General features: G+C 34.0%; 50 protein-coding genes, 6 pseudogenes and 1 other annotated feature (1 of these 57 running past the window's edge). Of the genes and pseudogenes, 40 read left to right on the plus strand and 16 right to left on the minus strand.

The features are described from left to right. From C564_RS0123010 to C564_RS36920, 5 genes and pseudogenes are all read left to right on the plus strand, one after another. Nucleotides 1-413: DDE-type integrase/transposase/recombinase (locus tag C564_RS0123010; protein WP_018767000.1), on the plus strand; the 413-nt coding region annotated here is incomplete at its 5' end. Between the two features lie 276 nt (nucleotides 414-689). Beyond that, nucleotides 690-1672: pseudogene (locus C564_RS0123020) on the plus strand (IS3 family transposase); the annotation flags it as partial. Between the two features lie 444 nt (nucleotides 1673-2116). Continuing rightward, nucleotides 2117-2278: pseudogene (locus tag C564_RS36335) on the plus strand (ATP-binding protein); the annotation flags it as partial. A gap of 27 nt (nucleotides 2279-2305) precedes the next feature. Beyond that, a complete protein-coding gene (locus C564_RS0123030) occupies nucleotides 2306-3994 on the plus strand; it encodes a tetratricopeptide repeat protein (protein WP_018767004.1) in 1689 nt (562 codons plus the stop codon). A gap of 543 nt (nucleotides 3995-4537) precedes the next feature. After that, nucleotides 4538-4684: a hypothetical protein gene (locus tag C564_RS36920; protein WP_018767005.1), complete on the plus strand. Its 147-nt coding sequence runs from the start codon at nucleotides 4538-4540 to the stop codon at nucleotides 4682-4684. A 33-nt stretch (nucleotides 4685-4717) separates the two neighbouring features. On the opposite strand, the pseudogene tnpC reads toward C564_RS36920, so the two are convergent. Beyond that, a pseudogene (tnpC, locus tag C564_RS36340) lies at nucleotides 4718-6306 on the minus strand (IS66 family transposase). Nucleotides 6307-6347: 41 nt separating this feature from the next. Beyond that, entirely contained in the window at nucleotides 6348-6509 is a 162-nt protein-coding gene (gene tnpB / locus C564_RS38485; RefSeq protein ID WP_371410368.1) for an IS66 family insertion sequence element accessory protein TnpB, read from the minus strand. A 317-nt stretch (nucleotides 6510-6826) separates the two neighbouring features. Between tnpB and C564_RS0123060 the strand changes: the two genes are divergently transcribed. The 4 genes and pseudogenes from C564_RS0123060 to C564_RS35280 form a co-directional block, all read left to right on the plus strand. Next, the gene (locus C564_RS0123060) at nucleotides 6827-7141 is read left to right on the plus strand and encodes a DUF3895 domain-containing protein (RefSeq protein ID WP_003204444.1); all 315 of its coding nucleotides are present in this window, start codon (nucleotides 6827-6829) and stop codon (nucleotides 7139-7141) included. A 192-nt stretch (nucleotides 7142-7333) separates the two neighbouring features. Further along, a complete protein-coding gene (locus C564_RS0123065) occupies nucleotides 7334-7600 on the plus strand; it encodes a hypothetical protein (protein ID WP_018767010.1) in 267 nt (88 codons plus the stop codon). Nucleotides 7601-8272: 672 nt separating this feature from the next. Continuing rightward, complete coding sequence (locus C564_RS0123070) at nucleotides 8273-8929, plus strand: DUF5105 domain-containing protein (protein ID WP_231382350.1); 657 nt, start codon at nucleotides 8273-8275, stop codon at nucleotides 8927-8929. 381 nt (nucleotides 8930-9310) lie between these two features. Next, nucleotides 9311-10010 (plus strand): annotated as a pseudogene (locus C564_RS35280) (ABC transporter permease subunit); the annotation flags it as partial. 46 nt (nucleotides 10011-10056) lie between these two features. On the opposite strand, the gene C564_RS0123080 reads toward C564_RS35280, so the two are convergent. Beyond that, on the minus strand, nucleotides 10057-11757 hold the full coding sequence (locus C564_RS0123080; RefSeq protein ID WP_018767012.1) for a pyruvate oxidase: 1701 nt from the start codon (nucleotides 11755-11757) through the stop codon (nucleotides 10057-10059). 83 nt (nucleotides 11758-11840) lie between these two features. Then, the gene (locus C564_RS0123085; protein ID WP_018767013.1) at nucleotides 11841-12578 is read right to left on the minus strand and encodes a ZIP family metal transporter; all 738 of its coding nucleotides are present in this window, start codon (nucleotides 12576-12578) and stop codon (nucleotides 11841-11843) included. A gap of 971 nt (nucleotides 12579-13549) precedes the next feature. On the opposite strand from C564_RS0123085, the gene C564_RS0123090 reads away from it, so the two are divergent. The 4 genes from C564_RS0123090 (at nucleotide 13550) to C564_RS0123105 (ending at nucleotide 16920) form a co-directional block, all read left to right on the plus strand. Further along, entirely contained in the window at nucleotides 13550-14782 is a 1233-nt protein-coding gene (locus C564_RS0123090) for an MFS transporter (RefSeq protein WP_050774453.1), read from the plus strand. Nucleotides 14783-14900: 118 nt separating this feature from the next. After that, a complete protein-coding gene (locus C564_RS36925) occupies nucleotides 14901-15062 on the plus strand; it encodes a hypothetical protein (RefSeq protein WP_003204467.1) in 162 nt (53 codons plus the stop codon). Nucleotides 15063-15245: 183 nt separating this feature from the next. Next, nucleotides 15246-16088 carry an alpha/beta fold hydrolase gene (locus C564_RS0123100; RefSeq protein ID WP_018767014.1) on the plus strand — a complete coding sequence of 281 codons (843 nt, stop codon included), beginning with the start codon at nucleotides 15246-15248 and terminating at the stop codon, nucleotides 16086-16088. Between the two features lie 295 nt (nucleotides 16089-16383). Next, complete coding sequence (locus C564_RS0123105; protein WP_018767015.1) at nucleotides 16384-16920, plus strand: histidine phosphatase family protein; 537 nt, start codon at nucleotides 16384-16386, stop codon at nucleotides 16918-16920. A gap of 218 nt (nucleotides 16921-17138) precedes the next feature. Here the strand turns inward: C564_RS0123105 and C564_RS0123110 are convergent, their stop codons facing one another. Together C564_RS0123110 and C564_RS0123115 are read right to left on the minus strand one after the other, a co-directional pair. Continuing rightward, nucleotides 17139-18518: an aldehyde dehydrogenase gene (locus tag C564_RS0123110; RefSeq protein ID WP_006097531.1), complete on the minus strand. Its 1380-nt coding sequence runs from the start codon at nucleotides 18516-18518 to the stop codon at nucleotides 17139-17141. 535 nt (nucleotides 18519-19053) lie between these two features. Beyond that, a complete protein-coding gene (locus C564_RS0123115) occupies nucleotides 19054-19629 on the minus strand; it encodes a histidine phosphatase family protein (RefSeq protein WP_006097532.1) in 576 nt (191 codons plus the stop codon). A gap of 222 nt (nucleotides 19630-19851) precedes the next feature. Between C564_RS0123115 and C564_RS0123120 the strand changes: the two genes are divergently transcribed. The 3 genes from C564_RS0123120 (at nucleotide 19852) to C564_RS0123135 (ending at nucleotide 22820) form a co-directional block, all read left to right on the plus strand. After that, nucleotides 19852-20361 carry a GNAT family N-acetyltransferase gene (locus tag C564_RS0123120; protein WP_018767016.1) on the plus strand — a complete coding sequence of 170 codons (510 nt, stop codon included), beginning with the start codon at nucleotides 19852-19854 and terminating at the stop codon, nucleotides 20359-20361. 169 nt (nucleotides 20362-20530) lie between these two features. After that, nucleotides 20531-20680 (plus strand): aspartyl-phosphate phosphatase Spo0E family protein, encoded by a 150-nt coding sequence (locus tag C564_RS0123125; RefSeq protein ID WP_003203953.1) that lies wholly within the window; start codon nucleotides 20531-20533, stop codon nucleotides 20678-20680. A 739-nt stretch (nucleotides 20681-21419) separates the two neighbouring features. Next, complete coding sequence (locus tag C564_RS0123135; RefSeq protein ID WP_018767017.1) at nucleotides 21420-22820, plus strand: protoporphyrinogen oxidase; 1401 nt, start codon at nucleotides 21420-21422, stop codon at nucleotides 22818-22820. 85 nt (nucleotides 22821-22905) lie between these two features. On the opposite strand, the gene C564_RS0123140 is transcribed toward C564_RS0123135, so the two are convergent. Next, the gene (locus tag C564_RS0123140; RefSeq protein ID WP_006094892.1) at nucleotides 22906-23466 is read right to left on the minus strand and encodes a hypothetical protein; all 561 of its coding nucleotides are present in this window, start codon (nucleotides 23464-23466) and stop codon (nucleotides 22906-22908) included. A 516-nt stretch (nucleotides 23467-23982) separates the two neighbouring features. On the opposite strand from C564_RS0123140, the gene C564_RS0123145 reads away from it, so the two are divergent. Continuing rightward, nucleotides 23983-24537 carry a GNAT family N-acetyltransferase gene (locus C564_RS0123145; protein WP_006094891.1) on the plus strand — a complete coding sequence of 185 codons (555 nt, stop codon included), beginning with the start codon at nucleotides 23983-23985 and terminating at the stop codon, nucleotides 24535-24537. An 84-nt stretch (nucleotides 24538-24621) separates the two neighbouring features. Here the strand turns inward: C564_RS0123145 and C564_RS0123150 are convergent, their stop codons facing one another. Together C564_RS0123150 and cspD are read right to left on the minus strand one after the other, a co-directional pair. After that, complete coding sequence (locus C564_RS0123150; RefSeq protein WP_000286203.1) at nucleotides 24622-24807, minus strand: cold-shock protein; 186 nt, start codon at nucleotides 24805-24807, stop codon at nucleotides 24622-24624. 87 nt (nucleotides 24808-24894) lie between these two features. Beyond that, entirely contained in the window at nucleotides 24895-25098 is a 204-nt protein-coding gene (cspD, locus tag C564_RS0123155; protein WP_003203959.1) for a cold-shock protein CspD, read from the minus strand. A gap of 503 nt (nucleotides 25099-25601) precedes the next feature. On the opposite strand from cspD, the gene C564_RS0123160 reads away from it, so the two are divergent. Further along, nucleotides 25602-26498 carry a CPBP family intramembrane glutamic endopeptidase gene (locus C564_RS0123160; RefSeq protein WP_006094887.1) on the plus strand — a complete coding sequence of 299 codons (897 nt, stop codon included), beginning with the start codon at nucleotides 25602-25604 and terminating at the stop codon, nucleotides 26496-26498. Between the two features lie 112 nt (nucleotides 26499-26610). Here C564_RS0123160 and C564_RS38490 read toward each other — a convergent pair. Further along, nucleotides 26611-26792, minus strand: a pseudogene (locus C564_RS38490) (arginase family protein); the annotation flags it as partial. Between the two features lie 391 nt (nucleotides 26793-27183). Here C564_RS38490 and C564_RS0123165 point away from each other — a divergent pair. The 3 genes from C564_RS0123165 (at nucleotide 27184) to C564_RS32510 (ending at nucleotide 29736) form a co-directional block, all read left to right on the plus strand. Beyond that, on the plus strand, nucleotides 27184-27789 hold the full coding sequence (locus C564_RS0123165) for a PRK06770 family protein (protein WP_006094885.1): 606 nt from the start codon (nucleotides 27184-27186) through the stop codon (nucleotides 27787-27789). A 133-nt stretch (nucleotides 27790-27922) separates the two neighbouring features. Continuing rightward, a complete protein-coding gene (locus C564_RS0123170; protein WP_006094884.1) occupies nucleotides 27923-28345 on the plus strand; it encodes a MarR family winged helix-turn-helix transcriptional regulator in 423 nt (140 codons plus the stop codon). Between the two features lie 152 nt (nucleotides 28346-28497). Beyond that, entirely contained in the window at nucleotides 28498-29736 is a 1239-nt protein-coding gene (locus C564_RS32510) for an MFS transporter (protein ID WP_018767018.1), read from the plus strand. Between the two features lie 93 nt (nucleotides 29737-29829). Here the strand turns inward: C564_RS32510 and C564_RS0123180 are convergent, their stop codons facing one another. Next, a complete protein-coding gene (locus tag C564_RS0123180) occupies nucleotides 29830-30741 on the minus strand; it encodes a LysR family transcriptional regulator (RefSeq protein ID WP_006094882.1) in 912 nt (303 codons plus the stop codon). A 261-nt stretch (nucleotides 30742-31002) separates the two neighbouring features. Between C564_RS0123180 and C564_RS0123190 the strand changes: the two are divergent. The 3 genes and pseudogenes from C564_RS0123190 to gnd form a co-directional block, all read left to right on the plus strand. Then, nucleotides 31003-31293: pseudogene (locus C564_RS0123190) on the plus strand (aminotransferase class III-fold pyridoxal phosphate-dependent enzyme); the annotation flags it as partial. Beyond that, nucleotides 31293-31982: an MOSC domain-containing protein gene (locus tag C564_RS0123195; protein WP_018767020.1), complete on the plus strand. Its 690-nt coding sequence runs from the start codon at nucleotides 31293-31295 to the stop codon at nucleotides 31980-31982. The pseudogene C564_RS0123190 and the gene C564_RS0123195, both read left to right, overlap by 1 nt. Before the next feature lie 181 nt (nucleotides 31983-32163). Continuing rightward, the gene (gene gnd, locus C564_RS0123200) at nucleotides 32164-33066 is read left to right on the plus strand and encodes a phosphogluconate dehydrogenase (NAD(+)-dependent, decarboxylating) (protein WP_006094880.1); all 903 of its coding nucleotides are present in this window, start codon (nucleotides 32164-32166) and stop codon (nucleotides 33064-33066) included. 79 nt (nucleotides 33067-33145) lie between these two features. Here gnd and C564_RS0123205 read toward each other — a convergent pair whose 3' ends face one another. Beyond that, nucleotides 33146-33760, minus strand: a complete 615-nt coding sequence (locus C564_RS0123205) for a cyclase family protein (RefSeq protein ID WP_018767021.1) — start codon at nucleotides 33758-33760, stop codon at nucleotides 33146-33148. After that, nucleotides 33747-35267 carry a glucose-6-phosphate dehydrogenase gene (gene zwf, locus C564_RS0123210; protein WP_018767022.1) on the minus strand — a complete coding sequence of 507 codons (1521 nt, stop codon included), beginning with the start codon at nucleotides 35265-35267 and terminating at the stop codon, nucleotides 33747-33749. The genes C564_RS0123205 and zwf overlap by 14 nt, the downstream gene beginning before the upstream one ends. A gap of 514 nt (nucleotides 35268-35781) precedes the next feature. Here zwf and C564_RS0123215 point away from each other — a divergent pair. The 3 genes from C564_RS0123215 to C564_RS0123230 all read left to right on the plus strand — a co-directional run bounded on the left by C564_RS0123215 (nucleotide 35782) and on the right by C564_RS0123230 (nucleotide 40634). Continuing rightward, nucleotides 35782-36666 (plus strand): GNAT family N-acetyltransferase, encoded by an 885-nt coding sequence (locus C564_RS0123215; protein ID WP_018767023.1) that lies wholly within the window; start codon nucleotides 35782-35784, stop codon nucleotides 36664-36666. A 445-nt stretch (nucleotides 36667-37111) separates the two neighbouring features. Beyond that, nucleotides 37112-38866, plus strand: a complete 1755-nt coding sequence (locus C564_RS0123225) for an ABC transporter ATP-binding protein (protein WP_018767025.1) — start codon at nucleotides 37112-37114, stop codon at nucleotides 38864-38866. Then, nucleotides 38859-40634, plus strand: a complete 1776-nt coding sequence (locus C564_RS0123230) for an ABC transporter ATP-binding protein (protein ID WP_018767026.1) — start codon at nucleotides 38859-38861, stop codon at nucleotides 40632-40634. Before C564_RS0123225 ends, C564_RS0123230 begins: the two co-directional genes overlap by 8 nt. A gap of 1627 nt (nucleotides 40635-42261) precedes the next feature. On the opposite strand, the gene C564_RS0123250 is transcribed toward C564_RS0123230, so the two are convergent. Further along, on the minus strand, nucleotides 42262-42903 hold the full coding sequence (locus C564_RS0123250; protein ID WP_003197674.1) for a cupin domain-containing protein: 642 nt from the start codon (nucleotides 42901-42903) through the stop codon (nucleotides 42262-42264). A gap of 301 nt (nucleotides 42904-43204) precedes the next feature. Between C564_RS0123250 and C564_RS0123255 the strand changes: the two genes are divergently transcribed. The 5 genes from C564_RS0123255 to C564_RS0123275 all read left to right on the plus strand — a co-directional run bounded on the left by C564_RS0123255 (nucleotide 43205) and on the right by C564_RS0123275 (nucleotide 48494). Then, nucleotides 43205-43525, plus strand: coding sequence for a luciferase domain-containing protein (locus tag C564_RS0123255; protein WP_018767029.1), 321 nt, complete (start codon nucleotides 43205-43207; stop codon nucleotides 43523-43525). Between the two features lie 289 nt (nucleotides 43526-43814). Beyond that, entirely contained in the window at nucleotides 43815-44318 is a 504-nt protein-coding gene (locus C564_RS0123260; protein ID WP_018767030.1) for a GNAT family N-acetyltransferase, read from the plus strand. A gap of 225 nt (nucleotides 44319-44543) precedes the next feature. Then, nucleotides 44544-46184 (plus strand): beta-amylase, encoded by a 1641-nt coding sequence (gene spoII, locus C564_RS0123265; RefSeq protein WP_018767031.1) that lies wholly within the window; start codon nucleotides 44544-44546, stop codon nucleotides 46182-46184. A 139-nt stretch (nucleotides 46185-46323) separates the two neighbouring features. Then, on the plus strand, nucleotides 46324-47607 hold the full coding sequence (locus tag C564_RS0123270) for a phytoene desaturase family protein (protein WP_018767032.1): 1284 nt from the start codon (nucleotides 46324-46326) through the stop codon (nucleotides 47605-47607). Nucleotides 47608-47624: 17 nt separating this feature from the next. Then, entirely contained in the window at nucleotides 47625-48494 is an 870-nt protein-coding gene (locus C564_RS0123275; RefSeq protein ID WP_006094872.1) for a sigma-70 family RNA polymerase sigma factor, read from the plus strand. Nucleotides 48495-48548: 54 nt separating this feature from the next. On the opposite strand, the gene C564_RS36930 is transcribed toward C564_RS0123275, so the two are convergent. Then, nucleotides 48549-48707 carry a hypothetical protein gene (locus C564_RS36930; RefSeq protein WP_018767033.1) on the minus strand — a complete coding sequence of 53 codons (159 nt, stop codon included), beginning with the start codon at nucleotides 48705-48707 and terminating at the stop codon, nucleotides 48549-48551. Nucleotides 48708-49012: 305 nt separating this feature from the next. Between C564_RS36930 and C564_RS0123285 the strand changes: the two genes are divergently transcribed. The 6 genes from C564_RS0123285 (at nucleotide 49013) to C564_RS0123305 (ending at nucleotide 53245) form a co-directional block, all read left to right on the plus strand. After that, complete coding sequence (locus C564_RS0123285; RefSeq protein ID WP_026008670.1) at nucleotides 49013-49603, plus strand: O-methyltransferase; 591 nt, start codon at nucleotides 49013-49015, stop codon at nucleotides 49601-49603. A gap of 38 nt (nucleotides 49604-49641) precedes the next feature. After that, nucleotides 49642-50073: an AMP-binding protein gene (locus C564_RS33735; protein WP_231382351.1), complete on the plus strand. Its 432-nt coding sequence runs from the start codon at nucleotides 49642-49644 to the stop codon at nucleotides 50071-50073. Then, nucleotides 50027-50680, plus strand: a complete 654-nt coding sequence (locus C564_RS37705) for an AMP-binding protein (RefSeq protein WP_231382352.1) — start codon at nucleotides 50027-50029, stop codon at nucleotides 50678-50680. Before C564_RS33735 ends, C564_RS37705 begins: the two co-directional genes overlap by 47 nt. 93 nt (nucleotides 50681-50773) lie before the next feature. Then, nucleotides 50774-51064 (plus strand): AMP-binding enzyme, encoded by a 291-nt coding sequence (locus C564_RS37710; RefSeq protein WP_231382353.1) that lies wholly within the window; start codon nucleotides 50774-50776, stop codon nucleotides 51062-51064. Between the two features lie 213 nt (nucleotides 51065-51277). Further along, the gene (locus C564_RS0123300) at nucleotides 51278-52387 is read left to right on the plus strand and encodes a toxic anion resistance protein (RefSeq protein ID WP_006094869.1); all 1110 of its coding nucleotides are present in this window, start codon (nucleotides 51278-51280) and stop codon (nucleotides 52385-52387) included. A gap of 24 nt (nucleotides 52388-52411) precedes the next feature. Beyond that, on the plus strand, nucleotides 52412-53245 hold the full coding sequence (locus C564_RS0123305) for a DUF3974 domain-containing protein (RefSeq protein WP_018767035.1): 834 nt from the start codon (nucleotides 52412-52414) through the stop codon (nucleotides 53243-53245). 327 nt (nucleotides 53246-53572) lie between these two features. Here C564_RS0123305 and proC read toward each other — a convergent pair whose 3' ends face one another. Further along, complete coding sequence (proC, locus tag C564_RS0123310) at nucleotides 53573-54391, minus strand: pyrroline-5-carboxylate reductase (RefSeq protein ID WP_026008671.1); 819 nt, start codon at nucleotides 54389-54391, stop codon at nucleotides 53573-53575. A 761-nt stretch (nucleotides 54392-55152) separates the two neighbouring features. Next, nucleotides 55153-55362: a binding site (T-box leader), on the plus strand. A gap of 168 nt (nucleotides 55363-55530) precedes the next feature. Between proC and proB the strand changes: the two genes are divergently transcribed. After that, nucleotides 55531-56634: a glutamate 5-kinase gene (proB, locus tag C564_RS0123315; protein WP_003207176.1), complete on the plus strand. Its 1104-nt coding sequence runs from the start codon at nucleotides 55531-55533 to the stop codon at nucleotides 56632-56634. Between the two features lie 239 nt (nucleotides 56635-56873). Next, on the plus strand, nucleotides 56874-57671 hold the 5' portion of the coding sequence (locus C564_RS0123320; RefSeq protein WP_018767037.1) for a glutamate-5-semialdehyde dehydrogenase. 450 nt of this gene lie beyond the right edge of the window; only the first 798 of its 1248 coding nucleotides appear in the window; the start codon lies at nucleotides 56874-56876; its stop codon lies beyond the right edge, outside the window.

The following is a 57671-nucleotide window of genomic DNA, read 5'->3' on the forward strand; positions in this document are numbered from 1 at the left end:
AAGGGAATACCATTGATTTTTATCTAAGTAAATCAAGAGATAAACAAGCAGCCAAGCGCTTTTTCAAGAAAGCCTTGGCTTTTTCGTACATTTCTAAACCTCGTGTGATAACAGTAGATAAAAACCCTGCCTATCCTGTAGCGATTCAAGCGTTGAAAGAAGAGAAACATATGCCCGAAGGCATAAAGATAAGGCAAGTTAGGTATCTCAATAATATAGTGGAACAAGATCATCGTTTTATTAAGAAACGTGTGCGTTATATGTTGGGGGTTAAGTCATTTAAAACTGCAATCGCTATATTGAGTGGTGTTGAAGCCATGCATATGATAAAAAGGGGACAGATTGATTTACGGAATCAGTTTGTCCAAAATCAAAAAGAGTTCATCCACCAAGTGTGTGGACTTATAGCATAAAATACGATTTCACTAGGAATCTACTATTATCCGCGTTCTTCTTCATATATTTGCACCAGAACCAGAAAACAAGTTACACCCAAAAACAAAAAAAACCTCAGACAAGCCAAGGGACCACTTATTTACACAAAAATATTGACGGTACAGATTTAATTTTTGATAACTATATATATTATTATTATTATTATTATGGTTACAATTATTTGGAGTTAGTATAGTCATATGGACACAACTTAGTTAAGTCCTTACAATGGGTTTCAAGGAGGAAGTGTCCGTATGACGAACAAGAAATTTAATGAAGAGTTTAAAAAAATGGTGGTTGAATTATATCGTTCAGGACAATCTGTAAAACAATTAAGCAGCGAGTATGGCGTATCAGAAGTAACCGTTTATAAATGGATTAAAATATATTCTCCTATCACATCAGTTGATGAAGATGAAATGACATTAGAAGATCTAAAACGAATGAAAAAAGAAATGCTTCGTCTAAAAGAAGAGAATGAAATTTTAAAAAAGGCTATGGCCATATTCGCGAGAAAATAAAAGATACAGAATTACACCCATTTATTGATTGTCAAAAAGAAACGCACTCTGTTCATATGATGTGCCAAACTCTTGGGATAGCGAGAAGTTCTTACTACCAATCTCAGCACAAAACAGAGTCAAAGCGTGGTCATGAAGATAAAGAATTAACCCAAAAGATTATACAAATTCATCGGGATAGTGGAGAGCGTTATGGTGCGCCAAAGATTCATCAAATATTGTTGAAACAAGGATTACAAATAAGCATAAAGCGTGTGCAACGGCTCATGAAAAAAGAAAATATTCGTTCCATTATCTTTAAAAAATACAAACCACATTCATCAAAATCAACTGTAGAGGAACGCACAAATCTATTAGAACAAGACTTCTCTACAACGACAATTAATGAAAAATGGGTAGCGGATATTACCTATATTCACACGCAAAAAGATGGCTGGTGTTACCTAGCGTCTGTGATGGATTTATATTCCAAGAAAATTATTGGGTATTCATTTTCACGAAATATGACAACGAACCTTGTGGTAAAAGTATTAGAAAACGCTTATTATACTCAAACGCCATCAGAAGGCCTTATTCTACATACCGACTTAGGCACACAATATACAAGTCAAGAATTTCAAATCCTACTCGCGAATTATAAAATAAAGCCCTTTTTCAGTAAGAAAGGCTGCCCGTATGATAACGCTTGTATCGAGTTATTTCATGCAAGTTTAAAGTAGGAAATGATCAAACTTTTTTATAAAAGAATGAACCAACTGAAAATATTAAGAGCGTGTTTTGAACAATCTTTTTTTCAAAACACGCTCTTTTCTATGAACGTTTATCAAGGTTATTAGTATCAATTTGATCAAACTTTATTTTAAAGCAACAGTTTTCTGTACATGAAAGTCCTTTTCGCTAACATAAAAATTATCGCAAAACATTTAGAATTCCCTTCAGAAGTACTGGAGAGACTTTCCATTCATATAATTAGTGTTATTGGTTGTTAATCAAAAAGCTGTTGATTTTCTCGAATAAATAGAAAATATATTTAGCTTCCCACAGTTATTTATAACAATTCATCTCGTTTTTTCGACGAAATATGACAAATCTGTAATGCCTTATTTGTTATAATACTTTTGTATAATCGGATAAATATGGAATTATGAAAGTTGAATTTACTAGAAGGAATAATAAATGAAGATTTGTTAGAAGCGATGAAGAAACGTCAGCCAACAACTTTAGATTGGCTTTCAACAGTGAAAAATTATACAACATTTAGCAATGTAAATAAGGATTTTTATAAGGTGCTCGATTGTATGGAAGGGAATAGATTGAAATAGAAAGTTAGGGCAGGGATGAGTCAAGTGATGGAAGATAATCTTAGAAAAATTCAACATTTGCTTAAGGTTGGCAATGCTGACCAGGCAATGAAAGAAGCGAAAATGCTAATAAAGGAAGCCCCAGAAGATGCTTCCGGGTATCTTTGTTTAAGTTATGTTTATTTTTATGGATTTAACGATAATGATAATGCGAGTAAGTATATAGAAGAGGCACTTAAATTGGAGTATTTAAATGAACAAGTGCTCTCGGTAGGATTAGATATTTTCTGTGTTCAAAATAAATATAAAAGAGTAAGAGAACTCGCAGAGATTGGAATAAAAAATTATCCTGAAAATGGAAAGTTTAATTTCTACATGGGTGAAGCTGTTAGATGTTTTGAACCCATTAAGAATTCACTGGTGTATTTCGAGAAAGCGATAGTGTTGGAACCTGAAAATGAAATTTATGTAGGAAAGTATGCGTATATTCTTTTTACCTCTTTCCCTAAACGGCAAGAGGAGGCATTAAAGGCAGAACAGCGCGCTTTGAATTTAAATCCGGAAAATACAACCAACCTTGTTTTGTTCGCAACTGCAGCAACGTATCAGGGGAATTTTAAAAAAGCAAGGATGTTAGCGGAAGTCGCGATGCGGCTAGATCCATATAATAAGGACGCATATAAGATTTATAAGAAGACGATTGGGACGAAGAATAGGTTTTGTGATTTTACCGCAAAGTTTGCACATGTTTTGGGTCTACCTATCTCAAAATTCTGTTCGTTATTTACGTTTGTATATTTCAAGAATAAAAACATATATTATCTTTTATACTTTTTAAGTTCATTTGTTTGGGGGATTCTGCCTATATATTTAATAGGTTGGTATGCTAGTAGCATTTATATTTTACTTTTTGGGATGTATTTCATCTTTTTTAAAATTCAAGAGAAGATCTACAAAGAAGTTGGTTTAGGAACACCGTTCGATGCGAAAGATAATCTACGTAGAAATCAAATTACAAATGAGCAAGAAATTTCTAAAATGGCACGTATAGTTGATAAAGTAAAACCTACGACAGTTTCAACAAATAAGTTATCACCAGAAGAGCATATGGAAATCCAATCGTATTCAAATATTGAATATCCACGATACAACACGTGGTATATTTGTTTGTTAATTATATTGTCTCTTATACTCGTTTTGCGTGTTGGGAAATTCTATACGCCTTATCATAAAGAACATAAAAATAATGTGCCGAATATTAGCGAAGAACAGCTGAAGAGTTATACGCCTTATCATAAAGAGGATAAAAATGCGGCGCCGAATATTAATGAAGAACAGCGGAATAGTTTAATTATATCTAAGGATAAAATACAGAAACAAGACGAGCTGGATCTAATTTACATGATTTCGTCAGTACTAGGTTCATTAGAAACAAGTGACTTTAGTGAGAACTCGCTTCGTCAATTTATAACGGATAGTTATGTGCCTGTTGTTATGGAAAAGGCGGGACAACCAAGTATACAGAAATTAAGAAGTGAATATCTTGCAAGAATATATAAAGAAGGAACAAAGGTATACATATTAACGGAAAGTGATAATAGTACTTCTATCATAGAAATGTCAGAGGAAAAAATTAATCATATTTACGGTGAGGATTGGGATAAAAGTGAGCAAGAAATAAAAACATATCATGAATTACTTTATAAGTTTAAAATGGAAGGTGTACAGCAAGAGTAATATAAGACTGGACATGTTAATACGAGATACAAGTAGGAAGCATAGTGATAAAATTAAAATAAGTCAGATTAAAAAAACATCTGGCTTATTTTGGTTTAAGGTTGGAGTATAATCCTTTAATAGCCATATTCATTCAAGCTCTGATGCATGTTCATCAGGTATTTAATTAAAAATGTTTTAGAACTTAGAAATTTGTATTAGACTGAAAAAAATTTTCTGTACATAAAAACATCTTTTGCTAAGTTACAACCAGCGTGTTGCAAAAATCAGTAATAGACAAAAAGTAGAAAAAACCTTAATGAAATGGAAGTTGAAGGTTTTGATATCATAGTATTACATCTTTGACTCTTATTATCTAATAAAATCAAGCTAACACTTGAAGGTTTTCTGAATTTTCGTTATCATCTATGTGATAATATTTTTATTTTGTTTAAAATAATACACAAGACCTTTCGGGTTATAAGAATTATTGTAAGTCTCTTGCAATAGCACTTATTTCTTCGAAAGGTCTTTTTGTGTTAACAAAATTAATGAGTGGTTATGATGACAAGAATTTTATCTTGGAACGAGGTTATGCAAAAGCAACATATCGTAGGGACAATATTGAAGAATGGATTGATAAATAAGAAAGTTAGTCATGCATATTTATTTAACGGTGAAGCAGGTACTTTAAAAGTAAACGTCAAGTAACACCAAAATATACAATAAAAGTTGATTTTGGTGTTATTTTTTGTTTGCTTCACTTTTTTTCGGTACTCTGCAAATAGATGGTAAATCCATTGACCACGGCAAGACTTTATCAATTTCTTCTTTATTGTTTAAATCGATGTTGGGGAGTGTTTCAAACAAATAAAGAAGATAATGATAGGGACTTAAATTATTCTCTTTTGCTGTTTCAACCACACTATACATGACGGCACTTCCTCTAGCACCTCGCGGTGTATTTGAGAACATCCAATTTTTTCTCCCAATTACAAACGGTTTAATAGAGCGTTAACTTCTGTTGTTATCGATTTCTAAATGGCGTCTAATAAAAAAGCTTCAAGATGATTCCATTGATTCAAACAATAAGTGATGGCTTTTCCTAGAGCGCTTTTTGGCAAAACAAGATCTTTCTGTTCATGAAGCCATACCGAAAAAAGGTCCAGAATGGGCCTGCTTTTTTTTTAGACGCTGCTCATATCGCTCGGTAGGGTTTGACATGTTTGAGCTTCCTTTCAATCGAATAGAGTTGATTACAGAAGTGTGAACCTTCATTTGCCTTCACTTTTTTCCCCTTCTGTGAATCAGGTAAAGCTTTTAAGGCTTCATCAAACTTCCGTCTGGCATGCGCCCAACATCCCACAAGAGTAACATCCGGTACTTGATGATAACCACTATATCCATCTACTTGTAAATATCTTTGAAAACCAGTTAAAAACGCTTCGGATGTTCCCCTGCTCTTGTGGGCTGATAGTCATAGGGAACAATAGGGATATCCTCTCGCCCCGTATGGTATAACCACAGATAGGACTTGGTTGCTGCGGCCCGACCAGGTTCACGTAAGACTTGGAAGGTTGTTTCATCCGCATGAAGGATAGTTCGAGTAAGTAGATATTCATGCATCCTTTCATACAAAACCGCTAACCATCGATCAGCCCCATATAATAACCAATTTCCCATCGTTTGTCGTGATAAGAAGATCCCCATCCGTTCAAAATGCTTTTCCTGACGGTAAAGAGGCAATCCTTCCACATATTTTTGTGTCATAATATACGCTATAATTGATGGGGAAGCGATACTTTTAGGAAAGGCAGGAGCTGGCATCTTGGCTGTTACAATCGGTGTGGATACCTCATCTAATTCACATTTACGACAAGCGTATACATATCGCTTATGTTCCGTCACCTTTACTTCCGCAGGAACAATCGTCAGTTCCTTACGGACTTCTACACTCATCTCATGCAAAGCATCACCACAGCACGAACAAAACTGTTCCTCATTCGGTAAACGATATTCAACTGTTTCAACAGTGAGGTTTTGGACAAACTCATCCCTATGACCGTGTTTCTTTTTGCGACGATAGGTGATCGTTTCAACAGCTGGTTCGGGTGTTTCAGAATCACTTTCTTTCTCAGCCTCATCAAACAGTTCTAAAGCGAGTTGATTATAGGTGTTTTTTCGCTAGACGTACCAAACCGTTTTTGTTGACTAAGACGAAACTGTTCTTCATACCATCTCACTTTTGCCGTGAGTTCCTCTACTTGAGCTTGAAGTGATTCAATTGTAGGTTGGTTTGAATGTGAAAGTGTTGTTTTCATAGGTAAATCCATTCGAAAAAATCATTCAAATTCCTTATATATATATATGGTTTTTATAGAATGGTTCTCGCGTGTACAGCTTGATGCCCTCGTTTTTGTTGAAATGCCAATCCATCAAGAAGCCCTCTCAATTGTCGTCTTGATATGGTAAGTGGCACACCCCGATGCCCAGTTGGCCAATAAAACGTTCCCTTTTCCAATCTGCGATAGTGCAACCAGAAACTATATATAACGTAAGAAATCTCTTTCTAAAAAAGTATCCATATTCTTGTCTTTCTACAATAATAAAGAAATAGGGTAATGGCAAACTTCTTCCAGAGCAGTACATCCTTTTATAATGAACTCTTCAATAGATACTAGAACGTATATTTGGTATAATCAAAACATGCTACTAGAAGCTTAATAGTATGGAAATTAATTAACTAATATAACCAGGCGATATATAAGAACTTTAGGTAGACTTTGCAAGTATTAATAGAATAAGCGAACAATTTATACTTTGCAGAGCCATTGTTAGAAAGGAATAGATGAGATGAATCAAATTTCATTTGAAGATTTATTTGATGAGAATGTAGTGGAGGCGACCGAAATAGAAGTACCTTTATCTTCACTGCAGAAAGATATCTTGGAATTACTCAATTCTGAAGAAATAAGTGCAATGCAGCTATGTGAAAAATTAATACTATCAGGAAAAATACCTAATGAAAGATTCACAACCGATAAGCCTAAAGCTTACGGACAAGTATGCTTAATTCTTGAAGGTTTTGTTACTGAAGGAAAGCTTACTTTTATAAAAAATGATGAAAAAAGAGATAGATTATATAAAATGAAAGAAGAAGTTTCTTAATGCTTCAAAAGCGTATAATACCCAGATTAAATACGCTTAAAATAACGTGTTTTTTTATTTAAGTGGGTATAATTCTGTCATAAAAAATGACAGAATTATACCCACTTACTCTACGAATTTACTCTTTCTATATTATGCTTTACGCAGTCTAAGACTCCTTTTGCTTTCAAAATAAATAGACAGGAGAATAGAATGGGATATCAATATGAAATATTTATGTTTTGGTATGTAGGTTTTATTTTCTGGGTGTTACTATTAATTTCTTTAATAACTTTTCTTGTCGCTATAAAACGAGAATCTTGGATAATGACACTTGTCAGCCTCATTTTAATAATTCCTAATGTTATATTCATGCTAATAGATAAGTTGGAATTAATTATATATCTAGCTATAATTTTACCTATCTTACAAATTTTAATGGTAGTTAAATTTATAAAAAAAGGCATGGGTTTAACATGATAAGTTAAAAAAGTTAGAGAGGGAATTTTCAGTTATAGAAGCAGCTTGATTATGCGTATCTGTATTTCGAATTTAAAGTTAATTTTAAGGATAGTCCTAGATCTTTAAATTTCATTGAAAATATCGTGTATTTGTTGATTTGAAATAAAGTTCAACCGTTTTGAAAAAAGTTGCACTGTTTTTTTCTTTTTGATTAAAAAAATGTCTTAGCGTGGGTTTTATATCATTTGATTGGCGGGACCCCATCACTATCAAGCTAAGATTTTGAAGTACCCCCAAAATGAAAATTTTCTTTCTCTACAGTTAGTTATTTGGAGAAGTTAGTGTTGGTTTAAATAAAGTTTGATCAAAAATGTTTTGCAAATCCTTATTTAGTGAGAATCAAAAAGAAATCATTTTGAAAATAGATTAATCAAGATGGTTTCTTTTTGTGTATTGCATAGGGATTTAGTAGGGTCATTTTAATTAAACTTTATCCCAGTGCTATAGATAACGGCGCACCTTGAAATAAAATAGGGTGTGATGTTTAGTGGTTTTTACATTTTAATAATTGTATATAAATAAAATATGCTATAGAGCACCGAAATATAATGGTATGATATTACTGTAATTCATAATTTATACAGAAAAGGATAGGGATAGAATATGCTATATTCCAAAAAGTTAGTAGGTATGAGTTTGATAGTATCACTTACGATAGGTGGGCTAAGTGCTTGTAATACATATGTAGATTCATCGAAAGTAAAGCAAGGAAGTGTATCTAAAAAGAGTGATAATGCAAATAGACCAGCTGAAGCTCTAACAGCTTACATGAATGCGGGCTTCTATGATAAAGACATAGACAAAATGAGTAAATTAACAGGTGAAGATGGAAAACAATTTAATGAAGCGATGGCGGAAAAGGTTAGAAAAGCAATCCTATATAATTATGAAGGCGTATCTAGTATTACAGAAGAATCAGTAGATAACTATTTCAAAAATTTTAAAGAAGCAATACGGCAAAAAGTGAAATTTGAAACGAATGTTGTATATATAGACGGAGAAGGTAAAACTGCAGGAGTGGAAATAAAATCAAAGCCAATATTGATATCAAGTTTGAGAACAAAAGTTGAAGATGAGCAAAAAAGAATATTAAGTGAAAACCCATCAATATCTAACCCAAAATTAATAAAGCAACTACATGATTATTCATCTTCAATATTACTTGAAGCAGATATATCTTCTACGGAAGAATCGGTAAGGGTTGATATGTATAATAAAGGTGACGATAAGTGGCATATAAATGGAGAGGATATAACGAAACTTCCAAGGATTTTATATAAACCATAATATATTATTAAACTCTTTATAAAAAAGATACTATTAATTCGATATACAGGTTTACTCAAACGATTTTCGAATTTTCTGTATTGTGAAAGGTAAGAATTTTTCTTGGAGCGAAGTTATGCAGAAACAACATATTGTGGGAACTATTGTAGGTTTGAAAAAAAGTTTGATTAAAAACACCTCACAAACCCGTATTGTACGATAATAAAAAGAATCCATTTTGAAAAAAAGTTTGATCATTATCTAATCCTTATTCAACAGCACAGACAGCTTTCGCTAAATAAAACTATGTCCAGAGAACAGTATTTGAAATTCACGATATAACATGTTGGTAAGTTATATCCCTTAATATGGGATGTAAGGTTTGATGAGGGGAAACTCAAAATAGGTTTCCTTCTTGGTATATATAGTAAACGTTCTTTTCCGGTTATTTCTTCATCTTTTGATCCATTTAGTATTGTTCCGATGATCATGATTTCTTATTTTATGTTAAAGGAAGTTTTAGTCTTTCAAAGTGGAACAGTCCCTGCTCCGTTTACAATGCGAGTTCTGTTTCAAATTAGTATTCTCACATGCTTGGCTGTACCGACTGTCATGCTGTATACGGCACAAGAGGTCCTGTAAAAAGAGAAGAGTTTATGATGGCAGCAATGGTTCTTGGAGGAAGTAAATGGCATCAATTATGTCGACATGTTTGGCCACATCTTTTGCCATCTTTTTTCTTACTGGTTGCGCAGCAATTTGTTAGCATGTTATTGCTACTTTTACATCTTGGTTTACTCCATTGGTTTTTTGGAGGAACTATATCATATAGCGGTGATACAGATAGTGTGACGAAGGAGTGGACAGGACCGATTGGACAAAATTTCCGTCATTTGACCACACATACTTGGATCGTTCTGGTACTGATTTTTTTCATATCCTGACAATTTTGGAAGGGGATCTTATAAGTAATAGTCTACAAAGGGCGATTGGAATAGGAAATCTGAGGAGAAGGAAAGTAGGAGAGAAAGAAGAGAAAGTTGAGAAACAGGCGAAAAGTGAAAGAGAAGATTTTTCCTTCCATCAAGAAGTATCTAAATAAAAAAGATAGATGAGAACAATCTGTTTTCATCTATCTTTTTTCGATTTTACAAAGGTGGTAAATCAATTTTTCCTTCTTCAAATAACTCTTTTAGCATATGTTTCGTATATCCGGCAGCTTGCCCAAATGTAATTTTTGCAGGCATTGGTGCTTCATTTACATCTACTACTACATCAATAATACATGGCTTATCTTGTTTTACTGCATTTTCAAAAGCAGGGAGAAGTCCATCTAAGTGTTCTACACGGTAGCCAACTCCACCGCATGCTTCAGCATATTTTGCAAAATTAGGGTTTGTTAAATCTGTACCAAACTCAATATTTCCCATTACTTCTTGTTCGAATTTAATCATTGCAATCTTATGGTTGTTGAGTACAACAATCACAATTGGTAATTTATATTTTACTGCAGTGACAAAATCATTCATTGTCATTCCAAATCCACCATCACCACAAATTGCAAAGACTTGTTTATCTGGATAAGCGATTTGACCAGCAATTGCTCCAGGTAGACCACATCCGAGTGTAGCGAGCCAACTAGAGATGATAAATTGTTGATTCGTCATCCGAAAATGACGAGCAGCCCATACTGTTACATTCCCAACATCTACTGATAAAATGGCATCATCATGAGCGACATGTTGCAAGGCATGCATAACTCTTTGTGGTTTAATTGGAGTAGAAGAGTCCTCTTCTTGATTATGCAATTTTTCTTCCCATTTCTTCATCAGTTCTTGATGATATTCTAGGAATGAATGATCCTCATGCTTCTCCACATTTTCTAAAAACCATTTCAATGTTTTATCTGCATCACCAGCTAATCCGATATCTGTCGCATAACGCTTCCCAATTTGTGCAGGATCCGTATCAATATGAAGCGTTTTTGCTTTTTCGGGTAAAAAACCAGTGAAAGGGTAAGAAGTACCAATCATGATTAATGTATCTGCATGCTTCATTGCTTCGTAAGATGGTTTTGTTCCAATTAACCCTAATCCGCCTATACAAAGGGGATGTTCATCAGGAATAATTCCTTTAGCTGGAAGTGTTAAAACAATTGGTGCGCCAATATGTTCTGCGAATGCAAGTAAAGATTCCTTCGCATGTTTTGCTCCTTTTCCAGCTAAAATAACAGGTTTTTTTGCGTTATTTAATGCTAGCTTTGCTAACTTTAGATCCTCTTCTTGCGGAAAGAGTTCGGGTAATGTAAAAGAAGAACTTGTTATACGTGCGCCAGCTTCTACTTCAAACTTCGGAACATCATCTGGTATGGTAAGAACAGATACACCTTTCTTTGTATATGCCATACGAATCGCTTGGTTTACAACCGCAGGGAGTTGTTCTGCTGACATAATTCGTTGATTATAAACAGCGACATCATCAAACATTCTTTCTAAGTTTACCTCTTGGAAAAATCCTGTTCCGAGTAAATCTGATTCAACTTGACCTGTAATTGCGAGAACGGGTGCTTGATCTAGTTTTGCATCATATAATCCATTTAGTAAGTGGATCGCACCAGGCCCAGCGATAGCCATACAAACGCCTAATTTTCCTGTTAATTTTGCATAAGATGCAGCCGCTAATGCACCGGCTTCTTCATGGCGAACTTGAATGAATTTAATTTGGTCTTGTTTTTTTCGAAGTGGCTCAATAATAGAATTGATCGAATCACCGGGCATACCGTAAATGTGATCAACGCCCCATTCGATAAGCAAATCAACAAGCGCTTCACCTGCTGTTTTTCGAAACATGAAAGATCCTCCTTACATACTGTGATACTACTATGTTTCGAAAAAAAAGGTAAAATATACAAATAATAAATAAAAGTGCAGTTCTAATGGTGTCCTGCGAAGAATGTAAAGGCTGTTATGAGTAAAAAACCGCTCATAGACCAGGATAAGAAGGGAAGTAAAGCGAGGTGTTTCTTCGCTTTCCAAAGCATTTCATGTATTGTGACATATCCTAAAGAACCGATTGCACTTCCCATTATCATCCCTTGTAAATGAATCGCTTTCCCGTTCATCATCATCCCAAAGATTGTGCCAGTGCCGAGGATAATTGATAATAACAGAATTGTTAATAGAAATGAGAGATATTTATGCTGTGTAAATAAAAATGGAATGATTAAAGCTAATCCTTCTGGAATATGGTGTATAACAATCGCAAATAAGAAGGGAATGGCAGTTTCATTATGGTTTGTAAAAGCAGCGCCTAATGCAAAGCCGCTCGGCATATTGTGAATAAAAATAGCGAAGGAGAGAAATAAAAAAGTTTGCCATGCTTGCTGGTCTTTTTTATGTATGATAGGGTGATGGCAATAATTATCTAGTAAACTCATAATTAATAAACCAATGGCAATTCCGAGCATAGGACCCATGATTTCATAGCTTGAAAAAGTTTCTGGAATGATTTCTAGTGATAATAGACCGAGTAAGATACCGCCGCATAGCGCATATAAACGATGCATTTTCTCTTCTATCAGTTGACGTGTGGCAAGTCCGACAGCGCCACCTAATAGTAATCCACCAAACGAAAAAAACGTAACGATCATCGGAATCCATAATCGTTCCATAGAATCACACTCCATTTTTATGGCCTTCATTTTCAGCTTACTGTGTGAAAGGGGAGATTAGTCCAAATTATTTGGAAGTAATTCTAGATTATTGAGATTCGAAGTATCCGAATAATATGGTGAAAAAATCGTTAGTCTGAAACAACGGGAGATTGTATTTGTTTTAGAGAAAAGCGAGTCTGTTCATATACAATCCAATCAGAATATATTGATAGCTATTGAATCAACTTGAACTTGTAGAGTTTTCTAATGAAATGTAATGATTGATATCTGTAAGTAGAATTTGTATAAAAAATTTCAAAATGATAGACTTTCAAACTTGTGAGATATTTATTCGAATACATGGTTTATATGAAAAAAAGGGGGAATAAGGTGAAAAATAAATTATTATTTGCTTGTTAAAAAGCAAAAATACTTTTGATTTGAAGAAGTTTAAAAAGAATCTACTTTTAATATTACAGACGAGGGATTATGTATCGAGATCAGAATTAAAATAAACTAAAAAGGGCAAATATATTAAACTTACATAATATGTTGATTGCTTTTTTCTATAAGAAGTTGAAGACAGTTCTTCAATCACATTAATGTTGTCTTTTCATTCAATCCATGATGTATACACTTCTCTTATATAAAACATAAAACGTTCATTATTTAAAAAAGTAATTCTTATAATGATAGGAGCAAGTATTAAGTAATGTAAGGATTTTTGGATATTTTGTAGAATTTTATAATTATCAAGCACTTAATCAGCTTTTTGAAGAACATTTATCCCGCTATTTGTGGGCAGACCCCTACCTCAAAATTCAACAAAAGCAAAGAAGTTGGGTGGGGGATCAACTGCCTGTAAAAGCCCGATTGGTCAGGCTAATAATCAGTAGGATGCTTACTACCCATAAATACATACCAAAATTCACCTGTTAAAGGGGGATATAGTTTTGACAATTAAAAAGGAGACAAATCTTAATTCACCGCTGCAATCCAAAGAAACAAGTGGAAATGTGCTTTCAACAATTACACAGTTGCCTAGTATATACGTGATTTTTGTTTTTGGCTTACTGATTTCCAGGGTTGGTGATTCCCTTTATACGTTTGCCCTTCCTTGGATTGCCTATGAGTTGACTGGTTCAGCAGTAATAATGAGTTCTCTTTTTGCTATTGGTGTGCTACCCATTGTTTTATTTGGTCCAATAGTAGGAGTAGTGGTAGATCGTTGTGACCGACGAAAATTAATGTGGACCGCTGATCTAGGATGTATTGCTTTGGTAGCATTCATTCCCATTCTTCATATGCTAGGTCTTCTCCAAATCTGGCATCTATACGTTGTTTCTTTTATTTTAGCAATACTATCCATGTTGTTTGATGTAGCTACTGTTACAGTAATTCCACATATCGCAGGTCAGTCGTTAACAAGAGCCAATTCGGCATACCAAATGGTTAATCAAATTGCTAGTTTAACAGGACCCGCATTAGCGGGCATTATAATTGCTGTAATAGGAGGACTTAACGCTCTCTGGATAAATGTCCTCTCTTTTGTAGCTACTTTAATTGTAGTCTTGCTATTACCAAAAATCGAAAAAAGAAAACCCATGGATAAAGCGGGAAATCTATTGGGGAACCTAGGGAACGATATGAAAGAGGGATTTAAATGGCTATTAAATGATCGTCTTAACCTTGCTTTATCTTTTCAAGCAATGGTAGGTAACTTTGGCGCTAGTGCCATACTGGGAGCACTTATGTATTACTTGCTTTCAACATTACACTTATCTGCTGAACAAAGTGGTCTTAATTATACGTTGATCGGAGTAGGTGGCCTTTTAGGAAGTATCATTGTTGTTCCGCTCGAACAACGTTTCAGACGTGGAATTCTTATTCCTGTTCTTTTAGGTATAGGTGCGATTGGATTGACCTATGCCATATGGAGTAAATATTGGCTTGCACCAGGTATTGCATTTGGTATTGCTATGATTTGTAATATAGCTTGGAATACCATTGTAGCATCGGTCCGACAGGAAACTGTACCTACCGATATGCAAGGAAGAGTTTTAGGATTCTCAAGAGTGCTTACCCGTCTGGCTATGCCGTTAGGAGCATTAGCGGGTGGAGTGATTTCTGACTTTAACCCAGTTGCAATATTTATACTAGCATCAGCTACAAAGTTCATTGAAGTCATAATTGCACTTACGAGTCCTATACGTAAACTATGAGTATTTGATTCAGATGAAAATCCATTAGAATGTTGTCAAGGGCATATTCAATCGGATATTAAGATACCTAGAGTATAAATCTAACGTAAATCCAACTGAGAATTTTGGTGAGAGTGCAATGAAGCTTCAATGTAAAGATACCAAAGGGAATTTATATACAGAATATGTTATTGGATATTTTGAAAGAGGTTATTCTGGAAATGCTGTAATAACGATAAAATTTGTTGATGCAAATGGAAAACTTGACATAGAAATCAAAGATACTACATCTTTATATTAAAATGTACAATTCTCCAATTCTTCCTCGTTTCTTTATCAATCTTGAGGTGAGAGTCCTACTGCCTGTTAATATGGGATAAAATAATAACCTGTTACTAAAAAAGTATATGATAGTCAAGACGCATAGATGAAAAATGTATTCGAAATGAGTAGTAGTTGTATTGAAATTTTTTGGGGGAATATTTTGAAACGCTATTTTATCAATAATGGGAACATAGATGTACATATTACAGAATGGGAGAGTAAAAATAATCCCGTAATTTTTTGTTTACATGGATTAGGAAGCACGAGTCTTAGTTTTATAGAAATTGCTGAGCAGCTCAAAGCGGAGTATAGATTGATTTCAATTGATGTGCCTGGACACGGTAAAACTTCTCCGTTTGAAAGTGCTGAAGAATATGAAATGCCTCGTTTGGCAACATGGTTAAACGACCTATTGAATCATCTTGAAATTGAACAATTTTATTTCTTATCACATTCTTGGGGAAGTTTGGTGTCTTTGTTTTATTTGATGGAATACCCCGAAAGAGTAAAAGGTAGTATTCTCATAGATGGAGGATATCAAACAAAAAGACTTAAAGAAGAAACTGTAGAAGAAGAAATAGCTTACTATGAAAAAGATTTTGAAGAATATGTATTTAATGATTGGAAATCTTTCTTCAAAAGTGAAAAAGCAGCATATACAAGATGGTCTGCCTTGTTAGAACTGGCCGTAAAAGGCCTGGGTTTAGAAAATGACAATAAAGTGTATTGGCATGCAAGAGGTGTAACAGTCGGTCATATCATTAAAGCTATGCATAAACATGAAACAATAGATATTTATGAAAATTTGCCGTCCAACATCCTATTATTAAGGGCTACATTACCCAATAGCTGGGATGCATATAGAAGTAAGACAGCAAACATATTTAAACAGAAAACAGGAGGAACAGTAAAATTAATTCCTAATACTACTCATATGCTACATTGGGATAAACCAGAGGTTGTAGTGGAAGAAATAAGAAAGTGCTGGTCTCATTCTTATTAAACAAATAGATGTTTTAGTTGAATAAGTCAAAGGAAAAATCGATTCCTTTCAAGTTCAGGGAATCGATTTTTTAGGTGTGTGAATTCAATAAGGATATTATTACTTGTTATATCTTTTTTACATATTGAAAATGAGAATAGAACTCTTAATTTAGTGAATGAAAATGTTAAAATTATAAATATTAAATCAATAAAAAGTGATAGATATATTTGATTCTGTATCATAGGAATTTAGAATAGTAATCAAAAGCAATTATTGAATTAAAGGGGATAAAAATAACAGGGAGGGGATAGCCATGATTTATGTAATTAGACATGGGCAAACAGATTTGAACAAAGAAGGAAGACTGCAAGGGAGATTAGGATTACCATTAAATGAGTATGGTATAGAACAAGCAGAATGTTTAAGAGATAAGCTTAAACATATAAAATTTGATTATGTATTTTCTTCTCCGCAAGAAAGAGCAGTTGAAACAGCAGAAATCGTAACGGGTATAAAAGCAATAACCGATAAAAGACTTGATGTTTTTGATTTAGGAGAGGCAGACGGATTAAGAAAAGACGAAGTAAAAATGGCTGGAGGTGCTCCTGATTCTAGAGCTTATAATGGAGTTGAGGATAGTAACAGCTATGTGCAAAGAATTTTTAACTTTATGCATGATCTTGAAGTGAAATATAGAAAAAGAGAGTTAAATATTTTGTTATCTGGACACAGGTGTACAACTGGCTGTATCGGTGCTTATTTTGAGGGGATTCCAGAAGACAGAAATATTTTAAAGTTTTCATCCAATAATGGAGAATATAAAGTATGTAAATTTAATCGTAACTCGTGATATAAAGGGTTATGAAATATTGTATTTTTGGGTTTAATGTTAACGTTAATGTTAATTGAATAAACTAAAACGCAAAAAGGCATCTGCTGATTCCCAGTGGATGCCTTTTTAGTATTGAGAATGCGGGGGCAGATTTTATAAATAATAATGGTAATAGTTAACCCCCTATTTTACTTTTGATTGCCATACCCTATGTTCAGCAAACAGTTTCTTTCTTATTACTTAAAAATCTTTCGCAAAATTTTAATTTTGTTCCTATACGGTGGAAATACAAACCCTAAATCTATCCTTGAGCTTTTCTTTAAAATGCTTTTACGATGTGTAAAAGTATCAAAACTATGTTTGCCATGATAGGAACCGAACCCTGCATTTCCTACTCCACCAAAGGGTAAGTGGAGATTAGCCATATGTGACATTGTATCATTGACGCATCCTCCTCCAAAAGAAATTCGTCCTAATACCTGTTTTTCAACATTTTTATTTTCAGTAAACACATACAAGGCTAACGGTTTAGGATGGTTGTTAACCATGTGAATGACCCCATCTAAATCGTTGTACTCCATAATTGGTAAAATTGGTCCGAAAATTTCTTCTTTCATAGCTGCATCATCCCATGATTTTACTTCAAGAAGTGTTGGTTCAATATATAAATGACTTCTAGATGAATTTCCACCAAATATTATATGATTTTGGTCTTTTTCTAATATAGAAATAAGTCTATCAAATTGTCTCTCATTGACAATTCGACCATAATCATTGCTTTTTGATACATCCGATCCATAAAAGCGGGTGATTATTTCTTTCATCTTCGAAATTAGTTTTACCTTAACAGATTTGTGTGCAATAACATAATCGGGTGCAATACAGGATTGCCCAGCGTTTATGAATTTTCCCCAGATAATACGTTTGGCTGCTATATCGAGGTTAGCTGTTTCATCGACAATAGCTGGTCCTTTTCCACCAAGTTCTAATGTTACTGGTACAAGATTTTTTGCCGCGGCTTCCATGACAATTTTTCCAACTTGAACGCTACCAGTAAAAAAGATATAGTCAAATGGTGCATGAATTAATAAAGAAGTTGTTTCTCTGTCTCCTTCAATTACACGAATATATTGCTTATCAAACGTTTCACTTATTATTTTGTTAATTACAGTTGAAACATTTGGTGCATTTTCTGAAGGTTTGAGAACTACACAGTTTCCTGCCGCAATTGCCCCAATAAGAGGTTCAATTAATGATTGGAATGGATAATTAAAAGGTCCAATAATTAGCACTGTACCATATGGCTCTTTTATTATGTAGCTTTTGGAAGGTAAAAAGTGAATAGGTGTTTTTACTTTTTGTGGTTTCATCCACTGTTTTAGGTATTTCATTATAAAGTTGATACTGTTTAATGTGAAACCAATTTCTGCAGCATAAGCTTCAAACTCGCTTTTGTGTAAATCTTGATATAATGCGCTCAGCACTTGATTTTCATATTGTTGAATAGAAATTTTTAATTTTTCTAACTGTTTAAGGCGGAATTGAAGACTTTTTGTATAATCATTATGGGAAAATTGTCTATGCTCTTGAATAAGTTGTTGAATATTATCAACCATTAGGAAATCCCTCCAATAGAAAGAAAATATTTAAATACTATGTATATCAATTATAGAGAGTATTTGCTCCATATATTCTATTCACTAATGCATCCGTTTGCTGAAAAAAGCTACTGTTAAACTAAGGGTGGTTATCTTAGAATTGGGTAAATTCGATAAATATTACATAGTATTTCAAAACATGCTCTTCATATTTGCTTTTATATCAAGGTTAAAACCGTTAATTTAATCAAACTTTACTTTAAAGCTACACGTGAACGTTTTTGTATTAATAATAAGAAAGAAATTATAGATAGAATATTTTATTTCAATATTCTTTAATTTTTTTATAAACACAGTAACTGCTATGATTTTTTTATTAGGAGGGGATTTGTGGTGAATATCGTACTAATACAGAAAGATGATGTTCCTTATGTTATTATGGGAAAAGATTTAAGCACTATATAATAGCGAATATCTCATATTTGTAGGAAACTATAAAACAAAAAAGAAGACTTGCTACTAAGAGCTTCTTTTTTGTTAGAATTTTAAACATTTAATCTAAATGTACCGTGCAATTATATAATTCTGGATCCCATCCGTTCTCTATTTTTATAATTTTAGTTATTGATGTATTTTTAGGAGATTCTATCATGCTCAAATGAGGTACTAATTCTTTGAGAAGCTGCTTAATGAATGAGCCATGACTAACGATTAAGATGTTTTTGTTAGGATATTTATATGTAATTTCTTCAATAAAAGGTATAGCTCTTGCTTTAACGCTATCAGCACTTTCGATTCCTAAATCAAGCTCTCTCCAATTATCTCCCCACTTCGAAATTCGTTCGTCTTCGGTTGTTCCTTCAATTTGTCCACCGCTTACTTCGCGAAGTCTAGGCTCTAAATGGATTTGTATATTTTCAATGTTTTTTTCTATTGCCTCAGCAGTTTGTTTCGCTCTTAATAAATCGCTAGAGTAGATTACATCCCACTTCTCTGTAGCTAAACGTTCTGCAAGTTTATAAGCTTCAGATAATCCAGCTTGATCAAGTGGAATATTTGAATTTCCTTGTGCTCTACCTTCTTTATTCCAATGTGTGCTGCCATGCCGGATAATACCGAGTGTAGTCATATGAAAACCTCCAAACTATAGTTTTTAGAAAAATAAAAATCATTCCGTTATTATATGACAATTCAGGAAATAAAAAAAGGAAATTTTATATTTTCTATACAAAAGTTTTAAGAATATTGTTATGCAAACAGATGAATTAGGAGATTTAAAGATAAATGCAAGTAGGATTCTTGTATAGAAATAAAGAACCTTTAATGTATTAGTTGAAAAGGAGGTAAAGTGATGGAGGTTACGATTCGTGCAGTAGAAATACAAGATGCTAGAGCAATTCATCGTATATGCATACAAAATGATGTTTTACCATATATGGTTTTCTTGCCTAGTATGCGAGTGGATGCGATGGAAAATAGGATTCGAAATCTAGCGCCGAATCAATTTGAATTTGTTGCTGAGTATGATGGAAAAGTCGTTGGGTTTATTGGTTTAACGCAAGGGCAAGGACGAAGGTCACATTCGGGAGATTTATTTATCGGTGTAGATAGTGAATATCATAATAAAGGCATTGGGAAAGGTTTGATGACGAAAATGCTGGATCTTACAGATAATTGGTTAATGCTAGAGAGAGTAGAACTTGGTGTTTTGGAAATAAACCCTGGTGCAAAAGTACTATATGAAAAATTTGGATTTAGGGAAGAAGGTATAAAAAGGGGGAATCTAAAAGCTCATGGTAAGTTCACTGATGAAATTATGATGAGTCGTCTTCGGCCCAATGGTTTAATTGTACATAATTAAAAATTACAAGAAAAAGAATGCTTTTTTTGTAAAGCATTCTTTTTCTTGTAATGGGGAGTAGCTTTTTCTTAAAGATGTAAGATTTACATAAACATAACACTTTTACTTATTATGTAAGTAGTCTATACTAGAGTACATATATTTTCAAATTGGAGCGAGTAAATAAAACATGGAGCTGAGAAAATTAGAACATATCATTGAAGTGAAAAAAGAAGAACTTTTTGCACTTGTTTCAAATTATGGATTTCAACACCAAAAAGTACTTGAAATGAGCCAGGAATTAGACAAGTTAATAAATTATTTTATGTTATTAAAATAAAGAGCGGTCACTTTATACAGAAATAATGATTAAGTGATAGTTGGTTAGTTTATTAGCTGTAAATATTAAAAAGTATAATTATTTCCTTATTTAAATATATCTTCTAACATCATTAAGCGTTACGAACCTCATTTTAGAATCTCATCATGTTATAAACACTACTGTAATATGAAGTATGTTTTATTTAAATAATTTAATGAAAGAAAGTAAATAGATTAGCGATATTTTTGTTTATGAAAAGACCACCAAGTAAAATGAAATTATTAACTTTTGTTGATGTTTTTTTCAGTTCAACCATAGAATTGAGAAGAAACCTTATAACAAGAAGCTGTGCATCATAAAAAATGTTTGAAAATGAAGAAGTAGTTTCGTATATGAATGAAATTCATGAGAATAGTGCTGGGAGAACTTTCATTCAATTATGGAATGAAACGAATCGTTATCCTTTTTGTGAAACTAGTGATGTTTCTAATCTTTAAGTGCCTGCATTATGTATTGCTGGAGGGAGTTCGGAGGATGAGTCTTCAGCTGCTATATCTTTTAAATAACTAAATTCGGAGATTCATATTGCTATGTTTCCTTTGGCTTAATCATTTAGTGTATAATGATCAATCTGAAATGTATTCACATACATTGTATACCTTTTCAAGAACTTTGAAAGTTGCTAGTCGAGAAAGCTCATTTTTGGGTATAATAATAAAGGAATTTATTTATAGTATCGGTTAGGAGCGTAGCAGGTATGAAAACAGTTGTTGTCATAGGTGGCGGTATTACAGGACTTTCTACTATGTATCATTTAGAAAGATTAAAAAAGGATTACGATATAGATTTGGAATTAATCCTTGTAGAACAGAATGAATATTTGGGCGGGAAAATTCACAGTGTGAAAGAAAAAGATTTCATCCTGGAAACAGGAGCCGATTCAATCGTTGCACGAAATGAAAATGTTATGCCATTTGTAAAAGAACTGAAATTAGAAGATGAAATGGTATATAACGAAACAGGTATTTCTTATATTTACTCAAATGATACGTTACATCCGATTCCTGCTGACACAGTATTTGGTATACCGATGAGTGTAGAGTCGTTATTTAGTAGTACGTTAGTTTCAACGAAAGGGAAAATCATTGCGCTGAAAGACTTTATTACAAAGAATAAAGATTTTACGAAAGATACATCACTCGCTGTATTTTTAGAAAGTTTTTTAGGAAAAGAGTTGGTTGAAAAACAGATTTCCCCCGTTCTTTCAGGAGTGTATTCTGGTAAATTGAATGAGCTTACAATGGCTTCTACACTACCATATTTACTTGATTACAAAAATACATACGGCAGTATTATAAAAGGTTTTGAAGTAAATAAAAAACAATTTCAGGCTGCTGGGAATAAGAAGTTTTTATCATTTAAAAATGGACTTTCTACGATTATTAATCGTTTAGAAGAGGAATTAGCTGAGACAGATATACGAAAAGGAGTAACAACGACGAAGGTAAATAGAGTTGATGATGGATATGAAGTTTCTTTTTCAAATCAAGAGACAATAAAAGCGGATTACGTTGTTATAGCTACTCCACATGATGTTGCACAAACATTATTAAGTTCTAATGAATTAGATGATGATTTCAATAAACTAAAAAATTCTTCGTTAATTAGCATTTATTTAGGGTTTGAAATAGCTGATGAACAATTACCGGTAGATGGAACTGGTTTCATTGTTTCAGAAAATAGTGATTTACTTTGTGATGCATGCACGTGGACAAGCAGGAAATGGAAGCATACATCAGATAAACAAAATTTATTGGTGAGATTGTTTTATAAAAGTTCGAATCCTGCTTATGAAAAAATGAAACATAAAAGTAAGGAAGAATTGATTCAAGTTGCCTTATCTGATATTGAGAAAAGCCTTAGAATTCAGGGAGAACCGCAAATTGTTGAAGTTACGGACTGGAAAGATTTAATGCCAAATTATCATTTAGAACATAACCATGCAGTTCAATCTTTAAATGAGAAATTATTAGATGTTTTTCCAAATATGTATCTAGCGGGGGCTTCATACTATGGTGTAGGCATTGGGGCTTGTATAGGAAATGGAAAGAAAACGGCAGAGAAGATTATTGAAGTATTGAATAATCACTTTGAATAACGTAACCTTTATATTTTTGACGAAATCCCTCTCTAGTATAAGAGTGGGATTTCGTCTGTTTTTTACTAAAAATTGTATCTATCGTTTATTCTTTAATTTTGATTAGGGTTTCTGCACGTTTCGTTTTATTTTCTGTAATTGTTAATGTGACGTTACCAGCTTCTTTAAATGAATAAGGGGAGAGTTGATAAACCTCTTTTATGTTATATTTTTCTTTTATTTCTTTTGTGGATGTATTTTTTATTAGGGAAATATTCGGTTTCCAAGTTTCTGTTTTACCAGAAGGGTAGTTTATGATAATTTGAGGTTTTTCTAAACTCAGTGTTTTCCAAGAAGCGAAATAAAGTTCGGTTTCTTTTTCTTTTTTGATTATTTGTTCTGAGAAATAACCAAATTCACCAATATCACCTGAAACGATATATTGTGTATTGTTTAGTTTAATGTCTAGCAAGGAAGGTTGATAAGTGGCTGCGTGATAAAATCCATATGAAAGTGATAATACCGAGGCGATTACAAGCCCAATTATAAATTTTTTCAAGCTGTTTCCTTTGAAACTTGTCATCATCGCCGAGTTTGGTGCGAATCGCTGTGCGAATAAAAAAACAAGTGAAATGAACAAGAGGGCAATGCCTATAAAAATATACATGATTTTCGGTCACCTCCGTTAATACAACTCTTATCTCTGCGTTGAATAATAACGTGATGTATAGTTCACTAATATTTTAACATAAATATCCAATTGATATTGGATATGGGGAAGCTTTCGAGAAACAAATATATATAGTTCATTTTTAAAGAAACATTAATCCTTATTTTTATTTGTTAATTCCATTTTCCGTGTTCCGAATAATAGTAGGAATCCGATTATGGTAATCATAATGATTGCAGTTACTATTAAATCAGTAAACATCAGATTTTGGTTTTGAATTTCTTTTCCGGTAAGTGTTAGAAATACTTGAAAGATAATAATTTAGAGTATTAATTCGGTTAGATTTAAAACGAATTAAATATTGTGTATAAACCGAATAAATTAAGAAAACCATGGGGGAAGCCTGTTTCATCTATTTAGAAAACAGGCTTTTATTTATGATGAAACTTCCGATTGGAGAAGATTTTTCTGATATAATAAATCAGTAAAAAGAAAAACATTAGGAGGATTTCAATGGCATTTCCTGTTTTAGAAACAGAACGGTTACGTTTAGTTGAAATTGATCAATCTTATTGTCAAAAAATATATGAAATTTTTTCGCTTGAAGAAGTAACGCGCTATTATGGAATGAATTCCTTTACAGAATTTGGTCAGGCTTCGCGTATGATTGAATCTTTTTCAAAAAATTTTTTTGAAAAACGTGCAATTCGATGGGGAATTGTATTGAAGGAAACAGGTATTTTAATTGGTACGATTGGATTAAATAATTTACAACTTTGGAGTAAACGTTCTGAGATTGGTTATGATTTACATCCTTCTTACTGGAGAAAAGGCTATGCAACGGAAGCTGTGCAAAAAATCATTACCTATAGTTTTCAGGAGCTAGGGATATTCAGAATCGGTGCAATTACATATCCTGAAAATGTAGCATCTTGTAAGATGTTGTCCAAAATAGGATTTCAGAAAGAAGGACTATTAAGAGGGTATATTCATCAAGGAGATCAACAACGAGATGTATATATATATTCTATTATACGAACAGATATAGAAAAGAACCATGAGATATAGTACGCATGGTTTTTCTTTTATAATTAGATAGTAATGAAAAATAACGAACCCCTCTTATCAAAAGATAAGAGGGGAATGAAGAAATTAACCTAATTTAGGTAATAAACGTTCTCCGCTTTTCATGCTACTTTTACATAAAGGGCATTTTGGCTCTTCTTCAAATGAAAAGTTCTTTCTCATCCATCCTAAACAATCCTCTGATTCACATTCCCAAACAGGGGTTTGTTCTGGTGGTACTTCTGCTACATCGTTCTTTCGATTGCGATACATGTGACCACTCCTTTTATGTAAAAATTTTAATTATATATTAAAAAGGTTGTTAACCGTGCGATGGTAACAACCTTTTTATTGTTTAAATTATAGCTTTACAACGTTTTTAGCTTGAGGTCCGCGGTTGCCTTCTTCAACTTCGAAGCTAACTTCTTGACCTTCGTCAAGAGATTTGAAACCTTCGCCAGTGATAGCTGAGAAGTGAACGAATACATCGCTACCGTCTTCAACTTCGATGAAACCGAAACCTTTTTCGCTGTTAAACCATTTTACTTTACCTGTTAATGTCATGGTAAATGCCTCCTAAAAATAAGAAAAATAAATTACAATATGATCCGTCTTATTTCAACGAAAATAAAAATTCACATATTATCAAAAAACCATTAGGAATACTTATTATTCTTAATAGATGCTTGATAATATGTAAAGTTAAGCTTTTATAAATTTGACCTTAAGACCTATCTTACAACAAATGGTGAGAAATAGCAAGTGTTGGAAGGAAACAGGATATTTTTAAGAGCGAGTGCTTCAATAATGCTATTGGTATAGGGATTTGATTGTATTTCATGTATCTAAGTTTTTTATTAACAAGATTAAAAATATTCACTTTTATGTATTATTCCTGGTTCGAAAATATGTGAAAATACTCCAAATGATTACGAGTGGCATTCCTTGTTGTATTTTTAAATTTATGGATATGAATTTTAAATGGGGATATAAAAGTATAAAAAATAATAAATTTAGTGTAAAATAGGAAGTATTTGTAAGTTATAGAAGGGAAGGGAGGAGTAGTTTTGAATAATAGTCGATTTAAAACAATTGAAGCAGCAAAGGAAGGTCGAAAAAAAGTACACCCAATTTTAGCAGTAATATTATCGATTGTATTTTTAACACTTGGTGAGTTATTCATGCTATTTATGTTGTTTTTACCAAAAGCAGAAACGACATTGATGAAAGGGATTTATGATAACTTAAGGATGTTATTAACATTTGGCGGAGCAATTTTATTTGTATTTTTATGGGTTCGTTTTGTGGAAAAACGTCCATTTTCATCAATTGGTTTTTGGAAAGATAAAGCTTTAAAAAAATACTTACGCGGAGCATTCATTGGGCTTACATTTATAACAATACCCGTTTTAATTTTAGTTTTAAGTGGTTCTGTTACCTTACATATACAACAGATTTCAAGTACAGTCATATTGGGAATGGTAGGTTCTTTAATAGCATTTTTAGTACAAGGTGCCACAGAAGAAATTGTTGTACGTGGTTGGTTATTTCCAGTTATTTCAGTTAGAAGTCGGGTATGGATTGGAGTTGCTGTTACCTCATTACTATTTGGATTTCTCCATCTACTGAATCCAGGCATTACAGTTCTTTCTATATCAAATATCATATTAGTTGGTGTATTCGCAGCGTTTTATGTATTAAAGGAAAATAGTCTTTGGGGTATATGTGCTTGGCATTCTATATGGAACTGGGCTCAATATAATATATATGGTTTTGCGGTAAGTGGTACAACAATATACTCTACACCTCTGTTTAAATCAACAACAAGCGGTCCGAAATCGTTACATGGAGGAACTTTTGGGATTGAAGGAAGTGTAATCACAACAATTATGCTTGCTGTTGCCTGCATTGTATTATGGAGACAATTGTGGGGAAGAAAATTGAAACAACATAATATTGGGTAATTTATGGGGGATAGTTATATTGTGATTAGAACAACATCGTCCATAATGTGAAAAGTAATGAGTATGACTATAACGTTTAAATGTTTGATAGAAGGTTCCTAAGATTAGTATATTTGATTTTTTTATTATGCAACTGTTCTTTGATATGATACAGGATATTTTTTACAATATAAATTTGAGTGTTCTAGATGCCTAAAATCAATATCTTCATGTGGATAAGAATGAAGTTTATTTTGTAATTCATACGTTTCCGTCAAAATGAAGGAATGTTATACCTTTATGTAATAAACTCATTTCAGTCATCTTCTTTACGTACTAATCTAGCACAAATTTAAATGACTTAAAATAAAATGCTTTCTTAATTCAACTGATTTCAAAGGGTATAGTCTGGATAAAGCTAACCGTATTTTGCCGAGCAGAGATGGAGTGTGGAAAAATTCTTATATGAATTTTAGAAAATCATAATCCTTTTACAGAATAATCTTGCAATATGAAACTGAATAGAAATACAATAAAAGGAAACCTATGAAAGATTTTGATCAAATGTTATTTTTGGGGAGAGAATGGATGGAGAATTTTTAAGAAAAAGCATTTTTAAAGAATAATTTATAACAAGTTATTTTTGAAAAACGCAATAGGTAGGAAAAAATGAGTGATAGAATGTTGGGGGGAGGAAATATGTACAATGAAAACACTATTAAAAATACTAGGGATAATTGCTGGAATGGTAGTAATCGGTGTGGCACTTACTTACGGAATTTTATATTATCTCAATCATAGTAAACCAACCGCTAAAAAAACACCAACTGCGGCTCCGGCAGTGGAAGTGTTAGCTGATAGTAAAGTAAAAGCAGAGAATGCAAAACCGCTAGATAATGGTAATTATTCGTTGCCAAATAGTGACTTTAATAAAGGCTTTAAGTGGACTGATGAAAAATTACAAATCGCATTACATGAAATGGCACATCAAAAAGTAAAAGCGGATCAAAAGTGGGGTTATATTTTTATAACGCAAGAACGAATTGAAAGTTTATTGGGGATTGTTAAGAGTAGTGATATGAATCATAAAAATACATATATAGATATTTTAGAAAGATGGAAACAAGGGAAATACGAGAAAGTTGATGCGGATCATAATACGATTTGGAAATTACAAAGCGGTAATCTTGGCGAAGGTAAGGGTGTAATGTCACAAAATGAGCAGAAAGAGTTGATTAATAAAGTCTTCATGCAAAAGGAGACATTCTCAGGAAGCATGTTAATAGCAGGTGGTGAACAAGTTAAAAAATAGTTTTGAAAATTTGATAGATAAGGATAAATACGTAGCGAAATATAAAAGTTCCGCTGCATATTCGCTTTATTTGACATATGAAATAAATGGGAATAAGATTCATATATGAAATAAAAAAGGAAGGCTTTTTCGAATGGATATGAAAAAAAGAGAATTATATGGAAATATTCGAGATGTCTATCATCAACTGCAAAGAAATTTGGATAAAGCGATAGAAGAGCACGATATAAGTTATGTTCAATTTGGTGTGATACAAGTACTTACGAAGTCTGGAAAGGTTTCTATGTCTAAGCTAATTGAAAATATGGGGTGTGTTCCAAGTAATATGACAACGATGATCCAAAGGATGAAACGAGATGGTTACGTTGCGACAGAGAAAAATCCAAATGATCAACGTGAAACACTTGTGTATTTAACTGAAAAGGGAGAAATAGCTAGGGAAAAAGTCGATGTAAAATATGCAGGTTTTTTAGAAGAAAATTGTGGCTGTTTTACTGATGAAGAAGAACAGAAGCTACAAGAATTATTATTAAAATGGAAGCATTGTATAGTTTAATTGTGATATATAAGAAAAGTGTAACATTCTGTTACATTTTTCTTTATATAAATAATACATATATGAAATAAAATAACGTATATAAAATCGGAGGTGTGAGGAGGAATTTAAATAATTATTTCATATATGAAGTAAAAAGAGGGGAATACAAGTTGCAAGTAAAATCAATGTTACGTATTTTAGCAGTTATCGCGTTTTTTATCGGTTTAGATTCTTTAATTGTTTCACCATTATTGCCTGCGATTTCACAGACAATAGGAATGCCTGCTGAAAAGGGAGGGCTTTTAATTACAGCGTACGCACTATGCTATGGGATAACAGCTCCATTTTTTGGACCATTGTCTGATAAGGTGGGGAGAAAGCAAATGATTGTCACAGGTCTTATCATTTTTTCAGCCGCTACATTTTGTACCGGGCTTACGAATCATTTTGAAATACTCTTATTGTTTCGTGGACTGACTGGTTTATCCGGAGCTATGATCATGCCAAGTGTATTTGCATTAGTAGGAGATAAAGTACCGTACCAGTCACGAGGAAAAGCGATGGGGATGATTATGGGAGCAATGGTTGGATCGACGGTATTAGGTGTCCCTATCGGTGCGTTTTTATCTGAGGTAGGAAACTGGCAATGGACATTTTATATTATTGGATTACTGGCTTTGCTTGTTACGTTAATGACAAGTCGATTGTTACAAAAAGAGATTTCGAAAAACCAGTTATCAATTTCTGCACCCAAAGCAATGATTGGATCTTGTAAAATCGTATTTACAAATTTCTCTGTTTTCTTTGCGTTATTAGCAACGTTTTTATGGACTGTAGGACTACATGGTATGTTCTCATACATAGGTGTGTATTATGGAAGAAATTTTGGGTTTACAATTGGACAGATTGGAATTGTTATTTTCTTTGCTGGTTTAGGAAGTGTAATTGGTAATGTAGCTGGTGGGAAATTGGCGGATAAAATAGGTAAGAAAGTTGTGGTTTCAATCGCAAGTATATTTGCTTCTATAAGTGTGATTTTATTTTCTGTATATATTGGAAATGTAAAATATGCGATTACCGCACATATGATCTGGAGTATATGTATTGGGTTTGGTCAGGCTTCACTCACTGCCTTGATTTCAGAATTAAATCCAGCTATACGAGGGACAGTTATGGCATTAAATAGTTCTGCAATGTATATCGGAATGACGATTGCTTCAAGTGTTGCATCGTTTGCTTTGAGTAAAGGTTTACCGTTCTTTGTCTTAGGAATAATTTGTGCAATTGCTAGTTTACTCGTCCTTCCGAGCATATATTTTCTTGTTCAAGAGAAGGCTACAACTACGAAAAATCAAATTGGCATAAAAATGGGAAGGAAAAAGAATGTATACGTTATAGGTGAGAAATGAATGAAACTCCAAAAAGAGTTGGTATCCTTCAGCAGAGACAATCAACTCTTTTTCTTTGTTTACTTTACCTTTGTTGTTTCACCTAGTTTATATTTAAATTTCTATTTTTTGAAAAGAAGCTACAATCTTTTGTAACTGCTCAATAAACATTCGTGTAGCGGCACACATATATTTATCCTTTCTATAAATAATTCCAATTTCTATTGTTGCAGTAGGATTTTTGATTTTAATAGCTTGAATAGAGTTACTCTGTAGAAAGTCTATATATGGTTTAGGCAACACTGTAATTCCCATTCCTTTTGACACCATGTGAATTAATGATTCCATTGTACTTATTTCTAAAATTGGTTTTGGTGTAAAGTTAAAGTTTTGACAATGCGAACGAATAAGCTGTGTTAAAAAGAAATTTTTGGGAAGAAGGATAATAGGATATTTCTGTAACACTCCCATCGTTACAGTAGTGTGTTGTGTTAATTCGTGATTAGTTGGCACTACTAAAGTAAGTTCATTTTGATAAAGCGGAATAGATATGATTTCTTTGTCTTGAACAGGAAGAAATGTAATGCCAATATCTAATTCGTTTTGTAACAATTTTTCACGAATTTCCCCAGTACGAAGACCTAATACGGAAAGTTCAATATTGGGATATAACTCATTAAAATTCAAAATGGCTGGTGGTAATAAGTAGTTTACGGTCGTCAATAGAGCACCAATGGTTAACTTTCCTTGCTGAAGCCCGTTTAAATCTTGAATTGCAGCATGCGCTTGTTCTACTTCGTGAAAGATTTTTTTACTATGTGAAAGCAAAATTCTTCCCGCTTCTGTTAAAGAGATTTTTTTGCCAATTCGATCAAAAAGAGGCATACCAATTTCATGTTCAAGTGCACGAATCTGTTGACTCAGTGAAGGTTGTGAAATGTTTAATTTTTCAGCTGCTTTTGTAAAATGTAATTCGTTTGAAACAGCTACAAAGTATTCTAATTGTCTTAACTCGATGGGAATCACCTCTAATGATAGGTTTTACCTATCATTATCATATAAATAATTGAATTGAACAATGATCATCTTGAAATTATACTCACATTAGTAGAACAGCAAAGTAATCATTGTAAAAAATAGATGAGGTGATGACATGATACAAGCATTAAAATCTAATACATTACCAGGTAATTATTCTCAAGAACTTCATAAGAGATATCAACAAGCTGTACCAATAGGGGGGTATATAATTTAATACCTTTGTACGTACAATCGGCAAAAGAAGCAATGATAACAGATGTAGATGGAAATAACTTTATTGATTTTGTGGGTGGAATTGGTGCAATGGAGCTAGTGACCGATCATGTAACGAAAGAACCCGCAAAAGAATTAACAGCGCAGTTAATTAAGGAGTTTTGGAAAAATGGGCTTATAAGCATTGGGGCGGGTATACATGATAATGTTCTTCGATTTTTACCACCACTTGTAATTTCGAATGAAGAAATTGATAAGGGGTTTGAGATAATAAATCAAGCTTTTGAAGCGCTTTGTCAAAATAGTAAAAGGAGTGGGGAATGATGCCAAGGTCGTATGACTTGAGGTCTCTTAATGTAGGTATGCCCAAAGAAGTGTCATATGGTGGGAAATTAATTCAAACGGGTATTAATAAATCACGGGTAAGTGAGCCTGTTTTTTTATCATCACTAAAATTTAACGGAGATGGGCAAGCTGATTTAGTCCATCATGGAGGAATAGATAAAGCAGTTTGTGTTTATTCCTATAACCATTATCCGTATTGGGAAAAGGAATTGAATCGAAAGCTTGTATACGGTGCTTTTGGAGAGAATATGACAGTACAAGACATGCTTGAGGAAGATGTTTGTATAGGTGATATATTTCAAATTGGCGAAGCGGTGGTACAAGTAAGTCAACCAAGGCAACCTTGTTTTAAATTAGCAAAAAAGTATGATATACCGCAATTACCACTCTACTTCCAAAACACAGGGTATACGGGATTTTATTTTCGTGTTCTAAAAGAGGGGTGGGTATCACCAACAGATTCTCTTACGCAACTTGAGTCTGATCGTAAAGGGATTTCAATCGCTTTTGCAAACCATATAATGCATAAAGAAAAACGTAACTTTGAGGGAGTACGAAGGATTTTAGGAGTAGAGGCCCTTTCAGCAAGTTGGAGAAAAACATTTGAAAAACGTTTGAAAGGAGAAGAAGGAAGTACGAAGGAGAGATTAGAAGGGATTAGTGAATAACGGGGTAGGAACTGTAATGTTAAAGTATAAATATTAAGTGACTCCTATGCATCTACCAGAGCTGATTCGTGCAAAATATATCCGTAGTGAAAAAATTTGGATAAATATTGATTGTTCAAATGAAGAAAGATAAACAAAGGATTAGCGAATCTCACTTAGGTATTTTTAGGAGGAGTTAAAAATGAAAATAGGGTTAATCGGTCTAGGGAAAATGGGATTAAATTTAGGTCAAAATTTAATTGATAAGAATCATGAAGTAGTGGCGTATGATGTAAATACAGATGCTATAAAAGAAATAAAAGAATATGGAGCTATAGGTACATCTAGTCTATCTGAACTTATTCAATCTCTCGAAAAACCAAGAATTCTATGGATTATGGTGCCACATGCTGTTGTTGATACTGTTATTAATGAAATTACACCGCTTTTAAGTCAAGGAGATATTGTGATTGAAGCGGGTAATTCCTATTATAAGGAATCCATTCGTCGTTATGATGAGTTTAAAAAAGCTGGTGTGCATTTTATGGATGCAGGAACGTCTGGTGGAACAGAAGGTGCTCGTAATGGTGCTTGTTATATGATTGGAGGAGATCCGGAAGCGTGGGAAACTGTTGAGACTGTATTTCGAGATACAGCTGTAGAAAATGGATATTTATATGCAGGAAAAGCAGGAAGTGGTCATTTTTTAAAGATGGTTCATAATGGGATTGAATATGGTATGATGGCTGCTATTGGTGAGGGATTTGAAGTGTTAGAGAAAAGCGAGTTTGATTATGACTATGAAAAAGTAGCAAGAGTATGGAATAATGGTTCAGTTATTCGTTCATGGCTCATGGATTTAACGGAACGCGCATTTTCAAAGGATGCAAAGTTAGATGACATTAGAGGAATCATGCATTCTTCAGGAGAAGGAAAATGGACAGTTGAAACGGCTCTTGATTTACAAACAGCGACACCTGTTATTGCCCTGTCCTTATTAATGAGGTATCGTTCATTAGAAAATGATACATTTACAGGTAAAGTTGTTGCAGCACTCCGTAACGAATTTGGCGGACATGCGGTAGAAAAAAGTGACAAAAAATGAGTCGTTATCTTAATGTAATTGAAAAACGTTTTCTACATAAAAACAACCTCGTTCTTAAAAGAACGGGGTTGTTTGTTATTTATATATCTTTAAAAAGAAGAACACGTGCTGGAGAGGCATCAGTTCCAACTAGTTTTAATGGTGCAGCTACCATAAAATACTGATCTGCCGGCACGTTTTTTAAACGTAATCCTTCAATGACGATAATATTTGCATCGAATAATGCCTTATGAGTTGGGTGTCCTGGTTGGCTACGTTCCACCCCGAGAGCATCAATACCAACTCCTCTAATGTTTCGCTTCGCTAGATAATGGGCACCGTCTTCTTTTAAAAAAATAAATTCATAATTAAACTCGTCTTCAAAAGAATTACGAGTTTTAAATAAGATAAAGTCATTCTCTTGAATATCGAGGTGTTGTAAATCAGTTATTGTAATTCCATCTTCAACAGTTGTTAAATCAAAAACTTTAACAGGTCCCACTAATTTTTCTAATGGAATACTTTCAAAGGTTGCTCCTTCGTTAATCATATGTAATGGTGCATCAATATGTGTACCTGTATGGACGTCTAATGTAATACGTGACTCCGTGACATGCGCATTTGTTGTTCTTGAAAATTGTGGTTGTTTTTCAGGCTTATTTTTGTAAACAGTCATCCCTTCAAATATAGGTGCTGTAATATCATATATTTTCATTGTAACTTTCTCCTTTCAAATGAGAGGTTATCGTTGGCCACCAATGGAAGCGATCTCTTTCTAATAAAGCATCAGATTCTTTAGGGCCCATTGACCCAGACTCATAGTTAGGAAAATGTTTCGCCGGTTTATTACGCCAAACACTCGAGATTGTATCAACGAATTTCCAAGAAAGACATACTTCGTCCCAATGTGTAAAGTTAGTTGAATCACCACGCATACAATCGTATAGAAGAACCTGATATGCTTCAGGTGTATTCATTTTGTCCATACAGTTATTACAATAACTTAATTGGATGGGTGTCGAAGTAGTACCGCTATCGGTTTTTTGCGCATTTAAATGGAGGGTAATTCCTTCTTCCGGTTGAATATGAATGACCAATAAATTAGGATGAACTTTTTTTTCCTTATTAAAATATAGATTCATTGGTAAGTCTTTAAATTGTATGACAATTTCAGTTGATTTTTCTTGCATACGTTTCCCAGTTCGAATATAGAAAGGAACTCCTGACCACCTGAAATCTTCAATCATTAATTTACCAGAAACGAATGTTTCTGTGTTCGATTCTGAATCTACTGCGTTCTCTTCACGGTAGCTAATTACTTTTTCCTCGTCTATCATACCTGGTCCATACTGTCCTCGTACAAAATTATGTTCTACTGTTTCTTCTGAAAGTGGCTGTAAAGCACGTAGTACTTTGACTTTTTCACTTCGGATTTCATTTGCGGTTAGCTTTATTGGTGGTTCCATTGCAAGGAGTGCCACCATTTGTAACATATGATTTTGGACCATATCACGTAGTGCACCTGAATCTTCGTAATAGCGGCCTCGCTCTTCTACTCCTAAAGTTTCACTTGAAGTAATTTGGATGTTAGCTATATATTGATTATTCCAAAGGGGTTCGAAAATTGCATTCGCAAATCGAATGACTTTAATGTTTTGAACCATTTCTTTACCTAAATAGTGGTCAATACGATAAATTTCATCTTCTGTGAAGGCATGGCGAATTTGATCATTTAATGCTTGTGCTGATTCATAATCATGTCCAAATGGCTTTTCAATCACTAAACGAATCCAACCTTCTGTTGAAGTTAATCCTTCTGATTTTAAATTCGTGGCAATTGTGCCGAAAAAATCAGGGGCCATTGCTAAATAAAACATACGATTCCCTTCGGTAAAATACCTTCCATCTAGAGTGATTAATAAACTTTTTAGCTCCTGATAAGAAGATAAATTCGTTACATCAAAAGGATGATAATAAAAACGGGAAGCGAATGTATCATGAGTCATGTTTTCTTCTTGTAAATTGTGAATAGATTGTTTAACATTTTCACGAAATTCTTCAGTAGATAATGGTCTTCTTGCCACACCAACAACGGCAAAGTTTTCAGAGATTTTCCCTTGTCGAAAGAGCCTGAAAAGAGACGGGAATAATTTGCGCTTTGCTAAATCACCTGTCGCACCAAAAATAACGATAATACATTTAGGAGTAGTATAATTTTTCATGGTTAAATAGCCCTCACTTTAAATGAAATTAGTTCCCACTTAGTATGGTGATTATTGAACAATACATGTAAGAGTAAGATAAAATAATTTTTATCCCGCTATTCGCGGGCAGTAAGACCCCCCACCTCAAAATTCAGCGAAAGTACAGGAATTGAGTCGGAGATAAACTGCCCGTAAAAGCCCGATTGGTGAGGGCTAATAATCAGTGGGGGATGAAGAAAACCCGCACTGATTAAAGTTTCACTTTATCTGACATATATCGGTTAGCTGTTAAATATAAAAATTATAAAAGTGTTGTAATACTAAAAAAATAATTCCTTAGAGTTTTACTGAAAAGAACTTGTCTGAATCATAAAGGGAAAAAACAGGTGGATTAGTATTCGGAGTTATCTTGAAAATCTTAACTTATTTTGGTATATTTTGTGATGATGTGTTGAGTTGTAAGAAGACTTACTTGATTTAAACACAATAGAAAACAATTACATTGATAAGAATGAACTTATGGAGGAACAATATGGGGAATCTTATTCTTTCTGAAAACTTTTTTGTGGAGGAATCGAAAAAGGAACCGTTATTTCAATTATTTGAAGAAGTGTTTCGTATTCCTGTTCAAACGTTACAAAATTTTGAGGCCAATGGATTTTGGGACACTACATACAAACCTTTTTCATATTTACAAGAAGGTCAAGTAATAGCAAATGTGTCTATGTTTTCGCTACCGATTTTTGTAAATGGAGAACGGATTTATGCAGCTGGTATTCAATCTGTCATGACACATCCAGAATATCGGAGAAAAGGCTTGATGAAGCAGCTGTTTTGTAAAGTATTACAAGAAATAGATACAAAGTATGAATGTGCAATATTATTTACAGAGAAACCGGAATTATATGAACCATTTGGTTTTCGAGTCGTACAAGAATATCTGATGACATTATCATATGATAATACTCTACCTCGCTCGTCTTCACTTCGAAAATTAAACTTTTATGATGAAAAAGATATGGAACTTATAAAGGGAATAATAGAAAACGCTCAACAGCTTTCAATGGAATTTTCAACATTAAACTATCAGTCTTCTTTTTATTTTAATATGTACGATGCGAAATGGAATGAAAAACTATATTATTCAAAGAAACTCGACGCGCTTATTGTATTTGAAGTGAAAAATCAAGTACTGAAACTATTTGGTATTTTCGCACAAATCTTTCCGATTTTAGATGATATATGTGCTGAAATATCTGAGCCATTTACAGAGATTGAATTTTACTTTTACCCTGATGAGTTAGGGCTTGAAGAGGTAGCGCACAAAGAGTTTCAATCTAAAAAACATTTGATGGTTCGCGGTGGTGAAAAGATCGATTTTAAAGGATATAAATTTCCAGTTTTGACTGAATTTTAAATAGAATCTTAATCTAGAAGTAACTATTAACAGATACTTTTTGATTGGATTACAGGAAATGATAGATAAGTGAATTATGGAATGTTTAAGAAATTATACTTGTAGTCCATCAAAAGATAATGGATTTGAAACAGAATTTTTGGATTTTACAATTGAGCATACATACTTAAAATTAGCCGCATTCTATTATGAAAGAATGCGGCTTTTTGTTATTGTCTTGAAATAGAGTTAAATAAGCGTCCATAAAGTTTTGTGATAAAAGTCTTATTTTCCATCAAATTAAGGCACTTTGATTGACGAATGTATAATTAATACTTATCATTTAATAATGTTAAATATTAACCTGTAGAACATAATTGTAGTAGTGATGAAAATGTCCAGATGAATAGAATGGAGGGGGATTTGAGTTATAAAATGACAATTTCATAAGAAAAGGAGACAATGTATGAAATCATTTCGCAAATTGTTACAGTATTTAAAACCATACATGTTCTTCGCCGTTATTGGACCACTGTTTATGGTACTTGAGGTTGCGATGGATTTAATTCAACCGACAATTATGCAACATATTATTGATGTTGGAATTGCTAATCAAGATTTTCATTATGTAATTAAAATGGGAATTCTTATGATAGGAGCAGCAGCACTTGGATTAATTGGTGGGCTTGGATGTATGAGGTATTCTACGAAAGCGGCTGTTAACTTCGCAACGGATATAAGAAAAGATGTTTTTACAAAAATCGAGACGTTTTCTAGTGAAAATCGAGAATCATTTGGGACTGGAAAATTACTAACGATTGTTACAAATGATATTACATCCATTCAAGCAGCCATGACGATGACATTACGCGTTCTTGTTCGTGGCCCATTATTATTTATAGGCAGTATCATTATTGTTTTTGTTACAGCAAAAGATCTATTTTCTATTCTACTTGTTGTTGTCCCTATTCTTTTAGTTGCAATTGTTTTTATCGCTGGGAATGCAAGTGGATCCTTTAGAAGGGTACAAGAAGCGCTAGATAAAGTGAATACAAAACTACAAGAAAATCTATCTGGTGTTCGCGTTGTAAAGGCTTATGTAAGACAGAATCATGAAATTTCTCAGTTTGAAAAAGTAAATAAAAACTTAACGGGCATTAATATTCGTGCAGTACAAATCATTTCATTAATGATGCCGATCATCATGCTCGTTGTAAATGGTGGTATTGTAGCTACCTTATGGATAGGTGGCGTAAAAATTTTTAATGGTACACTACAAGTTGGAGCGATTTTGGCATTTATTAACTATTTGAATATGATATTAATGTCACTTATGTCCATCAGTATGGTATTTATTCAAATTGCGCGTGCTTTCCCATCCGCTGATCGTGTGCAACAAGTACTAGAAACTAATGTTGATATTGAAAATGAAAAAAATGTGTATCAGCCGGAGGAAGTAAAGGGAAATGTTGAATTTAAGCATGTAAGTTACAGTTACAGTAAAAATAATGAATATGTTTTAAAAGATATTTCATTTACCGCAAGAAAAGGTGAAAAAATAGGGATTATTGGTCCTACAGGAAGTGGGAAATCTACTTTAGTTAAATTACTTCCACGTTTATATGATGTTGATCAAGGTGCGATTTTTGTTGATGGTGTCAATGTCAAAGAGTACGATTTACAGGTGCTTCGCTCTTCAATCGGATTTGTTCCACAAAAGGCATTGCTGTTTTCAGGGAGTATTGAAGAAAATATGCGATATGGTAAAGAAGAAGCAACGCAAGGTGAAATAGAATCTGCATCAGGGGCAGCTTGTGCAACGGAGTTTATTAATAAGCTTGAAAATACATATCAGTATAACTTAACGCAAGGCGCAACGAACCTTTCTGGTGGTCAAAAACAGCGTCTTTCTATCGCAAGGGCACTTGTTCGAAAGCCATCTATCCTTGTGTTAGATGATTCTACATCTGCAGTTGATGCAAAAGCAGAAGGAATTATACAAACAGCATTGAAAGAAGAACACACAGAAACGACAACATTTTTAATCGCCTCAAAAATATCATCTGTTATAGATGCTGATCAAATTCTAGTTTTAGATCATGGTGAGTTAGTTGGAAGTGGGACGCACGAATATTTAATAGAAACATGTGAAGTGTATCAAGATATATATCTTTCCCAAGGTGGTAGTTTGCATGAAGAAAGGGGGGAAGAGCATGCGTAATTTTCAAGGACAGTTCGGAAATAAAGGTGGACGTAGCAATTCCAAATCAGGAAAACCAAAAGATACAAAAGGAACTGTAATGAGGATTTGGAACTATATGGGTTATCAAAAAGCAGCTCTTATGTTCGTTACTGTTCTTGTATTTGTCACAACATTACTTGGTTTACTAGGTCCATATTATATGGGAGTTATTATTGATGAATATATCATACCAAGAGATTTAAATGGGACAGCAAGAATGTGTATGCTGCTCATTGGGATTTATGGCGTTACGGTATTATTAACGTGGCTGCAAACATACTTAATGGTTAATGTTGCATTAAAAACGATACAAAAAATAAGGCAAGATATTTTTGAAAAAATCCAAACGCTTTCTCTTCGTTTCTTTGATGTTCGTTCACAGGGAGATTTAATGAGTCGCGTTACAAATGATATCGATAGTTTAAACCAAGCGTTAACACAAAGTGTCGTGCAAATCATTTCGTCTGCTTTAACATTTGTTGGTGTGACGATTGCAATGTTTTCACTAGATTGGATTTTAGCAATTGTGACACTCATTACAGTACCCATCATGTTTTTTGTAACAAAAAAATTGGTTGCATATAGTGGTAAAAATTTTGCGAAGCGCCAAAAAGATTTAGGAGAATTGAACGGTTTTATTGAAGAAGCGATTACAGGTGCAGATGTTATTACGTTGTACGGAAAAGAAAAAGAAACAGTAAATAAATTTCATGCGATTAATGAACAACTTAGAATTTCTGCTACAAAAGCTGATACATTTTCAGCGTTTATCTTCCCAAGTATGAACTTTATTAACAACTTAGGGATGGGACTTGTTATCTTAGCAGGTGCTATTATGGTTTTAAATGGTATGACAACAGTTGGTGTCATCGCAGCTTTTATTAACTATTCTCGTCAATTCTCAAGACCACTTAGTCAGTTTGCAACGCTTATGAATACAATTCAAGCTGCAGTTGCTGGGGGAGAGCGAGTTTTTGAAATTATGGATGAAGTTCCAGAAATTCAAAACAAAAAAGATGCAATTGTTGTTCAGAATCTAAAAGGAAATGTTTCTTTCGAACATGTATCATTTGGATATACGAAAGAAAAAGAAATTTTAAAAGATGTAAACTTACATGCGCATCCAGGAGAAACGATTGCACTTGTTGGCCCCACTGGATCAGGAAAAACAACAGTCATTAATTTATTAACACGCTTTTATGATATTCATAAGGGCCAAATTAAGATTGATGGAAAAGATATAAAAGATTACGATATTAGCTCCTTACGAAGTAAAATAGGAGTCGTCTTGCAAGATACATATCTTTTTGCTGGTACAATTATGGATAATATCCGTTATGGACGGCTAGATGCAAGTAATGAAGAAGTTATTGCTGCAGCAAAAGCAGCCTCTGCACATTTCTTTATTAAACATTTACCAAATCAATATGAAACAGAGATTGCTTCAGAAGGATCGAATTTAAGTCAGGGGCAAAAGCAATTGCAAGCAGATGCAGATATTTTAGTTCTTGATGAAGCAACATCAAACATTGATACAAGAACAGAACTCCAAATTCAATCTGGATTAAACAATTTGATGAAGGGACGCACAAGCTTTGTAATTGCCCATCGATTAAAAACAATTGAAAAAGCGGATCAAATTTTGGTTATTCAAGATGGAGAAATTATTGAGAGGGGCAATCATGAATCTTTAATTGAAAGTCAAGGGTTCTATTATGGACTGTATACGAGTCAGTTTAAAATTTAAATTTAAATGTTGATGTAATGCGGTTTCTTGTATTTGAGAAACCGCATTTTTTTGTGATTGCAAACATCAGAAGTACAAAAAAACAAAAGAAGGCGAAGAACCAAAATACGGATTCAAGCCAGTTGGTTTTTATTCATCTGTTGAAAAGGCGTGTATTGCTTTTTTGGATAAAGAATTGAAAGATAGTTAGGTCACAAGTTGAATTTATAAGCAATAGTAAGTTATCTCCTGAAAGTAAGAGGATCATTAAGGCATTTATTAAATCTTTAGTTTATGCAAAAGGCGTTGGATATGATAAACCAATGTATGAAGCTATGCTGGAGATAGAAAATGATTATACCTTATTTTCTTTGTTATATAGAAATTACACAATGGACTAGTAAACAACTTAATGAGACAAGCATATTATGAAGTGTGGGACGAGTTATCATAATTGAGATGATACTTGGAGCTCCATACTCCTTTCGCAAAAGAGTACCTAATGCCGGGTACTCTATTTTATTGAACAAAATGGACATTTGAATTGAAAGGATGATGGCAGTGGAAATAATTAATAAATTCGTTGATTACTTGAAGAAATTGGCTGAAAATAAAAAGGGAGTTATTGAAGAAGAGGATGTAAAAGATGTTTGCTGAGGATATAGAAGTTTATTTAAACAATAACGGACATATCTACTCTTACAGTGGGAAAGTAAAAAAATGGCAGAGTAAGTGTTGGTAATTGTCCATGGATTTTCTGAACTCTTTACTGATAATAGTTATTAAATAGAAGGAATGTAGTTGCAATTCAATTTAAGTGCTAACAAAACAAACGAACTCAACGAACCAAGATAGAGGGGGGGAAATAATGAACTCTAATGTTACGTTTACTATGCAAATGAATGGTGAAAGTAAAGATGCTTCAAACAACATCTCTATATCCCGATACTAACTATACCAATGGTGAATGCTTGTTGTAATCCGTGTGAAATAATCTGGATAATCAAATAATAATATCATTTAATAGAGTCACATTGTTTTGAACAAGAGTTTTCTATATAAATGTTCTTTCAAAATGAATAATCATTTACTTATTTTATAAGAGAAAGAGCATCTGTTATGGATGCTCTTTTTTGATGTGTATATATTACACAGTAAATATAATTCTGAATAAAGTGAAAAATTCTATTTGTTTTTACCGCAATTACATCCTTTTTTCTTTACATATCCTTGGCGATATAGGTTTTGTGATGATTGGTAATTGGAAGATTGTGAAGATGAAGTGCGGATATCTTTATTGTTAGAAGAATCTTTGTTAGAATCGTACTCTTTATTCATGATACCATCACCTCCAGTTTGATATATAAATAGTATATGTGAAAACTCTAGTAATCGTTACGGTAGTTTAAGGTAATGAAACAAGATGAAAATATGATTCGTACATACAAGATTTTTACAGTTCTAAAAAGATGTTTACAGAGTAAGTAAACATCTTTTTAGAACTCATTTTTCAGCTTATTAACTCAAGTAAAATTCAATGTAATTTCTATAGGGTCTTAAGTGAAAGATACTTAAACTCTAATTTACTGGATAAAGAATAGCTTTGGAATTTTCATATATTTATAAGATTTAATGATAACTCCTCCTATTAATACCCCCAATATGGATGAAATGGAAACTGTTGTTGGTAGTATGAAGGTGGCTGCTCGGGATAGGTTGGGTTTTGAGGTAGTGTATTGTACATAGTATTTCGATTTTGAGTGCAGTTTGCCGGAGGTCCAATTACAGTAGTTGATTGAATAGGAGATATTGCTTTCTTCCATTCTTGTTCATCAAGACAATAGGTATGAGCCATTACATTTGAGGGTGTCAGCCTTAAAATATCTGAACCAAATATAACTTCTGGTGTAGGAGCGTTAAAAATTGCTAATAAATGTGTATTGTCTACAGAGGCAATTTCATAATGCCACCAACCTTGGGGTACGTTGGCAACTTGCCCTGGTTTAATAGGGAGATTAAGAATTTGATTCGTAAACGGGTTAAGTAATGAAACAATAGCTGCTCCAGAAATACAGTAAACAAGTTCAGCTGCATTTTGATGTACATGAGGTTCAACGACGTTACCAGTGCTTAAAAAAATATCTAATAACGATGTATTGTCTAATGTATTTAATTGTTTAATTCCCAGTACATTTATATAATTTTGCTCATCTTTTTTAAAAAAATTACTCGTACTTAGATCATGAGTGAAACGGACAGAGGGAGAGGTGTAATCTATATAAGAAGTCATTTATTTTTCCTGCCTTTCTGTTTTGAAATAGGATTAAGTATACGAATTAGGATATGAGTCTAGTTATTTTAGTGTGCAGTATTGATTGTACCTATTCGTATACAATGAATGTATTTTTGAATCAAATATAAAATAGAATTAGAGCGAATAAATGATGGTTTTTTTGAAAAAGCATGAGCTTCATTTACCTTGCAAATATCAAACTATTTTCGTAAATACATTGATACCTTTGAGTGATGTAACGTTTAAAGAAAAAAGGTATCGTATTCTTACATTCAGAATGATAAAGGAGTGAATGGCCATGTCATATAGTGAAATGATTAGAAAAGAAGTGCTGAGCTGGGAAGGGGTTTCTGAAAAACCACATCGATTTGGTGGTATTGAATTAAATTATAAAAAGAAAGAGTTAGGTCATCTTCATGGAGATACATTAGCTGATCTTCCATTTCCAAAATTAAAACGGGATGAATTGGTTAACCAAGGGTTAGCGCAGCCCCATCATGTATTACCTGAATCAGGATGGATTAGTTATCATATAAAAAGCGAAGAGGATCTTCCGGTTGTCATTGAACTTTTTCGGATGCAATATGATAGATTTACAAAAAAATTAGAGAAAAGATGAAGTTGGCATTTCATTTAAACACAAAATAACTAGGTATTTATACCTAGTTATTTTGTAAATTACAGAGGAATTTTGATTAATTCTTTGGAAAATAAATATGACCCGTACATACCTAATATTCTGGATAAAATATTATTAATATAAAAATAAGGTAGTAAATTAATAATGTTTTTGAAAGTTATAAAAGGATAAAAAATATTAGATTTATACAATTCATGTTTGAATTATATGTATGAATTCAGTTAATATATGAAAAAATAGAATATTAACTGAGGAGTGTGAGTTGTTTATGAAAGAAGATATTAAGATTAGAGATGCCCAAATTGAAGATTTATCTAGTATAGTAGATATATATAATTCAACTATTTCAAGTAGAATGGTAACTGCTGATACAGAACCTGTCACTGTTACGAGTAGAGAACAATGGTTTAATGAGCATTCACCTTCTTTTAGACCTCTATGGGTAATAGAATCTCAAGATGAGATATGCGGATGGGTTAGTTTCCAATCCTTTTACGGTCGACCTGCTTATAATGGAACAGCTGAAATAAGTATATACATTCATCAAATGTATAGAGGTAGGGGGATAGGTAAACATATACTACATAAAGTGTTAGATACTTGTCCAAAGCTCCAGATTAAAACATTACTAGCATTTATATTTGCTCATAATAAAGCTAGTCTTCAATTATTTTCTTGTTTTGATTTTGAAAAATGGGCGCATCTGCCTAACGTTGCAGAATTAGATGGGGTTGAAAGGGATTTAATCATTCTTGGTAAAAGGGTTTTATGATATTTTAATAAAATATGAAAAAAGTAGTATAACAAGTTCAGTAAAATAAGAAATGATATTTGTATATGAAAGTAGATAGCATGCATCTGGATATTAAAATAAACAAGTAGACTAATCTAGCTTGTTTATTTTAATATTATGCATTATTACATGCAAACGATTGCGTCTTTCCGTTTATAATGAAAGCGAATACATGAAATTTGTAAATTAAAGGGGAGAGAAGCAATGAAAAATCAGTTTCAATATTGTTGTATTGTCATTTTGTCTGTAGTGATGTTATTTGTATCATTATTAATTCCGCAAGCGAGTTCGGCAGCTGTAAATGGAAAAGGAATGAATCCAGATTACAAAGCATATTTAATGGCGCCATTAAAAAAGATACCGGAAGTAACAAATTGGGAGACATTTGAAAATGATTTACGATGGGCAAAACAAAATGGTTTTTATGCTATTACAGTTGATTTTTGGTGGGGGGATATGGAAAAGAACGGAGATCAGCAATTTGATTTTTCATACGCACAGCGCTTTGCTCAATCGGTAAAAAATGCAGGTATGAAAATGATTCCTATTATTTCCACACATCAGTGCGGTGGAAATGTTGGGGATGATTGCAATGTACCAATTCCTTCATGGGTTTGGAATCAAAAATCCGATGATAGCCTTTATTTTAAGTCTGAAACAGGAACTGTCAATAAAGAAACATTAAATCCACTTGCTTCAGATGTAATTCGAAAGGAATATGGTGAACTATATACAGCATTCGCAGCAGCTATGAAACCATATAAAGATGTAATCGCAAAAATATATTTATCTGGAGGACCAGCTGGTGAACTAAGATATCCTTCATATACAACTTCCGATGGGACAGGATATCCCTCACGTGGAAAGTTTCAAGCGTATACAGAGTTTGCAAAATCTAAATTTCGTTTATGGGTATTAAATAAATATGGTTCTCTAAATGAAGTGAATAAAGCATGGGGCACGAAACTGATTTCAGAGTTAGCAATTTTACCACCAAGCGATGGGGAACAATTCTTAATGAATGGATATCTTTCTATGTATGGAAAAGACTATTTAGAATGGTATCAGGGCATCTTGGAAAATCATACAAAATTAATTGGTGAATTAGCACATAACGCATTTGACACAACTTTCCAAGTACCAATTGGTGCAAAAATTGCAGGCGTACATTGGCAATATAATAACCCAACAATACCTCATGGAGCTGAAAAGCCTGCAGGGTATAATGATTATAGCCATTTACTTGATGCTTTCAAAAGTGCAAAGCTAGATGTAACATTTACTTGTTTAGAAATGACAGATAAAGGTAGTTATCCGGAATATTCAATGCCAAAAACATTGGTACAAAATATTGCAACATTAGCCAATGAAAAGGGAATTGTATTAAACGGTGAAAATGCTTTAAGTATCGGAAATGAAGAAGAGTATAAAAGAGTTGCAGAAATGGCTTTCAATTATAATTTTGCTGGATTTACGTTACTTCGTTATCAAGATGTAATGTATAACAATTCATTAATGGGGAAATTTAAAGATTTATTAGGTGTAACCCCTGTTATGCAAACGATTGTAGTAAAAAATGTTCCTACAACAATAGGAGATACTGTTTATATTACTGGGAATCGTGCGGAATTAGGAAGTTGGGACACAAAACAGTATCCAATTCAATTATATTATGATTCTCATAGTAATGATTGGAGAGGAAATGTTGTGTTGCCAGCTGAAAGAAATATAGAATTTAAAGCATTTATTAAAAGTAAAGATGGAACGGTTAAATCATGGCAAACAATACAACAAAGTTGGAATCCAGTGCCACTAAAGACTACCTCTCATACAAGTTGTTGGTAATTATATTATGTAAACAAAAAGATCCTTTAGTATGTGATAAAGGATCTTTTTGTTTTTGAAGGAAAAATAAATCTTAAAAGATGTCACATTCCTCTTTCTTCATCCGTCTTGTGTGTAGAACAATAAGGAGGGAATATATATGGAGAACTTTAATGTGGCAATTATAGGCGGGGGACTTGCTGGATTAACAGCTTCGATTTATTTAGCTAGGGAAGGTAAAAAAGTTGTTGTATTAGAGAAATCAAGTCGCTTTGGTGGAAGAGCAATAACAACGAATAAAAACGGAGTCCTTATGAATCTTGGGGCGCACGCTTTATATCGCGGGGGAGAAGCACTATCAACTTTTGAGGAACTTGGAATTAACATTCCAGGAGACATACCTTCAACTAGCGCGCATGGTATATGGAAAAATGATGTGTATACAATACCGACAGATTTTCGATCAATCTTATCTACACCATTACTTTCATGGGCGGCTAAAATACAATTTTCTCATCTGATGTTAAAGCTAGGGAAATTAGATTTAAATGCAATTCCTAAAATGAGTCTGAGTGTATGGACAGAAAAAGAAATTAAAGATCCCATGGTAAGAAATATGTTTTATGCATTATGCCGAACATCGACTTACACATATGCTCCGACAATACAGTTAGCATCTTCTGTACTAAAACAAATACAACGATCAATGAAAGAAGGAGTCTTTTATGTAGATGGCGGATGGGAGACAATCATAACAAAGTTAAGAGAAGATGCTACAAATGCTGGAGTTCATTTTATAGCGAGCAAAAATGTAGTTGAAATTGAGCACTGTGGTCATATTCAAAGAATTCGTTGTTCTGGTGACGAATTCTTTGAAGTCCCTACGGTTGTTATTACTATACCACCAAAAGAGGCTTGTAAAATTGTAAAAGGTGCAAGAGACACTATGCTGCGTATATGGGGAGAACAATCAGTGCCAGTTACAGTAGCTTCCTTAGATCTTGGCCTAAGAAAATTACCCAATCCATCATATCAATTTGTCTTAGGATTAGATCAACCTTTGTTTTTTACGAATCAATCGAGAGCCGCTAAGCTGAGTGACGATGGAACGGTAGTAGTGGGATTGATAAAATATCATAATCATGCATTACAGACTAGTAATTTTAATGATGATAAAATTTTGTTAGAACATACAATGGATTTATTACATCCGAAATGGCAACAGGAGTTAGTTGAAAAGCAATATTTACCTAAAATAACAGTTGTCTATGATTTTCCTCATATTGGCCGTACTGAAAATCCAGGGCCTAGGGTTCCTGAAATGCCAGGGATATATGTTGCAGGAGATTGGGCTGGGCATGATGAATTATTAGCTGACGCTGCGGTTGCTAGCGGTAAACGAGCAGCACTACAAATTTTAGAAAAAAGTAAAGTCACAAATTGAAAGAGGGTCATGTTAGTGTGGAAATGGAACAATTGTATCAAGCATATAAACCTTTATTGTTTTCTTTAGCCTATCGTATGCTCGGGAGTGTTATGGATGCTGAAGATATTGTTCATGATACATTTCTTGCATTAAGTCAAATAGAAGAGCTAGAGTCTGTTGATAATGTAAAAGCGTATTTGTGTAAGATGGTTATGAATCGTGCAATTGATAAATTACGTTCAACAGCTCATAAACGAAATGTTTATGTTGGCATGTGGTTGCCTGAACCACTTGTTGAAGAAAATGATGATCCCTCAATGACATATATAATGAAGGAGTCTATTTCTACAGCGTATCTTTTGCTTTTACAACAGTTATCTGAAGTTGAACGGGCGGTGTTTATATTACGAGAAGTTTTTGGATACGATTATGATGAAATCGCATCAATTGTCGAAAAGAGTAGTGTGAATTGTCGACAAATCTTTCATCGGGCCAGAAAAAGTATAAGAGATAAACCGAAAGCCTCAAAATTAAGTACAAAGCAAATGGCTGCATATGTAGAACAATTCGTTGCATCTTTGCAGCGAGGAGACGTACAGGAAATGTTAGGAATCTTAAAAACAGATGCAATATTTAAATCCGATGGTGGTGGAAAGGTTACAACGGCTCTTAAACCAGTTTACACACCTGAAAGGATTGTTCGCTTATTCTTAGGGATTACCAAAAAGTTACCAGAAGGACATTCCATTGCATTTAGAATGGTAAATGGTACACCAGGTATTATTGTAAATATAAATAATCGCGCTACGTATGTGCTTTCGTTTGAGTTTCAAGAAGAGAAAATAGCATCTATTTATATGATGATGAATCCAGAAAAGCTTATTCATTTAAATCAGAATGTATAGAATGAAAAAGACGCATCTCAAGAGAGATGCGTCTTCGATTTAAGATCATGTAATTTACTTCTCTAACATTTCAAGAGGAACATCCTTTTCGCCTAATACCTCGCACTTAATTTCTCCGTCCTCTTCGTAAATACGTTTAATAATCGGTATAGTTATCATTTGCTTTTTGTACTGCTTACGTTTTCTAGCAGCTTCTAAATTAATCACGTTCATGTTCAAAGCATCCTTTCTTACATACAGTTATAAACAAAAGAAAATGCGTCCGAAAAGGGCGCTTCTTTAATGTGAAATACCGATTAAAAATGATTTTATGATTGCATTTTGATTGTAAAATAATGTGAATGGAATAATTACACGTAGAAATTAACTTTACCAAAAAATGAAACAATATGCTACAAAAAATTTCAATTCTTTGTTTTATAACAGGAAAAAGATTTTCGTTTCGCATATAATGAAAAGTAGACAAACATAATCAACTTTCTCATCAATTTTTAATCATTAAATTTGTTAGAAAGGCGATGAATAGTATGAATTCATTAGAATTATTGTTGTTAGAACTTGAAAAGTACGGGGAAGAGCATGATAGCAAAAAAGAAAAGCGAGAAGAAAAGTTAAGAAATGTTTCTCGTGAGATGGGACAATTTTTATCTATTTTAATAAAAGGGTGTAGTGCACAAAAAATTTTAGAAATTGGTACTTCAAATGGATATTCAACATTATGGCTGGCAAATGCGGCTGAAGAAACAAAAGGAAATGTTACAACTGTTGAGCTTTCTTCAGAAAGGGTTGCAGAGGCACTTATGAATTTTGAAAAGGCAAATCTTAGATATCGGATTGATATTCATAATCAAGAAGCAGGAGCGTTTCTAGATGTACAAGTAAATCGTTCATTTGATTTTATTTTTCTAGATTCAGAGCGTACGCAATATATGTGGTGGTGGGAAAATATAAAACGCATATTAGAACCACAAGGATTTCTTGTCATTGATAATGCGACTTCGCATGCAGAAGAGTTAGCAGAATTGATTCAGATGATTGAAGAAGACGATACGTTTGAAACTGTATTACTAGCCTTTCAAAAAGGAGCGTTTGTAGCACGAAAAAAATAAAAAATATAGCCATAACAAACAAGGAGATTTAATAAAAAATGCGAATACATTCTTATTTCTATGAGCAGGCACAAAAATATCCTGATCGCGTTGTGCTTTCGGAACAACATAATAGTTGGACTTACAAAGAGTTGGCGCAATGTGTTTCAAATCGCGCATCAGCTCTTATGCAAGACGGAGCGATACCAGGGCATATTTTTATTATCAAGTTAGAAAATTGTATGGAATGGATTCAAGATGCACTTGCGGTTTCAAAAATTGGTGGAATTATAATGCCGGTTCATCCAGACGTTACCGAAATTGAATGGCAAACAATTATAAGTAGTACGGAGCCTAATTGGATTATCACATCCAAAGAGACTTTATGTCAAACAATGGAGCCTAATACCATCCCATTTCCTCTTAGACATGTGAGTAGTAAGGATGAGTTATACTTCAGGTTCAGCAGGTACACCGAAAGGGTTTGTTAAAAGTCATCAATCATGGACTAGTAGTTTTGAAGGGTGGAGTAAGGCATTTTCACTAATTGAAAGCGATCGTGTAGTAGTTCCGCTACATTTATCTTATTCAGCCCAGCTATATCCGGCACTTCAGGCATTAGCTATAGGATCTGAGATTGTTTTATTATCTAAGTTCACACCAGAAGCCTTTTTAAAAGCGAAAGGATCGTGTGCTTCTATCACACCAGCTTTAATTGAACCTTTAATTCGCCATGCAAAGCAAAAACGAAGTGTGCAGGAAATGATTCCGAGGTGTATGATTTCAGTTGGGACAAAATTATCGCCTATGCAAAGACAAAAATTTGAAGAATGTTTTCCTAAATCATTTTTGTATGAATATTACGGATCATCAGAAATGGGCTATGCCTCACTGTTAACACCGGAAGATGCAAGAACTGCACCTGAAACAGTCGGGATACCATTCCCAGATGTAGAGATTGCCTTTTTTAATGAGAAAAAAGAACGAATAGTAACTAATAAAGAAAACTTTGGGAAATTATTTGTTCGATCTGGTCAGGCTTTTGAAGGATATATTGAAAATGAAAAGCAAACAAAAGCAACTTTCATAGAAGATTAGGTAACATCACATGATATTGGTTTCCAAAGAGAAGATGGAAAAATTGTTTTAGTAGGTAGAGACCGAGATGTTATAAAAGCTGCTGGGAGTTTTGTGTATGCTGGTGAAATAGAGGATGTATTACTTGGAATCACCGGGGTTATAGAAGCAGTAGTGTTTTCGGAAAAAGATGAGAATCGCGGGGAAATTATACGGGCTGTTATCGTTAAGGAAGTTTCTCGAGAATTAGTAGATATTCAGAAAGAGTGCCGTCAAAAACTAATAGCATATAAGCAGCCAAGAAATTGGACTGTACTATCACGTTTACCGAAGAAGCCGAACGGAAAGGTAGACAAAATGAAATTGAGGGCCGAATTGCTAAGTAATAAATTGTATAACATGTGAAGAATCCGTCTTCCGCACGTAGCCTTCTAGGTCTTAAGTCTGAGGAAAATAATGTACGAAACAGGTATACTTAGGATAAGAAACAGGGAATGACTGCATAAGCAGGAGTTTATTAAAAATCGATTTTAAACAAGTATCATACATGTTGAATACGATATATTAGATGAAATATAGTGCAAATAAATTCGCACATATAAATAAAGGAGCGATTTTGTGACTGAATTAGAGAAAAAAGAACATGTATCAGTAGTGAAAGATAATATGCAAGTAGTTGTTGATACAGTTATTAAAGATGAAGAGCTTGTTGAACTGAATAAAGAAGCTGATTTATATGTACAAAAGTTAAATAGTGAACAAAATACTGACCTTTCAAAAGTATTATCCCAGCTGGGAGATTTAGGAGATAAAGAGCAGCAAGCAGCAGGGCAAACATTATCAGCACTAAAACGTCCTGTTACTGCAATGATGAATGGAAAGAATGAAGAAATTCCAAATACGTTGTTAGAATTACGTAAAGTGGTATCAGAACTCGATCCCAATTCAATGAAAGCATCGGGAATGAAGAAGTTTATGTTTAAGGTTTTCAAGAAAAATCCACTTGAAACGTATGTGCATAAATATCAATCTATAGATAAACAAATTGAAGAAATCATACGAGCGTTGCTTATTGGGCGTGACAACTTACAAGAGGATACAGTTGGTTTAGAAATGTTAAAAGAGCAATCACATGATAAAATTCATGCGCTTGATAAACAAGTATATTTAGGACGAAAGCTCGCTGGCATGCTTGAAGTAGAAAAGCAAAATCCAGATCGTCAAAAGGATATTCCATTAATCAATGATGCGTTAGAAAAAATTCTTGTACGTACGCGTAACATGCAGCAAGCGAAAAGTGTATTACTGCAGTCTATTGCATCTGTAGACATTATTAAGAAGAATAATGAAAAGTTGACAGAGGCAATTCGTAATGCGATTACGATGACGCAAAACGTAGTTACTGTTTCAGCAGCGATTCAGCTGGCATTAACAAATCAACGTAAGACGATTGATGCAGTGAATGCGACAAACGAAGCAATTGAATCAATGGTGTTAAGTAACTCACAAGCATTAAAACAGAATACAGAAGAAACAACACAGTTACTTGAAAACCCAGCAATCAGCATGGATAAGCTACGCGAATCATTCCAAAATGTGTTTGCAGCTATTGAAGCATCTGAGAAATCATCAGAGCGTATTATTGAATCTAGTAAAAAGTTTGTTATTGAACTCGACACATTTAATGATGAAATGAAGCAGAAGCTCATTCAGCGTCCAAAGAAATAAAGAATCGTTAGAGGAGGTGAAAAAATGGGCTTCTTTAAATTAGTTTTAATACTAATTGGAGTATTGCTTTTAGTAGGATTTACAATTGTTGTCTTGCTTGTGTATTTCGGCCGGAAATTTTATTTATCATGGGCGAAACCGTATAAACGAGCGAATGAATCAATTGAAAAATTATCAAATAAATCAACACCGTTCTTACAAGAATTTACGCAGAATCCGCTTTTTTATCGCTGGATTCGTACAGAGGGGAAAAAGGAAAAACAAACATTGAATACTCTTTTCTGTGCGGCGGATCAACGTACAAGAGAACAAGTTTTCTCTATGTTACCGAAAGATAAACAGAAAAAGGTACACGCTATGGCAAAAACAACGAAAAAAGTGACGAATGAAGATATCGATGTAGCAGCGATGAAAGTAAAAGATTTTTTACGACAAGAATCACAACAATCATCTAAGCCAACAGATTTATCGTTTTATAAATTGTATTTTTATGACCGTTATCCAGATGCATTAAATACAATTCAAGCGTATAAACGCGCAATCAATCCGTCACTACAAAGAACAGTCGATGAAATTACAATTGCCGTATTAAACGCACTTCCGTATTACCAAGAACATCGCATGTTTGAACAACAACACAAACTTGAAACTTTCTTAATGAAAGATTTAACGGATATGCTGTCACTAGTGGCTCAGCTACCGCCATCACAGCGTCCTGAAAAAGAAGAAGAATTGCAGGTTTACTTACAAAACTTCCAAAAAGAAATGGAAGCAGTAGAGCGTGATATTCGTGACTCCATTGATCATGATTTGAATGTGAAAATGAGAGCGGCGAAGGAAAAATTTAAGAATAAGTAAAAGAAAGCCTCTTGAGTCACGTACTCAAGAGGTTTTTGTAGTTTAACTATTTAGTTTGAATTGTATCCAAACTTACGCGTGCCTAATTTTTCTTTATATAGGCTTTCAATTTCAAGCACTTCAAGAGGTGTTAATGTTTTAGAGAGTGTTTGAAGAAGAGAAAAAGAAAAATTATATTTGTAATCAGGATTTTTATTAATTAATGATATTAACTGAACAGTATTCCTAGAAGTTGCTCCTTATTATCTGTAAATATAGGAGGAAATAAATAATTGTTTTCTTAGTATAGAATTTTTTGTTGCTATGGTACATTCTATAAGTTATTTCTTATTTATTAGTTAACTTGGATATTTCAATAGATTTTTGAGTGCAATGCTTCATAGCCGAAATAATAGCTGTTCTTAATCCTTTCTCTTCTAACGTTGCTACAGCTTCTATTGTCGTTCCACCTGGAGAACAAACCATGTCTTTAAGTGCACCTGGGTGTATTCCTGTTTCAAGTACCATTTTTGCAGAACCTAATACAGCTTGGGCTGCGAATTTATATGCTTGAGTTCTTGGCATACCATCTAGTACAGCAGCATCTGCCATAGCTTCTATAAACATATATACATATGCTGGAGAAGAACCACTTACAGATGTTACAACGTCCATTAATCTTTCATGTACTATCTCTGTTTGGCCAAAACTATTAAATATAGTTAGTATATCTTCTAGGTCTTTTTCCGTAACCATTTTATTAGCACATAATGCAGACATTCCTTCTCCAACAAGAGCAGGTGTATTAGGCATTACTCTAACAACTTTTAACTTTCTGCCAAAGGCGTCCTCAGTACTCTTAATGTTTTTCCCTGCAGCAATAGTTACTACTATTACATCGCTTTTTATCTGCTCTTTTATTTGGTTAATTACTGATGAGTATAGGTCTGGTTTGATTGATAAAATTAAAATATCAGCATTGTTAGCTACTTTATTGTTGTCAGTAGTTGTGATTATATCGTATTTTTCACTAGCATTTTTTAAATTAATGACATTTAAATCTGAACAAATTATTTTATCTGAGGAAACTATATTTTTGTTAATCATTCCACCTATCATAGCGATACCCATATTTCCGCATCCTATGAATCCTATTTGTTTGTTCATAATAATTCGCTCTCGCTCCTTTTAGTATAAATTTCATTAGATTGAAATTTATTATTCTAAAAAACTTTGTGATATCCTGTAAAAGAGAAATAGGCATTATAAATAATATCGAGATTACTATAAAAAAATATTTTAAGAGAGTACATTGTTTTTTGCAATACCAAATATGCATAGAAATCACTTTTATTGTGTACTAAACAAGCACATTTTCTATAGTTTGAAATTTTTATTATATTTCACTCTATAACATCTTAAATACTTTTGGAGAATATAACATATCATTATCAGTAGTATAATGAAAAGGGGAAATTGAAAGGATTGCTACGTAAAATATTTGAAAAAAAGCAATTTGATATACAGAGTACTTATGAAGCACTATATTCTTTCGGGAAAATTATACGTGTTAATACAAAATACCTCTTTTGTTGTACGTTAAGAGATATTTGTTCAGAAAACTATATCAACGTTTTCTAGATATAATCAAGTTAATAAAGTGCGTACAAGATTCAGTGATCAATTAATTTTTGGCGTTTTCTTTTTGAACATGTGGTTATCCTTTAAGAACGTTGTCATAGTAAATTTTTCTAGTCCTTAGCGTGCAATTTTCCAAGAATGGTGTTGTATTTTTATAAACCCTGATAATTTCCATTTATCAATAAAAATTAAATATGCAGCCTTCTTTGTTTTTTAAAACATCTCTTGACATAAAAATCCACTGTATTGCATAATATAAAAAATTAAAATTAAAATTAAAATTAAAATTAAAATCGTTGAAGGGAACTAGTACATATGTTTTCTTGCGCAAGAGAGTGGAATCCGCAGGCTGAAAGATTCCTCGCAAAGAAACTATCGAACCTATCCCCGAGTTTTAAACGAAAGTTTAAGCGTATGCCTGCGTTACAGGCGACAAGCGGATATGGATCATATCAATGAAGGTGGTACCGCGGAACGATGACCGTTTCGTCCTTTTTAAGGGCGGAGCGGTCTTTTTATTTGAATTTTTGTTGCGAAATGGGCATCATTGGCGGGGGATTTTTCCCTGCAAATTGCACGCGGTAGAAGAGTATTTTGTTTCCATTCGAAAAAAGAAGCGGCACACCTTATAAAAAAATTTTCATTTTAGACGAGGAGGTACAAAAGTGAAAAAACAACGAATTGTCATAAAAATTGGAAGCAGTTCTTTGGCAGCGAATCAAGGCGGCATCTCTAGCGAACAGCTTTCAGATCACGTTGCCGCCTTGGCACGGCTGAAACAGGAAGGACATGAAATTTTGCTGATTACATCCGGGGCCGTCGCCGCAGGCTTCTCTGCTCTTGGGTATCCCGGACGGCCTGTGACAATCAAAGGAAAACAGGCTGCCGCCGCTGTCGGGCAAAGTCTCTTAATGCAGGCGTATACAGAGGAATTCCTCAAATATGGGATTGTTACCGCGCAGCTTCTACTAACAAGAAGCGATTTTTCTAGAAAAGAACAATACAGCAATGCCTATGCAACTTTATCAGAGCTGCTGGACCGCTCTGCCTTGCCTATTATCAATGAAAACGATTCTATTTCTGTAGAGGAGCTGACGTTCGGAGATAATGACATGCTGTCGGCTTTAGTAAGCGGGCTCGTGTCGGCAGATATGCTCATGATTTTTACGGATGTGAACGGTTTGTACGACCGGAATCCTCAGAAAAATCCGGACGCGAAAAAGTATTACTTTCTTCCTGACGTTACGGAAGAAATTGACGCTCTTGCCGGAGATGCTGGCTCAAAGCTCGGTACCGGCGGCATGAGATCGAAAATCGATGCGGCGAAGACGGCGCTGTCTCTCGGTGTGAGCGTATTCATCGGAACAGGACGCGGACAGGAGAAGTTTTTAGATGTTTTGAAAGGCAAAGGTGACGGAACGTACATCGGTAATACGCCGCAAAAAGTGATCAAGATGAACAAGCAATGGATTGCATTGCATTCGCTCGTGAGAGGACAAATCGAGGTGGATGCTGGCGCGGCCGCTGCTATCGTCCACCATGGAAAAAGTCTTCTGCCCGCTGGTGTTACCGGCGTGTTCGGGATCTTTCAGGCCGGCGAAGTGGTGGAGGTCATCACGCAAAAAGGACGCGTAATCGGCAAAGGGCAGTGCAGATATAGCGCAGAGGAATTGCGGGCGCTGAAAGGCATGCGGAGCCGTGACATTCAAGCGCGAGAAGAAAGGCATAGCTACGAGGTCATTCATAGGGATAATTGGGTTTCATCTTAAGAAAAACAGAAGCCGGCTTGTTTAGGTGCAAAAACCAAGGCTTTTCGTCTTAACTGGCGTTTTTTGCCTTTTCTCTGCTCAAAGCGTCAGTAACTTGAATGTTTAGACAGGATGAGCAACAGAACGTTAAGAGCCCGGTCGATTCAACTAATATCTGTGTAGGAGAGTTTTGGGTTGCAGTGCCTAGCTGGCGGAGTTAGACACGTCTCAAATTTTATCTTTAAAAGGGGGAAGTGAAAATGAACGAAGTATTAGCAAAGGGACAAAAAGCGAAAGCGGTTATGAGAGAGCTTGTGGCCAAATCGACGGATCAAAAAAATAAGGCGCTGGCGGCTATCGCTGAGAAATTGATGGCGGAGACATCCTACATTTTGACGGAAAACAAACGGGATATCGAACAAGGAAAAGCGAAAGGAATGTCTGCATCACTCCTTGACCGCCTCCTGTTGAACGAACAGCGCATCATTGACATGGCAGAGGGCATCCGGCAGCTGATTGATTTGCGTGACCCTGTCGGAGGGTGCGTGGCGGCATGGGAACGGCCGAACGGATTGTCCATTCAGGAGGTGCGCGTGCCACTCGGCGTTGTGGGGATGATTTACGAGGCGAGGCCAAATGTGACGGTGGATGCGGCCACGATTTGCTTGAAAACAGGAAACGCGGTGATTCTGCGCGGTAGTTCTTCCGCCATTTATTCCAACAAAGCCATTGTCGCTGTCATTCACCGGGCACTCGAACAAACTAGCCTGCCTCCAGACAGCGTACAGCTCATTGAAGATACGTCACGTGAAAGCGCAAAGCAGCTGTTTACATTGAACGAGTACTTAGATGTTCTTATTCCAAGAGGCGGCAAGCAGCTGATTGATATGGTAGTGAGAGAAGCGTCTGTCCCTGTATTAGAAACAGGTGCGGGAAATTGTCACATTTTCATTGATGAAACAGCAGATAAACAGATGGCATTCGACATTATTGTAAACGCTAAAACACAGCGCCCGTCCGTATGCAACGCTATTGAAACAATTGTACTTCATGAGAAT

Source organism: Bacillus sp. 105MF (genome assembly GCF_000374885.1).
GTDB classification, from domain to species: domain Bacteria; phylum Bacillota; class Bacilli; order Bacillales; family Bacillaceae_G; genus Bacillus_A; species Bacillus_A pseudomycoides.

Coding starts and splice junctions, on each gene's coding strand:
- C564_RS0123030 (WP_018767004.1), top strand. CDS start 2,306: ATGGAAGATAATCTTAGAAAAATTCAACATTTGCTTAAGGTTGGCAAT.
- C564_RS36920 (WP_018767005.1), top strand. CDS start 4,538: ATGACAAGAATTTTATCTTGGAACGAGGTTATGCAAAAGCAACATATC.
- C564_RS0123060 (WP_003204444.1), top strand. CDS start 6,827: ATGAATCAAATTTCATTTGAAGATTTATTTGATGAGAATGTAGTGGAG.
- C564_RS0123065 (WP_018767010.1), top strand. CDS start 7,334: ATGGGATATCAATATGAAATATTTATGTTTTGGTATGTAGGTTTTATT.
- C564_RS0123070 (WP_231382350.1), top strand. CDS start 8,273: ATGAGTTTGATAGTATCACTTACGATAGGTGGGCTAAGTGCTTGTAAT.
- C564_RS0123080 (WP_018767012.1), bottom strand. CDS start 11,757: ATGTTTCGAAAAACAGCAGGTGAAGCGCTTGTTGATTTGCTTATCGAA.
- C564_RS0123085 (WP_018767013.1), bottom strand. CDS start 12,578: ATGGAACGATTATGGATTCCGATGATCGTTACGTTTTTTTCGTTTGGT.
- C564_RS36925 (WP_003204467.1), top strand. CDS start 14,901: ATGAAGCTTCAATGTAAAGATACCAAAGGGAATTTATATACAGAATAT.
- C564_RS0123105 (WP_018767015.1), top strand. CDS start 16,384: ATGATTTATGTAATTAGACATGGGCAAACAGATTTGAACAAAGAAGGA.
- C564_RS0123110 (WP_006097531.1), bottom strand. CDS start 18,518: ATGGTTGATAATATTCAACAACTTATTCAAGAGCATAGACAATTTTCC.
- C564_RS0123115 (WP_006097532.1), bottom strand. CDS start 19,629: ATGACTACACTCGGTATTATCCGGCATGGCAGCACACATTGGAATAAA.
- C564_RS0123120 (WP_018767016.1), top strand. CDS start 19,852: ATGGAGGTTACGATTCGTGCAGTAGAAATACAAGATGCTAGAGCAATT.
- C564_RS0123125 (WP_003203953.1), top strand. CDS start 20,531: ATGGAGCTGAGAAAATTAGAACATATCATTGAAGTGAAAAAAGAAGAA.
- C564_RS0123135 (WP_018767017.1), top strand. CDS start 21,420: ATGAAAACAGTTGTTGTCATAGGTGGCGGTATTACAGGACTTTCTACT.
- C564_RS0123140 (WP_006094892.1), bottom strand. CDS start 23,466: ATGTATATTTTTATAGGCATTGCCCTCTTGTTCATTTCACTTGTTTTT.
- C564_RS0123145 (WP_006094891.1), top strand. CDS start 23,983: ATGGCATTTCCTGTTTTAGAAACAGAACGGTTACGTTTAGTTGAAATT.
- C564_RS0123150 (WP_000286203.1), bottom strand. CDS start 24,807: ATGTATCGCAATCGAAAGAACGATGTAGCAGAAGTACCACCAGAACAA.
- cspD (WP_003203959.1), bottom strand. CDS start 25,098: ATGACATTAACAGGTAAAGTAAAATGGTTTAACAGCGAAAAAGGTTTC.
- C564_RS0123165 (WP_006094885.1), top strand. CDS start 27,184: ATGAAAACACTATTAAAAATACTAGGGATAATTGCTGGAATGGTAGTA.
- C564_RS0123170 (WP_006094884.1), top strand. CDS start 27,923: ATGGATATGAAAAAAAGAGAATTATATGGAAATATTCGAGATGTCTAT.
- C564_RS0123195 (WP_018767020.1), top strand. CDS start 31,293: ATGCCAAGGTCGTATGACTTGAGGTCTCTTAATGTAGGTATGCCCAAA.
- gnd (WP_006094880.1), top strand. CDS start 32,164: ATGAAAATAGGGTTAATCGGTCTAGGGAAAATGGGATTAAATTTAGGT.
- C564_RS0123205 (WP_018767021.1), bottom strand. CDS start 33,760: ATGAAAATATATGATATTACAGCACCTATATTTGAAGGGATGACTGTT.
- zwf (WP_018767022.1), bottom strand. CDS start 35,267: ATGAAAAATTATACTACTCCTAAATGTATTATCGTTATTTTTGGTGCG.
- C564_RS0123215 (WP_018767023.1), top strand. CDS start 35,782: ATGGGGAATCTTATTCTTTCTGAAAACTTTTTTGTGGAGGAATCGAAA.
- C564_RS0123225 (WP_018767025.1), top strand. CDS start 37,112: ATGAAATCATTTCGCAAATTGTTACAGTATTTAAAACCATACATGTTC.
- C564_RS0123230 (WP_018767026.1), top strand. CDS start 38,859: ATGCGTAATTTTCAAGGACAGTTCGGAAATAAAGGTGGACGTAGCAAT.
- C564_RS0123250 (WP_003197674.1), bottom strand. CDS start 42,903: ATGACTTCTTATATAGATTACACCTCTCCCTCTGTCCGTTTCACTCAT.
- C564_RS0123255 (WP_018767029.1), top strand. CDS start 43,205: ATGTCATATAGTGAAATGATTAGAAAAGAAGTGCTGAGCTGGGAAGGG.
- C564_RS0123260 (WP_018767030.1), top strand. CDS start 43,815: ATGAAAGAAGATATTAAGATTAGAGATGCCCAAATTGAAGATTTATCT.
- spoII (WP_018767031.1), top strand. CDS start 44,544: ATGAAAAATCAGTTTCAATATTGTTGTATTGTCATTTTGTCTGTAGTG.
- C564_RS0123270 (WP_018767032.1), top strand. CDS start 46,324: ATGGAGAACTTTAATGTGGCAATTATAGGCGGGGGACTTGCTGGATTA.
- C564_RS36930 (WP_018767033.1), bottom strand. CDS start 48,707: ATGAACGTGATTAATTTAGAAGCTGCTAGAAAACGTAAGCAGTACAAA.
- C564_RS0123285 (WP_026008670.1), top strand. CDS start 49,013: ATGAATAGTATGAATTCATTAGAATTATTGTTGTTAGAACTTGAAAAG.
- C564_RS33735 (WP_231382351.1), top strand. CDS start 49,642: ATGCGAATACATTCTTATTTCTATGAGCAGGCACAAAAATATCCTGAT.
- C564_RS37705 (WP_231382352.1), top strand. CDS start 50,027: ATGAGTTATACTTCAGGTTCAGCAGGTACACCGAAAGGGTTTGTTAAA.
- C564_RS0123305 (WP_018767035.1), top strand. CDS start 52,412: ATGGGCTTCTTTAAATTAGTTTTAATACTAATTGGAGTATTGCTTTTA.
- proC (WP_026008671.1), bottom strand. CDS start 54,391: ATGAACAAACAAATAGGATTCATAGGATGCGGAAATATGGGTATCGCT.